The organism is Microbispora sitophila, assembly GCF_014892245.1.
GTDB lineage: Bacteria > Actinomycetota > Actinomycetes > Streptosporangiales > Streptosporangiaceae > Microbispora > Microbispora siamensis.
In genome coordinates, this window is the sequence record NZ_JADBGC010000031.1 from 57,672 (window position 1) to 112,560 (window position 54,889).

Below are 54,889 nucleotides of genomic sequence, written 5' to 3' on the forward strand. Positions count from 1 at the left end.
TCGCGCTGCTGCTCGCGGCCCTGCTTTATCCGCTGACCCGGCGGCTGCGCACCGCCGGGCTGCGGCCGATCTACGCGACGTGGATCACGATGCTGCTCGGCCTCGCGCTGATCGTCGGCATCGGGTTCCTGATCGGCGTGCGGGCGAACGAGGAGTTCCCCCGGCTGGTCCTGCAGATCCAGGTCACCGTGCGCAACGTCCAGGACTGGCTGCTGCACGGCCCCCTCCACCTGAAGGAGGCGCAGATCGCCGACTTCGTGGACCAGCTCAGCAGCCAGATCACCCAATATCGCAGTCAGATCACCAGTACGGTGCTGAGCGGCGCCACCGCGGTCGTCGAGGTGCTCACCTCCATCGTGCTGATCCTCTTCGTGACCTTCTTCCTGCTGAAGGACGGCGACCGGATCTGGGCCTGGTTCCTGCGCGCCTTCGGCGGCGCCGCGCCGCGCGTGGACCGGGCGGGCCGCGCCGCCTGGGCGACGATCTCCCACTACGTGCACGGCACGGTCGCCGTCGCGGCCATCCACGGGCTCGTGATCGGAGTGGTGCTCGCAGGGATGCGGGTGCCGCTGTGGGCGCCCCTCGCGGTGCTGGTCTTCCTGGCCAGCTTCATCCCGATCGTCGGCATCCTGTTCGCGGGCAGCATCGCGACGCTGGTCACCTTCGGCTCCCAGGGCTGGGTGTACGCGCTGATCTTCGTGGGCATCCTCGTGGTCGAGCAGCAGCTGGAAAACCACGTGCTCCAGCCGCTCATCGTGGGCCGGGCCCTGGAGTTCCACCCTCTGGCGATCATCCTCGTCCTCGCGGTGGGCGGCGTGCTCGGCGGCATCGCGGGCGCCGTGGTGGCGGTGCCGCTCACGGCGGTCATCTACCGCGCGCTGCCCGAGTTGCGCCGCGGCCAGCCCGCCATCGAACCACCGGCCGAAGGCGCGCCCGGCGCCGCGGAGGCCGGAGCCGGGGACGCGGCCCCGGAGCCCGGCGCCGTGGAGCCCGCGCCCTCCCACGCGTCTCAGCCCGCCTCCTCCGGGCAGGGCGCGCAGGAGCCGGAGACGGCACGCCCGCCCTCCGGAGCGGGAGAGGCGGTGTCCCCCCAGCGCAACGGGTAGGGTCTTGCCCCATGAGCGTCGAGATCCTGATCCACCGGCTCGACCCGGACCTTCCGCTCCCGTCGTACGCCCATCCGGGCGACGCCGGGGCCGACCTGTACGCGGCGGAGGACGTGGAGTTGCTGCCCGGCGAGCGGGCGGTCGTGCGGACCGGCGTCGCCATCGCGCTGCCGGACGGGTACGCCGCCTTCGTCCATCCGCGTTCGGGCCTGGCGGCCCGGCACGGTGTCACGCTGGTCAACGCGCCCGGCACGATCGACGCGGGCTACCGGGGCGAGATCAAGGTGACGATGATCAACACCGACGCCAAGGACGCGGTGCGGCTCCGGCGCGGCGACCGAATCGCCCAGCTCGTCGTCCAGCGGGTGGAACGGGCGGCGTTCTACGAGGTCGACCGATTGCCTGGCTCCGTACGGGGCACGAACGGATTCGGCTCGACGGGGAGCTGACACCGCGGGGCCCGGGAACCGGGCCACGATGCGAGGAGAGTGAGAGAAGTGTTGCGACGCCGGCGACGCGCGGAGGAGGAGACCGCACCAGCCGTCGTGCGGGAGGAGAGTCCCGGCCCGGCGCGGACGGCGGGCCCCTGGGACGCCGATGACGACTATCCGGAGGCCGAGCGGGTGGACCTGGGAGGCCTGCGCCTGCCCGTCGGTCCCGGATTCGAGATCCAGCTCAGCATGGCGGGCGACCAGGTCGACGGTGTGATCGTCCTGGTCGAGGAGAGCGCCCTGCAGGTGAACGCCTTCGCCGCGCCCAAGCGCAGCGGGATCTGGGACGAGGTGCGGGCCGAGCTCGCCCGTGAGGTGGTGGCCGCCGGAGGCTCGGCCGAGGACCGGGACGGGCCCTTCGGGCCCGAGATCGCGGCCGAGGTGCCCGTGCAGGGCCAGGCACAGGGACGGCAGCCGGTGCGCTACCTCGGCGTCGACGGGCCGCGCTGGTTCCTCCGCGCCGTGATCAGCGGCAGGGCGGCGGTCGACCCGGAGGCGGCGCGCATCCTGGAGGACGTCGTGCGCGACATCGTCGTCGTGCGCGGCGACGAGCCGATGCCGCCCAGGGAGGCGATCCAGCTCCGCCTGCCCGCCGAGGCCCGGCAGGCCGTGGAGGAGCGACAGGGACCCCGGCGCGAGGAGCTCCGGCCCTTCGAACGCGGTCCGGAGATCAGCGAGATCCGCTGACGCCCGTCCGGTGCGCGCCGGTTGACCGAATCGGGGAGCAAGCCCTGCCCTGACCGTCCTTCTGGCCCGCAGGCGGCTCACGTATGCTGCGGTGGGAAACGACCGGCCTAGGCTGGAGCCAGGACGACGAATCCCCCCGAAGGGGATCGCGAGCGAGGAAGCTGGGTGAGTGACCGATGGGCACGCCGGAGCCTGCCAGACGCGGCGGACTGCGGGGCTTCTTCCGAAGGCTGACCACCAGCCAGGCCGAGCTGGAGGCCGCCGAGCTCCAGGAGGACCTGGAGCAGCAGGGGGCCACTCCCATCGCCCGGTGCGGCGAGCGTCAGCGGACGTGTGTGGCGGGCACGCTGCGCACCGTGACCCTCCGCCCGCGCGGCGGCGCGCCCGCCCTCGAGGCGGAGCTGTACGACGGGTCGGACGTGATCGACCTGGTCTGGCTCGGCCGCCGGAAGATCGCCGGCATCGAACCGGGCCGGGTGGTGCGGGCCGAAGGGCTGGTCAGCGTCCAGGACGGCCGCAAGGTGATGTTCAACCCCCGCTACGAGCTACGCCCGGCCGGTGGCCCTTGATCTCTCAGGAGACCGTATGAGCACAGCGGACATGACGGCCCCCGGGGCGCACGCCACCGTCGAGGCGGCGGTCCGCGCCCAGATGAGCAAGGCGCTGGGCGGCAGGCGCGGGATCGTCGAGGCGGCGGTGCCCACACTCGCCTTCACCGGCACGTGGATGGGCACCAACGAGCTGAAGACCTCGCTGATCGTCGGCATCGCCTCTGCGGTGGCGCTCCTGCTGGTGCGGCTCGCGCAGCGCACGACGCCGCAGTTCGTGCTCAACAGCCTCGTCGGCATCGGGATCGGCGCGTTCTTCGCGGCCCGCACCGGCGACGCCAAGGACGTGTTCCTGCCGGGGATCCTCTACAACGCGGCCTACGCCGCCGGCATGCTGCTGTCGATCGTGGTCCGCTGGCCGATCGTGGGCTTCCTGATCGGCTCGGTGACTGGGGACCCGACGGCCTGGCACAACGACTCCGCGCTGGTCCGGCTGTGCTCGCGGCTCACATGGCTGCTCATGCTGCCCTGCCTGCTGCGGGTGGTGGTCCAGCTGCCGCTCTACTGGGCGGACCAGGTGACCGCCCTCGGCGTGGCCAAGATCGCTCTGGGCTGGCCGCTGCAGGTCGCGGGGCTGGCCGCGATGGTGTGGGTGCTCGCCCGGGGCCGCACCCCGATCGAGCCGCCGGCGCAGCCGACCGTCTGACGATCACGCAAGAACGACTCAGGCCCCGGGCGCGTGCCCGGGGCCTGAGTCGTGTGCGGATCAGGGACGTTCGTGGGCCGACAGCAGTTCGGTGAGCTCGTGCTCGACCTCCTGGCTGGCCACGAACAGCAGCTCGTCGCCGGCCTCCAGCGGGTCGTCGGCCGAGGGGACCAGCACCCGGCCCTCGCGCAGGATCGCCACGAGGGCGGCGTCCACCGGCCACGGCACCGAGCCCGCCCGCTGGCCGACCACCGGGGCGTCCTCGGCCAGTGTGAGCTCCACCAGGTTGGCCTGGCCCTGCCGGAAGGTCATCAGCCGCACCAGGTCGCCGACGCTGACCGCCTCCTCGACCAGGGCCGACAACAGGCGCGGGGTGGAGACGGCGACGTCCACGCCCCACGACTCGTTGAACAGCCACTCGTTCTTGGGGTGGTTGACCCGGGCGACCACCCGCGGCACGCCGTACTCGGTCTTGGCGAGCAGCGAGACCACGAGATTGACCTTGTCGTCGCCGGAGGCGGCGATCACGACCTGGCAGCTGTTCAGCCCGGCCTCGTCCAGCGAGGAGATCTCGCAGGCGTCGGCCAGCAGCCACTCGGCGCGCGGCACGCTGTCGATCTTTATGGCGCGGGGGTCGATGTCGATGAGCAGGACCTCGTGGCCGTTCTCCAGGAGCTCCGCGGCGATGGAGCGGCCGACGGCTCCGGCGCCGGCGATGGTGACGCGCATCAGTGCTCCTCGTCGGACGGCGGGGCGGACAGCACCTTGTTTATGCGGTCCATGTCGTTCTCGGCGGCGACCAGGTGGAGGAGGTCGCCCTCCTGGAGGACGGTCGCGTCCTTCGGCACGAGCGACTCGCCCATGCGGTTGACGAAGGCGACGCGAGCGCCGGTGACCTCCTCGATCACCCTGGCCCGGGTGCCGATCCAGCCCTGGTGGAAGGCCACCTCGGCGAGGACGACCGTACCGGTCGGGTCCCGCCAGAGGGGTTCGGCGCCCTCGGGCAGCACGCGGCGCAGTATCTGGTCGGCGGTCCAGCGGACCGTCGCCACGGTGGGAATGCCGAGCCGCTGGTAGACCTCGGCCCGGCGGGGGTCGTAGATGCGGGCGACCACGTTGTCCACGCCGAACATCTCCCGCGCGACCCGCGCGGAGATGATGTTGGAGTTGTCTCCGCTGCTCACAGCGACGAAGGCGGCGGCCGAGGCGATGCCGGCCTCTTCGAGCACGTCGCGGTCGAAGCCGATGCCGGTGACCCTGCGGCCCCGGAAGCCGGCCCGCAGCCGCCGGAAGGCCTGCGGGTCGCGGTCGATCACGGCGACCGAGTGCCCGTTGTCCTCAAGGATGTGCGCCAGGGTCGAGCCGACCCGTCCGCATCCCATGATCACAATATGCATGCTCCCCCGCCGTGGGTTGTGGCGGTCTCCTAATGCAGACAGTATGTCGCCCTTGCCGTACACCGCATGACCCGGGCACGGCGCCGGGGGACTAGGCTCAACAGACGTGTCGAAGGTGCCAGATCTTGTCAAGCGGCTCCTCGTGGGGCGGGCTCTGCGGAGCACCCAGCTCCACCACCAGCTGCTGCCCAAGCGCGTGGCACTGCCGGTCTTCGCCAGTGACGCGCTGTCCTCGGTGGCGTACGCGCCGCAGGAGATCCTGGTCATCCTGTCGATCGGCGGGGTCGCCCTCTACAGCGTCAGCCCGTGGGTCGCGGCGGGGGTCGTCCTCGTCATGCTCACGGTGGTCGCCTCCTACCGGCAGAACGTGCACGCCTATCCCAGTGGCGGCGGCGACTACGAGGTGGCCACGACGAACCTGGGACCGACCGCGGGACTGACCGTCGCGAGCGCCCTGCTCGTCGACTACGTGCTGACCGTGGCGGTGTCGGTCGCCAACGGCGCCGACTACGTGGGCGCGACGATTCCCTTCGTCGCGGAACACCGCCCATTGGTCGCGATAGCCATCGTCGTACTCTTGACGATCATGAACCTGCGCGGCATCCGGGAATCGGGTGTCGCATTCGCCGTTCCCACCTACGCCTTCATGATCGCGGTCATCGGCATGGTCGTGTGGGGCATGTTCCGGCTGATCGTGCTCGGCGACGACCTGCGCGCCCCCACCGCCGACTACCGGATCATCGGGGAGCAGGCCGATCTCGCCGGGTTCGCGATGGCGTTCCTGGTGCTGCGCGCCTTCTCGTCGGGGTGCGCCGCGCTCACCGGCGTCGAGGCGATCAGCAACGGCGTGCCGGCCTTCCGCAAACCCAAGAGCAAGAACGCCGCGACCACGCTGCTCATGATGGGCCTCATCGCGGTCACCATGTTCAGCGGGATCATCTTCCTCGGCCTCAAGTCCGGGGTGAAGCTGACCGACCCGGCCACCGTGGCCAGCAACGTCATCATCGACGGGCACCCGGCAGGGCCCGGCTACTACCAGCAGCCGATCATCGCGCAGGTCGCCTCGGCCGTCTTCGGCCACGGCTCGTTCCTGTTCGTCGTGATCGCCGCGGTGACCGCCCTCATCCTGTTCCTGGCCGCCAACACCGCGTTCAACGGTTTCCCTGTGCTCGGCTCGATCCTCGCCCAGGACCGCTATCTGCCGCGTCAGCTGCACACCCGGGGCGACCGCCTCGCGTTCAGCAACGGCATCGTCATCCTCGCGGCCGGGGCCTGCCTGCTGATCTGGGCGTTCGACGCGGACGTGAGCAAGCTGCTCAACCTCTACATCGTCGGCGTGTTCGTCTCGTTCACCCTCAGCCAGATCGGCATGGTCCGGCACTGGACCCGTCACCTGAGGACCGAGACCGACGCGAGGGCGCGCTTCCACATGATGCGCTCGCGGGTGATCAACGGTTTCGGCGCGGTCATGACCGGGCTCGTGCTCGTCGTCGTCCTGGCGACCAAGTTCACCCACGGCGCGTACATCGTCTGCATCGCGATGCCTGTGCTCTTCCTCATGATGAAGGGCATCAGGCGGCACTACGACCGGGTCGCCGAGGAGCTCGCCGCGCCGGAGGGGCACGAGGTCGACGAGTCGTTGCTGCCCGCCCGCAACCACGCGATCGTCCTCGTCTCGAAGATTCACAAGCCCACGCTCCGCGCGCTCGCGTACGCCAGGGCCACCCGCCCGTCGAGCCTGGAGGCCGTGACGGTCAGCGTGGACGCCGACGAGGCGAACAGGCTCAGGGAGGAGTGGGACCGCCGCGGCATCGAGGTGCCGCTGAAGATCCTCGACTCGCCCTACCGGGAGATCACCGGCCCGGTGCTCGACTACGTGAAGTCGTTGCGGCGGCGCTCGCCGCGCGACGTCGTGACGGTCTACATCCCCGAGTACGTGGTCGGCCGCTGGTGGGAGCACCTCCTGCACAACCAGAGCGCGCTGCGGCTCAAGGGCCGGCTGCTGTTCAAGCCCGGGGTCATGGTCACGAGCGTGCCGTTCCAGCTCGCCTCCTCCGACCGTCTCAAGGGCCGCAGGGAGCCGGCCGCTCCCGGCGCCTCCCGCCGCTCCTACCAGCCCCCACCGAAGGACACGCAGGTCAAGGCATGACCGACACGAAAGAGGCCGACATGGGCGGCGCACGGCTCGAACTGACGGTTGACGCCGTCGCCAACGGCGGCTGGTGCGTGGCCAGGCATGAGGGCCGGGTGGTCTTCGTCCGGCACGCCCTGCCCGGCGAGCGGGTCGTCGCCGAGGTCACCGAGGAGACCACGCGGTTCCTGCGGGCCGACGCGGTCGAGATCCTGGAACCCTCACCCGACCGGGTCACGCCGCCCTGTCCGTTCGCGGGCCCCGGCCGCTGCGGGGGCTGCGATTGGCAGCACGCGTCGCTGGAGGCGCAGCGCCGGCTCAAGGCCGACGTGGTCGCCGAGCAGTTCCGGCGCCTGGCGGGCCTCGACCGCAAGGTCGTGGTCGAGGAGGTGCCGGGGGCGGAGGACGGCCTCGGGTGGCGCACCCGCGTGCGGTTCGCCGTGGAGCGGGACGGCACGGCCGGGTTGCGCAAGCACCGGTCGCACGAGATCGAGCACGTCACCGAATGCCTCATCGCGCACCCCGACGTCGAGGAGGTCGGCGCGGAACGCCTCGCCTGGCCGGGCGCCGCCTCGGTCGAGGTGGTGGCGGCCTCCGGCGGCGACCGCGCCGTGATCGTCGAACCCGTCCCGCGCCGCCGGGCGGCCATCCCGGACGTGGACGCCGCGGTCCTGCTCGACGAGGGCAGGAGGGGCACGCGCGCGCTGCGGGGCCGGGCCTCGCTGACCGAGCGGGTGGGTGAGCGGGACTTCCGGGTGACCGCGAGTGGTTTCTGGCAGGTCCATCCGGGCGCGGCGGCCACGCTGCTCGGCGCGGTGCTCGACTTCGGCCGGCCAGAGCCGGGGGAGTGGGCGCTCGACCTCTACTGTGGCGCCGGCCTGTTCGCCGCCGGGCTCGCCGAGGCCGTCGGCCCCGAGGGCGCCGTGCTCGGCATCGAGTCCGAGCCGCAGGCGGCGCAGGACGCCCGGTTCAACCTGCGTGACCTGCCGCAGGCGCGGATCGAGCGGGGCAGGGTCGAGGAGGCGCTCGACCGGCTGCGGATCGAACGGGCCGACCTGGTGGTGGCCGACCCGCCCCGCGCGGGTCTGGGCCGTCCGGTGGTCGAGCGCGTCGCCGGCCTGGAGGCCTCGCGTGTGGTGTACGTCTCGTGCGACCCGGCCACGCTGGCCAGGGACGTCGCCTGGTTCGGCGAGCACGGCTATCGGCTGGAGGACCTGCGGGCCTTCGACCAGTATCCGATGACCCACCACGTGGAGTGCGTGGCGCTGCTCGTCAGGGACTGAGCCCGGCGCCGCCTCACGGTTGGGGGCGGGCCATGCCGGCGACCAGGAGGTCCGCCAGCCTCCGGACCGCCACGGCCGCGCTCTCGGGCGAACCGGCACGGAACGAGGCGATGGCCCTCAGGCCGACCCTCACGTCCTCGATCGACAGCTCGGGACGGACACCGCCCGCGCTCCGGGCCCGCTCGACGAGCTGCTCGAGCCTTCGGCCCTGTGCGAGGCGCTGCCCGGCGAAGGCGGCGCCCGCCGGGTGGGAACCGAGCAGCGCTTCGTTCAATCCGCGGTCCCGCACCTGGTGTTCGGCGAACCGGTGGACGGTTCCGCGCAGCGCGCGCCAGGGGTCGGGGTCGTCCAGGGCGGCACGCATCTGCGCGCGGCACACGGCCACCTGCTCGGCGAGCACGGCGCCGACGAGGTCCTGTCGCGACGGGAAGTGCCGGTAGACGGTCGCGACGCCCAGGCCGGCACGCCGGGCGATCTCGTGCACGGGCAGGTCGAGCCCGTCCGCCGCGAACGCGGCACGGGCGACCGCCACGATGTGCCGCCTGTTGTGCTCCGCGTCCATCCGGGGTTTCCGAATCAATGCTCCGCGTCCATTCGGGGTTTCCGAGTCAATGTCGTCCGTGCCCCTCTCACTTCCGGCGATCCGGGGCAGTCGCTCCCGATCGTCCGCCTACCGTGGTCGGCGGCCAGTCGGAACAGCCGGAAAGGTGATTATGTTCCCGGATGCGGAAATGTTCGCAGTGCGGTTCGACCGGTTCGGTCCCCCCGAGGTTCTCGCCGTCGGGGGGTTCCCCGAACCTCACGCGGGTCCCGGCGAGGTGCGCATCAGAGTCAGGGCCGCCGGGGTCGCACCGGTCGACCTCGCGCTGCGCTCCGGCACGTCGCCGTCGAGCGGACGGCTCCCCCTGCCGCACATCCCCGGCGTCGACGCCGCCGGTGTGATCGACGAGGTGGGCGCGGACGTCACCGGGGTCGCCGCCGGGGACGAGGTCTTCGGCGCCGTCGACGTCTCGCGGCTGGGCGGCGCCGCCGCCGAGTTCGCCGTGCTGGCGTTCTGGGCCGCCAAGCCGCCCTCGATGGCGTGGGAGGAGGCCGGCGCCGCGGGCACGAGCGTCGAGACCGCCACCCGGGCGCTCGACAGGCTCGGCGTACGCGCGGGAACGACGCTCCTGGTCGACGGCGCCTCCGGCGGGGTCGGCAGCGTCGCCGTCCAACTGGCGGCCGCCCGTGGCGCCCGGGTGATCGGCACCGGCCGCCCGGAGAACCACGCCTTCATCGCCCGGCTCGGTGCGGTCCCGGTCGCCTACGGGCCAGGACTCGCCGAGCGCGTCCGCGTTCTGGCGACCGGAGGGGTCGATCTCGCGCTGGACGTCGCCGGCGCCGGGTCGCTCGGCGAACTGATCACGATCACCGGCACGCCGGCATCGGTCCTCACCATCGCGGACTTCGCCGGCCCCGAGCTCGGGGTCGGCATCTCCCTCGGTGAGCTCGGCGGCGAGCCGGACGGGCGGCACGGTCTCGCCCTCGCGGCCGCGCTGTCGGAAGAAGGGCGCTTCCGCGTTCCCGTGCAGGCCGTGTTCCCCATGGCCCGGGCGGCCGAGGCGCACGCGGCCGCCGCGCGAGGGCCACGGCAGGGCAAGGTCGTCCTTGCGGTTTCTCCCGCTCACGGCGGGCGCGACTGAAGCGTCCCGGTGCCGCTTGCGTGACGGAGGAGGCCGGGACGCAAGGGGGCACCGGTCAGGGGGTGGGGTAGCCGTCCGGCAAGGGATGCGACCTCGTGACGGGTGAGGCCGGTGGCGCCGGCCCCGTGAGGATCCGCAGGACCTGCTCCGAGGGCCGGGCGCCCCGCACGGACAGCCAGGCCAGGCCGTTGCGGGCCCGGAACGCCGCCAGCCGCGCCGCCTCACCCGGCCCCAGGTCGCGGGAGCCGGCGAGGACAGGCGCCAGACCCATGCGCCGCCACGTCGCGTCCGGCGTGACGCCCAGCGCCGCCGCGATCTGCGGGCGCGCCGCCCGGGCGGCCACGGCCAGGCCGTGGAGCGCGGTGGGGCCGGACCCCATCGGCACGAGCAGGCCGACCGACTCGACCTCCACACCCGCCTCCCGGGTGATCCGCAGCGCCTCCCGGTCGGCGACCCTCAGGCCGTCCTGGGAGGCGGGAAGCGTGAACGTCACCCGGAGCGAGCCCGCCCCGCCGGTCGGTCCTTCCCGGGACCGCGCCTCGCGCTGCAGACGGGCGAGCACGGCGGCGCGGCGGCGGGCCACCGTCTCCCAGGCCGCGCCGGTCTCTGCGGCCGTGCCCGCCCCTCCGGCCGTGCCCGTCCCTCCGACGGGGCCCGCCGGCTCCGCGGGTTCGATGTCGACGCCGGGCGGGTCGAGCGCCGTCACGACGTGGCGGTAGGCCGCGAGCAGCCGGGCCGGGTTCTCGCAGGTGACCGACAGCTCCTGCCCGTACGGCCCGCCGAACGCCGGCCACACCTCGCCGCCGTCGGCCCGCAGCCGTCCGATGCGCGCGGCGACCGGCTCCCCGCCCCGTGGAATCACCCCCGCCCAGCGGGGACTGCAACCGCCGGGGCCCGCCACGACATGGCCGATCGCGAACGAGCGCACCCCCGCCCGCAGCAGTTCCGGACGTGGCTCCCCTGCGGCGTCGAGGAAGCCCCGGTAACGGGCCACGGGCTCGTCGGCGGGGAGAGCGGCGGCGGGCGGGGCCGGCGCGGCGACCGTCTGGCGCGCGGCGACCAGCGTTTCCGGCGTCGAGGGGGCCGGAGTCCGCTCGCCGGTGGGCGTGGCACCCGGCTCGACCCCGGGCCTGATACCGCGCGTCGCGTCCCAGCCGCCGGGAGGGGCGGCGGGCAGCGCCCACAGCGCCGCGCCGGTGCCCGCGACGAGCGCTGCCGAGGCCAGGAGGACGAGGGAGCGCGGGGGGCGGCCCGCTTCGCGGGAATGACGTGCGGAGTCCACGCTCACCACCCTGAGTTGCGATGCGACCACGTTGCGCACAGGCGGCTCGCACTCTAGCAAGCCGCGGACCCGAGGGCGGGGATAATGGACGGATGAAATTGAGGATCTTCACCGAACCCCAGCAGGGGGCGAGCTACGACGACCTGCTCAAGGTGGCGCAGGCGGCCGAGCGGCTCGGGTTCGACGCGTTCTTCCGGTCCGACCACTACTCCCGGATCGGGCCCGGAGACCCGGGGCCCGGCTCCACCGACGCGTGGATCACCCTGGCCGGCCTCGCCAGGGAGACCTCGCGCATCCGGCTGGGCACGCTGGTCAGCCCCGTCACGTTCCGGCTGCCGGGCCCGCTGGCGATCGGCGCGGCCCAGGTGGACCAGATGAGCGGCGGCCGGGTGGAGGTGGGCCTCGGCACCGGCTGGTTCGAGGAGGAGCACCGCGCATACGGCATCCCGTTCCCCTCCCTGGGTGAGCGGTTCGAATGCCTGGAAGAGCAGTTGGAGATCATCACGGGACTGTGGGCGGCGGCCAAGCCGTTCTCCTACGAAGGCGCCCATTACCGGGTGGTCGACTCCCCGGCGCTGCCGAAGCCGGTGCAGCGGCCCCGGCCGCCGGTCATCATCGGCGGCGGGGGCGCCAAGCGCACGCCGCGGCTCGTGGCCCGGTTCGCCGACGAGTACAACGTGCCGTTCCGGCTCCTCGAGGAGACCGGGGCCGCTTTCGACCGGGTGCGGGCGGCGTGCGAGGCGGTAGGGCGCGAGACCGTGCTGCTGTCGGCCGCGCAGACTGTCTGTGTGGGCAGGGACGAGGCGGAGATCGCCCGCCGGGCCGCCGCGATCGGCCAGGACGTCGCCGACCTGCGGACGTCGGGCCTGGCCGGGACCCCGCAGGAGGTCGTGGACAAGATCGGCCGGTTCGCCGAGATGGGGGCCGAGCGTGTCTACCTCCAGGTGATGGACCTGGACGACCTGGAGCACCTGGAACTGATCGCGGCCGAGGTGCTGCCGCACGTGTGAAAAAGAGCGCTGCCGCACATCTGAGCCGTAGGTCGGAAAAACCATAGCCGGTCGAAGGGGGCATCCGGCACACTTTGCCGAGTGCTCCTGACGATCTCGACGACCCTGCGGCCCGCCACGGACCTCGGCTTCCTCCTGCACAAGCACCCCGACCGGGTGCAGGAGTTCGAGCAGTCGTTCGGCACCGCGCGGGTCTTCTACCCGGAGGCGGGCGAGGACCGGTGCACCGCGGCGCTGCTGCTGGAGGTCGACCCCGTGCGGCTGGCCCGTTCCCGAGGCTCGTCCTCGCCCGACTTCTCGCTCGGGCAGTACGTCAACGACCGGCCGTACGCCGCGTCCTCCCTGCTCGCGTCGGCGCTCGCCGACGTGTTCCGCACGGCGCGGACCGGGCGGTGCGCCTCCCGGCAGGACCTCGCGGACGGGCCGATCCCGCTGGAGATCGGCCTGCCCGCGCTGCCGTGCCGGGGAGGGGCCGACCTCGCGCACCGGCTGTTCGGGCCGCTGGGCTGGGAGGTCGGCGCCGAGGCCGTGCCGCTGGACCCCGGCTTCCCCGAATGGGGCGAGTCCCGGTACGTACGGCTCGAGCTGCGCGGCGACGTACGCCTGGCCGACGCGCTCAACCACTTGTACGTCCTGCTCCCCGTGCTGGACGACGCCAAGCACTACTGGCTGGCGGGCGACGAGGTCGACAAGCTCGTCCGCGCGGGGGAGGGCTGGCTGGCCGGCCATCCGGACAAGGGGCTGATCACCCGCCGTTATCTCGGCCGGAGGTGGGCGCTGACCCGTGCCGCCTTCGCCCGTCTCGCCGAGCTCGGCGACGACGTGGAGGAGAGCCTGGACCCGCCGGTGGAGGAGGAGCCGGGCGTCGAGGCCCCCGCTGTCGCCGCACCGGCCGACCAAGCCGGGCAGGAGGAGTCCGGCGTCGCCGAGCCCGTCCCCGGCGACGAGGCGGGTGAGGAGCGGGTGCCGCTGAACACGCTGCGCCGGGAGGCCGTCGTGGCGGTGCTCGAGGAGGTCGGCGCGCGCACCGTGCTCGACCTCGGCTGCGGCTCGGGGCAGCTGCTGTCGGCGCTGCTGGCCAGGCCGGCCTTCGCCAAGGTCGCCGGCATGGACGTGTCGGCCCGCGCGCTCGCGCTGGCCAAGCGCCGCCTGCGCGCCGACCGGATGCCGGACGCCAAGCGGGCCAGGCTGGAGCTGTTCCAGGGCTCGCTGACGTACACCGACGCGCGCCTGGCCGGATACGACGCCGCGGTGCTGATGGAGGTCGTCGAGCACGTGGACCCGCCGCGGCTGCCCGCCCTCGAACGCGTGGTCTTCGGCACGGCGCGGCCCGCACACGTGATCGTCACCACGCCCAACGTGGAGCACAACGTCAGGTATGAGCTGCTCGCGGGGGCGCGCCGCCACCCCGACCACCGGTTCGAGTGGAGCCGGGCGGAGTTCGCCCGGTGGGTGGCGGGCGTGTGCGAGACGTACGGCTACGCCGCCGATCTGCGGCCGGTCGGCGAGGACGACCCCGAGGTCGGGCCGCCCACCCAGATGGCGGTCTTCAGCAGGAGGGAGGAGCGGCCGTGACCGAGATCAGCGTGCCGGAGCTGTCGCTGGTGGTGCTCGTCGGCATCTCCGGGAGCGGCAAGTCGACGTTCGCGGCCCGGCACTTCGCGCCCACGCAGGTCGTCTCGTCCGACTTCTGCCGGGGCCTGGTCGCCGACGACGAGAACGACCAGACGGCCACGCCCGAGGCGTTCGACCTGCTCCACCACATCGTCGGCATCCGCCTGCGGCGCGGGCTGCTCACGGTGGTGGACGCGACCAACGTGCAGTGGGAGGCCCGCAAGAAGCTCATCGAGCTGGCCAAGTCTCACGACGTGCTGGCCGACGCGATCGTGCTCGACGTGCCGGAGGAGGTGGCGCGCGCCCGCAACGCGGCCCGCCCCGACCGGGCCTTCGGCCCCCACGTGATCACCCGGCAGCGCAAGGAGCTGCGCCGGTCGCTCGGCAAGATCGTCAGGGACGGCTTCCGCCGGGTCCACGTGCTGCGCGGCGACGAGATCGACGACGTGACCGTCACGTACGAGAAGGCGTGGACCGACAAGACCCACCTCACCGGGCCGTTCGACATCATCGGCGACGTGCACGGCTGCCGGGCCGAGCTGGAGTCCCTGCTGGTGAAGCTCGGCTGGGAGGTCGGGCCGGACGGCGCCGTCCACCCCGAGGGGCGTACGGCGGTCTTCGTCGGCGACCTGGTCGACCGCGGCCCGGACACACCGGGCGTGCTGCGGCTGGTCATGAGCATGGTCGAGGCCGGGACCGCGCTGTGCGTGTGCGGCAATCACGAGCAGAAGCTCGTGCGGGCCCTCGACGGCCGCAAGGTGCGGGTCGCCCACGGCCTGGAGCGGTCGCTGGAGCAACTCGCCGCCGAGCCGGAGGAGTTCCGCGCGGCCGCCAGGACGTTCATGGACGGTCTCATCAGCCACTACCGCCTCGACGGCGGGAGGCTGGTGGTCGCGCACGCCGGGCTCAAGGAGGCCTACCACGGGCGCGCCTCCGGGCGGGTGCGGGCGTTCGCCCTGTACGGCGACACGACCGGGGAGACCGACGAGTACGGCCTGCCGGTGCGCTACCCCTGGGCGAACGACTACCGGGGGCGGGCCATGGTCGTCTACGGGCACACCCCGGTGCCCGAGCCGGAGTGGGTCAACAACACCATCTGCCTCGACACCGGCGTGGTCTTCGGCGGGCGGCTGACCGCCCTGCGCTACCCCGAGCGCGAGCTCGTCTCGGTCCCGGCCGAGAACGTCTGGTACGAGCCGGTGCGGCCGCTGGCCGCGGCCGCCCCCGCCCGCGACCCCGGCGTGCTGGACATCGGCGACGTGGACGGCACCCGCTTCGTGGAGACCCGGTTCGGCGGCCGGATCAGGATCGCGGAGGAGAACTCCCGCGCCGCGCTGGAGATCATGAGCCGGTTCGCCGTGGACCCCCGCTGGCTGGTCTACCTGCCGCCGACCATGGCCCCGCCGGACACCTCCGCGCTGGAGGGCTACCTGGAGCACCCGGCCGAGGCGTTCGACGAGTTCGCCCGCGCGGGGGTGACCCGGGTGGTGTGCGAGGAGAAGCACATGGGCTCGCGGGCGATCGCCGTGCTGGCGCGGACGCCGGAGGCCGCGGCCCGCCGCTTCGGCGTCGCCGACGGCACGACGGGCAGCGTCTACACCCGCACCGGGCGGCCATTCTTCGACGAGCGCGTGCCGGAGCTGGTGGACCGGCTGCGCGAGGCGGCCGCGCCGCTGTGGGAGGCGCTGGAGACCGACTGGGTGGTGCTCGACTGCGAGCTGCTGCCGTGGTCGGCGAAGGCGGAGGGACTGATCCGCGACCAGTACGCCTCGGTGGGTGCGGCCGCCCGGGTGGCGCTGCCCGAGGCGGTCGCGGCGCTGGAGTCGGCGGCGGGACGTGGCCTGGATGTAGGCGCTCTGCTCGACCGCACCCGCCGCCGTGCCCACAACGCTGCCCGGTTCCGCGACGCCTATGCCCGCTACTGCTGGCCGGTCTCGGGCCTCGACGGCGTACGGCTCGCGCCGTTCCAGGTCCTCGCCTGCGAGGGCAGGGCGACGGCCGTGGAGGAGCCGCACGAGTGGCATCTGAAGACGCTCGGCCTGATGGACTCGCCGCTCGTCACGCAGACCCGGCACGTGTTCGTCTCCCTCGACTCGCCGGAGGAGCGGGAGGCGGCGGTCGCGTGGTGGACGGCGCTGACCGAGGCCGGTGGCGAGGGCATGGTGGTCAAACCGGCCGTGCACCAGGAGGGACGGGTGCAGCCGGGCGTGAAGGTGCGCGGCAGGGAGTACCTGCGGATCATCTACGGCCCCGACTACACCGAGTCGCTCGACGTGCTGCGGCGCAGGTTCACCGGCAGGAAGCGGTCGCTGGCGCTGCGGGAGCACGCGCTCGGCCTGGAGGCGCTGACGCGCCTGGCCGAGGGTGAGCCGCTGTGGCGGATCCACGAGGCGGTCTTCGCCGTCCTCGCGCTGGAGTCCGAGCCGGTCGATCCCCGGCTGTGAGACCGGACGGCCCCCGGGCACGGACTCCCGCTCACGCGACGGGAGCCGTACCCGGGGGCCGGCTCAGGGGCCCTGCTCAGGGGGCCCTGCTCAGGAGGCCCTGCTCAGCGGGCAGGGCTCAGCGGGACTCGGCCGCGGCGGGCGCGTCCGCTCCGGCGGCGGCCGGCTCGGCCAGGTCCACGCTGTCGCGCAGCCGCACCTGCGGGAGGAACAGCACGGCGAGGATGCCGACGACCGCGATGCAGGCCGAGATCAGGAAGATGTGGCCGGTGGCGTCGCCGTAGGCGGCGCGCACGATGGTGCGGATCGGCTCGGGCAGCGCCCCCATGTTGAGGCTGCCGCCGCCGCTGCTCTGGGAGGCGGGCACCCGGATGCCGGCCTTGGTCAGGCCCGTGGTGATGTTCTCGGTGACCTGGTTGGCCAGCACCGCGCCCAGGACCGAGACGCCGATCGTGCCGCCCAGCGAACGGAAGAACGTGATCGCGCCGCTCGCGGCACCCAGCTCGCGCAGCGGGACGGTGTTCTGCACGGCCAGCACGAGATTCTGCATGGACATGCCGACGCCGGCGCCGACCACCAGCATTCCGGCGCCGACGAGGACCAGCGAGGTCTCGTGGTCGATCGTGGACAGGGCCAGGAACCCGAGGGTGAGCACGATCGAGCCGACGAGGATGTACGGCTTGACCCGCCCGCTGCGCGACACCATCCGCCCCGAGACCGTGGATGACACGAGCACGCCCAACATCATCGGGATCGTGAGCAGGCCCGCCTCGGTGGGGCTGTAGCCGCGGCCGATCTGGAAGTACTGGCCCAGGAAGACCGCACCGCCGAACATCGCCATGCCGACGGCCAGGCTGGCGAGGATCGCGAGGGCCGGGGTGCGCCGCCGGATGACGTGCAGCGGGACGACCGGCTCGCGGACGACGGACTCCACCCAGACGGCGATGCCCAGCAGCACGACCGAGGCGCCGACCATGGCGAAGGTCTGCCAGGAGATCCAGTCGAAGGAGTTGCGGACGAAGGTGACCCAGACGAGCAGGATGCTCACGCCGGCGGCGATGAGGAGCGCGCCGGGGTAGTCCACCGAGGTGCCCGGACGGCGGACCGAGGCGATGTCGAGCGTGCGGTGCAGGACGATCAGCGCGATCGCGGTGAACGGGATCGGCAGGAAGAAGCACCACCGCCAGCCCAGCCAGGACGTGTCGGTGATCAGGCCGCCCAGCAGCGGCCCGCCGACCGTGGCCACGGCCATGACCGCGCCGAGGTAGCCGTTGTACTTGCCCCGCTCCTTCGGGCTGATCATGGCGGCGATGATCACCTGGACCAGAATCTGCAGGGCGCCCATACCCAGGCCCTGGACCGCGCGGAAGGCGATCAGCATCGCCGTGTTCTGGGCGAAGCCGCAGGCCAGCGAGGCGACGAGGAAGATGCCGATGGCGATCTCGAGCAGCAGCTTCTTGCTGAACAGGTCGGCGAGCTTGCCCCAGATGGGGGTCGAGGCGGTCGTGGTGAGCAGGGCCGCGGTGACCACCCAGGTGTACTGGGACTGGGTGCCGTTGAGCGAGCCGATGATCTGGGGCAGCGAGACTGACACGACCGTGCTGCTGATCATCGCGAGGAACAGGACGAGGAGCAGGCCGCTCAGCGCTTCGAGTATCTGCCGGTGGCTCTTGGCCCCCGTCTCCGGCAGCGTGGGTGCGCTCACGCGCAGCCTCCAATCGGGTGGGTGAGGACAACTGCCCCAAGGTTACATGCCCACTGAGCAAGTTTGCGCAGTGGGCAATGTTTCAGCGGCTAAGCTGAGCCCACCATGGAGACGACGGCGGGATTGCGCGAGCGTAAGAAGGCCGAGACGCGGCAGGCTATCCACAAGGCCACGCTGCGCCTCGCCGTGGAACGCGGGCTGGACCACGTCACCGTGGACGACATCGTGGAGGCCGCCAACATCTCGCGCCGGACCTTCTCCAACTACTTCGGCAGCAAGGAGGACGCCCTCCTGTACGGCGAGGAGGAGCGCGTACGGTCCCTGGTGCGGGCGATCCGCGAACGGCCGGCGGGGGAGTCGGGCTGGCAGGCGCTGCGCGGCGCCGTGCGCGAAGAGCTGGAGGACGTGGGCGAGCCCGACCGGGAGTGGGCGGTGCGCACCTCGCTCACCAAGCGTCACCCGTCCCTGCTCGCCCGGCAGCTCGCCAACCACGCCGCGCTCGAACGGGAGCTGGTCCAGGCGATCTCCGACCGCGACGGGGCGGGAGAGCCGGCCGCCGACCTGAAGTGCCGGATCATGGCCGCCGCCTTCCTCGTCGCGTTGCGCATCGCGACGCACGTCTGGATCGAGGAGCAGGAGGCCCGCCCGCTCTCCCAGATCATGGAGCAGGCGCTCGACGAGGTGGCGCGGCCCTTCCACTGAGTCTCCCGGCCTTTCCGCCGGGCCTTCGGTCTGCGCGCCGGGCGACTTGGCCTCAGGTCCGGGTGCGCGGCGACCGCCTCGGGCCCCCCGGTGCTCGTCCGGGGCCGGGCTCAGCCCGTGAAGCGGGCCAGGAGCAGCGCGAGCCTGTGGTCGTGGTGCTCGCGCGGGAGCCGCCCGCCCCGCGTAAGCGTGACCAGGCCGTGCAGGGCGGCCCAGAAGGTCTCGGTCAGCGTGCCCAGGTCGTCGCCGCCCGCGTGAGGGCGGACGGCCTCGGCCAGCTCGCCGAAGGCCGCCTGCAGGGCGGGCGGGGCCTCGGGGGTGGCGAACGGCAGGGGGACGGCCAGGCTGAAGATCACGTCGTAGATGGCCGGGTGCCGGTCGGCGAAGGCCACGTAGGCCGCGCCGACGCCGGCGAGGGCGCGGTGGGCGTCCGGCGCCGCCGTCCGGGCCGCGCGCAGCTCCACGGCCAGGTCGGCGCAGCCCTCCACGGCGACGGCCGCCATGATCGCGTCCTTGCCCTTGAAGTGGCTGTAGAGCACCGGCTGGCTGTACTCGACGCGCTCGGCCAGCCGCCGGGTCGTGACCGCCTCCCAGCCCTCGGCCTCGGCCAGCTCGCGGGCCGCCGTGATGATCAGCTTCTCGCGCTCGGCGCGCTCGCGCTCCCTGCGCGACTGGATCGACATGCTTGGAACTCTAGCAGCGCTAGCGTTTGTCGCAATGCTCTGCTAGCTTCGTTCTCGTTCCTAGCGCTGCTAGTTCTCGGAGAGAGACATGCTCACCCCCATCGCGTACGGCCTCGCCGTCGTCCTCAACCTGTTCGTCCTGTTCATCGGCGCCCGCTTCCTGCTCGTGCCCCACGCCGCGGCCGCCGGCTACGGCGTCCCGGCCAAGAAGGACGGCGACGTCGCCTACCTCACGATCAAGGGGCTGCGTGACGGGGGCTACGGCCTGCTGGGACTGGCCCTGCTGGCCTTCGCCGGCGCCCGCGCCGAGGCCTGGTACATGCTGATCGTCGCCCTGCTGCCCCTGGGCGACACCCTGATCGTGCTGCGCAACGGCGGCACCCGGGCCGTCGCGTTCGGCATCCACTTCGCGACCGCAGTGATCGTCCTGATCAGCGCCGCCCTGCTCTTCGCCGTCTGACCCCCGTAGCCGTCGCACCACTTCCGGGAAGGACTCCCAAATGTCGCTCGTCGTCCCCCGCTTCGCCGAACCCGTGATCGTGCGCTCCGCCGACGCCGAGGTCATCGGCCGGATCCCCACCACCATTCGGCTACTGGCCGACAGCAGTGCCACGGGCGGCGCCCTGTCCGCCCAGCGCGTCACCCTCACCGACGGCGCGGACGGCGCCGCTCCCCACCACCACGCCGGCTCCGCCGAGCTGTTCTACCTGCTCGACGGCACCGCCCAGCTCCTGACCGGGGACGAGGTCGTCACCGCGGAACGTGGCGACCTCGTCATCGTCCCGCCCGGCCTCGCGCACGCGTTCGCCGCCGCCCCCGGCCACGACGCCGACATCCTCATCGTCATCACCCCGGGCGTGGAGCGCTTCGAATACTTCCGTCATCTGGAGCGCGTCGCCTACGGCAAGCAACCACCGGAGTCCCTCCTGGAGGTCCAGGAGCTCTACGACAACCACCTGCGCACCAGCGCCGTCTGGAACGCGACCAGGAGCGGGCGGCACTAGCATCGCGGTATGGCCCCCACCAAGGCCGACCTCGAGGCGGCCAGGAACGCGACGATCGAGGACGTGCTCGGCCCCGGGCTCGACGTGCTGTTCTGCGGGATCAACCCCAGCCTCTACTCGGCCGCGACCGGCCACCACTTCGCCCGGCCGGGCAACCGGTTCTGGCCCGCCCTGCACCTGTCCGGTCTCGTGCCGCGCAGGCTCGCGCCGTCCGAGCAGCATCTGCTCCCGTCGTACGGGCTGGGCATCACCAACATCGTGGCCCGGGCGACCGCCCGGGCCGACGAGCTGGCTCCGGAGGAACTCCGCGAGGGCGGCGCGCGGCTCGCGCGGCTGGTGGCGGAGGTGCGCCCCCGCGTCCTGGCGGTAGCGGGGGTGTCGGCCTACCGCGTCGCCTTCGCCCGCCCCGCCGCCCGGATCGGCCCGCAGGAGGAGGCGGTCGGCGGGACGGGGCTGTGGGTGCTGCCCAGCCCCAGCGGGCTGAACGCCCACTGGAGGCTGGAGGCCATCGCGGCCGAGATGGCCCGCCTGCGCCCGCCGCGTGCCTGACGGGATCGACCGCGGCGATCAGGGACGGCCCGCTCCCGGAACCTGTGCCTCGTGCCCGGCCCGCACCCGCGTGGACAGGAAGTGGGCGGCCTCGTCGAGTGCTTCGTCGGCCTCGTCGAGGTGGCCGAAGTGGTTCTGGAAGACGTGCGGCACCTGCGGCCAGACTCGCAGCGTGATCTCCACCTCGTCCGCGGCCGCGCGTCCGGCGAGCCGGACGGCGTCGTCCAGCAGGAGTTCGTTCGAGCCGGCCTGCACCAGGAGCGGGGGCAGGCCCCGCAGGTCGGCGAACACGGGGCTCGCCAGCGGCTGAGCGGGATCCTGGCCGGCCAGGTAGGGGTCGGCGAACGCCTGGATCGCCTCGCGGGTGAAGATCGGGTCGGCGTCCTTCTTCGTGCGCATGCTCTGCCCGCCGAGTGTCAGGTCGACCCACGGAGAGAAGACGACGGCGCCCGCCGGCTGCGGCAGGCCGGCGTCGCGGACCGCGACCAGGGTGGCGACGGCCAGCCCGCCACCCGCCGAGTCGCCGGCGAGCACCAGTTCCTCCGGCCGCACACCCTCGTCGAGCAGTGCCCGGTAGGCGGCGAGGCCGTCGTCCACCGCGGAGGGGAAGGGATGCTCGGGGGCCAGCCGGTAGTCCAGGGACGTCGCCCGCAGCCGGGCACGGCGCGCCAGCTGGGCGGTGAATCCCGCGTGCGTGCCGGGCGACCCCAGGACGTAGCCGCCACCGTGGAAATGGAGCAGCCGCCCGCGGCCGGTGGCGGCGGCCGGGGTCAGGTCGAGCGCGGGACGGCCGGCGAGCACCGTCTCGTGCACGGCGACGTCGTCGGGCAGGGGCCGGGAGAGGGCGTCGGCGAATCCGGCGCGCTGCTGCGCCAGGGTCGGATTCGGGTGGACGGGGGCATTGCGGTGCAGGGCGTCGACGGCCTCGCGCTGCCGGCGGGTCATCCGGACCTCCATGATGTCGAGGGTGAGAGGATGCATTCCGTGGAATGCACATGTGATCCTCAACCCGATTCCACGGAAGATGATTCCCTGGAATCAAACCCAGCCATGAATGTGACGGACATCACTCGCCTGTTCACCGATCTCGTCCGCGTCGAGACCCGGCTGTACAACGCGGTGAGCGATCGGCTGCGCGCCGAGCACGGCATCGGGCTGGGCCAGTTCGAGTTCCTGGAGATCATCGGGGGCCGCCCCGGGTGCCGGGTGCTCGACATCGTGCGCGAGGTGGGAATCACCGTCGGAGCCGTGAGCAAGGCCGTCGACCGGCTCGAGAACGCGGGCTTGTGCGTGCGCGCGGCGCATCCGGAGGACCGGCGGTCCTCCGTCCTCAGCCTCACGCCTGAGGGTTCCCGGCTCCTGGCCGCGGCCCGTCCGACCCTTGAGGTCGAGCTGGCCGCCCGCACCGCCGCCGTTCCGGCCGCCGACCTCGCCCGGACCGCCGCGACGCTCGCCACCCTGCGCGGGGTGCTGGAGGAGCACCGGCGGGACGGGGCCTGAGCCCCGTCCCGCCGGCTGGGCGCGTCTCAGGGGTGGCCGGGGCGGGACAGGATCCGCCCGGCGACCGGCGGCGGCAGGTGCGCCACCTCGCGGTCGTGGAAGGCCACCATGTCCTCGGCGTCGGCGTACAGCTCGGCGACGGCTCGGGCGCAGCCCTCGATGACCCGGGTGTCGGTGACCCGCCGCCCGCCCACGTGTGCGCCGATCTCGTCGTAGAGGACCTCGTACATCAGGTCCCGGTTGAGGATCAGCAGCTCGGGCAGCGGCGCGCGGCTCTCCAGGTGGCGTACCGACCGGGCGTGCAGCGCCCGTGCCCGCTCGCCCGCCCGCGTGCGCGCCGCGAGCAGGACGATCTCCCACTGCAGGTATGGCGTCGGCGGCATCTCGACGATCCGCAGCCGGCGCAGCTCCGCGCGGGGCGGCAGGTCGTCGGCGAAGCGCATCTCGTCCATCAGCGCGAGCGACCGGTCCCAGTCTCCGCTCATCATCGCGACCCAGCTCGGGGTGTCGGGCTCGTGGAAGTGCTGGGCGCGTTCCAGCTTCCATACCACGCCCTCGATCCGGCGCAGGTGGTCGTAGAGCTCGGTCCGGTACTCCGCCGCGGGAAGGATCTCTCCCGCGGCCTGTCTGACGTGCTCGAACGCTTCTCCGGGCATGGAGCCTCCTTCGGCCGAAGCCGAATCGCTGGTCGGAGCGCGCCCGGCTCCGGCCCGGATCTGGAAACGTGGCGCGCATGGGTCTTCCGCGGACGTCTGGTGAGTCAGTTCCCCGTCGAGTTGCTGCACACGGCCGTCTCCGTCGCGTCCAGCAGCCTGATCATGATCTGCCTCGTCCGCGCCGTTCCTTCGGTCTCCTGCACCACCTCGGGTTCTGGCTCATCGGCCGGCTTCATCTCACCCTCCGTTCGTCGGCGTGGCCGCAAACTCTCCCCCGAGGGCGACATGTCGATCGTTGGCCGCTCCCGATCTCGGGTCAAGGCCCAATTCGGGCAGGCTTGTCCGACAGGTCGGGCGGAGGCGGCAGCGGGGCCACCTCGCGTTCGAAGAACGGCAGGAGGTCCTCGCCCGCGCCGTACAGGGAGACCAGGGCGGACAGGCAGGGTGAGACGACACCGGGATCGGTGATCCGGCGGGCGCCGACGGCGGCGCCGATCTCGTCGTAGCGGACCTCGTACAGCAGATGCGGGCCGAAGACCACCAGTTCGGGCAGCGGCGCCCGGGTCTCCAGCGGCGCGACCGCCGAAGCCGCGAGCACCCTGATCTCCTCGCCCGCCGCCACCCGTACGGCGAAGATCTGCGACTCCCACTGAAGGTACGGGGTCGGGGGCAGCTCGACGACGCGCAGCCGCCGGAACGGGGCCCGCTCGCGGTACATCGCGGTCAGCGGGGCCCGCATCTCCTCGATGAGCTCGACGGCCCGCGCCCAGTCGCCCGCGTCGGCGGCCCGCCAGCTCGGCACGGCCGGCTCGTGGAAGTGCTGGGCGCGCTCCAGCTTCCACACCACCTCCGTCACGTCGCGGTAGACCTCCTCGAACTCGGCCTGGTAGGCGTCCAGCCCCAGGAACTCGCCGGCCGCGGCCCTGACGTCATCGAACACATCGCTCGGGATCACGGTTCCTCCTCAGCAGTCCGGCGGCACGGCGCGCCCTCGTGCCGTGCCTGAGCCACCACGTTCTGGCCCAGAGGACGTGGAACCCGGTGACGACCAGCACCGTGACCACGCCGTCCGCCGCGGCGACCCAGCCGGGCGGGTCGAGCAGCGCGCGCACGGAACCGGCGAGCAGGGCCAGGGTCGCGGGAAGCGTCACCGCGGCGGCGAGGCAGAGGCACAGCGCGGTCCCGGCGACGAGCAGCGCGGTGTAGGCCCGGACCCACCGGCCCTCGGTCCGCGGCAGCCGGGTGAGCGGATCGGCCGACGGGCGCAGCAAGGCCCGGCGGCATAGGTGCGCGGCGTACGCGGTGGAGTCGCCGTACAGGTTCCGGCAGCCCGTCACGTCCTGCAGGACGAAGTAGAGATCGGTGCGCATGAACACCAAGAACTGTGCGGACAGCATGATCAGCGCCGTCATCGCGATGACGGACAGGGCCGGATGCGGACCGGCCACCACGGTCAGCAGGAGGCAGACCGCGCACACGGCGGCGTCCAGCGCCATGCCGGACAGGTAGACCGTCAGCCGGACCCTGCGCTCCGCCAGCCAGATGCCCGACACCTCGGTCTGGGCCGTGAGGAACTGCAGACGGGTGCCGAACCTGACGCGCCCCGGCACGCCGGCGGCGCGAGCCGTGCACAGATGGGCCAGCTCGTGCAGGAGGATCAGCAGCCATCCGGCCGCCGTCTGCGCGAGCAGGACCGGCGTCCCGCGGTCGCTCCAGAGCAGGTCCCGCCAGCCGGGTACGGCGCCGGGCCGCAGCAGTGCCACCGCCGCCCCGGCCAGGATCACGGCCGCCAGGGCGGCGTGCGGCAACGGGTTGAGCGTCCACCGCACGTGGCGGGGCAGCAGCCGGGGAAAGGTGGGCGGCGGGGGAGCGGCCGCGGGAACGGGGCATCCGTCCACCGCCGCCACCAATCCCGCACGGAGCAGACCGTCGACGAATCCGCCCACGTTCATCCGGGTCCCGGTCTCCGCGCCGAGCCGCCGCTCCACCTCGGGGACGGTCGCACCCTCCTGCAACAGGCGGATGACCCGCATGCCCTGCGCGGGCACGGCGATGACGTCGCCGGTCTCCACCCGCCCGACGATCCACTCCTCGCGGTCCCGGCGTACGCCGAGATCGTGCAGGGTGACCCGGGTCGGTGTCATGACGAACGTCCCACGGGGTGTACCGGGGCGGGCGCCCGGCCCGCCCCGATCCCAGCGCCTGCCAGATCAAGCTCCGCCGCGCGCGGCCCGGGCGGCGCCTCGTCGCGCCTCACCACGGGGAACTCCTCGCAGGCTCGGAATCTCCGCGGGGCCCGAAATCGTCGCCCCACCCACGAGAATTCCTCGCGGGTTCGGAATTCCCACGCGGCTCGGGACCCCACCCGCGGAAATTCCTCGCAGGCTCGGAATTTCCGCGCGGCTCGGGATCGTCGCCCATAGCTCCGCTATGGCCTCCTCCGCCTTGCGATGTGTCCACCGGGGTTCCCGCCCGTGACGAGCGATATTTGTCAGGCACTCCCGGACCGGCCTCAGGTCGAGTTCCCCTGGCTGAAGGCCGTCGTCTCGATCTTGTCCAGTCTGCGGATCGCGATCTCGGCCGCGACAGGCTCGGCCGCTTCCTCCGGCTGGGTCTGGTTTTGCTCTTGAGGGGTCATCGAACACCTTCCGCTATGGATTGTTGGTGCTGACCTCGCGCGAGAAAACATCTAAATGTTCGGATGCCAGACATGATCGGTCAAGTCTAAATTTGTGACCCGGTCGATTGCCGCTCACCGCCGCAGACCGGGCAGTCCGGGCGAGGCGGATGCCGGACCCAGACGTGCTGGTCCGGTGCGATGAGGTTCAGCCCGATTACCGTTCCGGTGGTGGGCTCGGGCACCTCGGTGATCAGCGAGATCACCGAGTGGGCGACCAGGTGGCCCGAGACGCCTGCCGAGGCGGCGACCACGCCCGGTCCTCCGAGGTCCACCGGAAGACCCGGCCTGCGGCGGCGCGCCTCGCCCGCGGCCAGGCACTCGTAGCAGGCGCCGCGCCCGGGGGCGAAGGCGCCCACGGTCACGAGGGGGCCGTTGTAGCCGCCGCCGACCCACGGCACGCCGGCCCGCGCGCAGATCCGGTTGGCCCAGATCCGGATGCCGGGCTCCCTCGGCTCGTCGGCGCACAGCGCGAGGACGTCGGCGCCCGCCACGACGGACAGCAGGTCCGCCTCGCTGCCGATCGCCCGCCGCTCGCCGGTGACCTCGATGTCGGAGTTCAGCCGGCGCAACCTGCAGACGGCCGCGTCCACCTTGGCGCGGCCGAGGTCGTCCTCCGTGTAGAGGACCTGCCGGTTCAGGTTCGACAGCTCCACCACGTCGGCGTCGACGCAGTGCAGGCGACCCACGCCGGAGGCGGCGAGTGCCCACGCGGCGTGGCTTCCCGTGCCGCCGAGGCCCAGCACCACGACCCGGGCGGCCCGAAGCCGCACCTGCGCGTCCCAGCCCTGCCGTCCCGGCGCGAGGTCGACCTGATGGAAGAACGCCTGGCTCCTGTCGTACCGCTCGCGCTCCCGTTCGCTGAGCTCTCCCGGTATCGGGGCCGAGGCGTCCTCCACATGCCCCGACGCGATGAGGGCGGCGACGATCCGCGACGCTTGGAGCGCGGAGACACCGGGCAGCCGCCGGCACACGGCCGCGGCGACGTCGGCGGGAGACCGGGTGCCGTCCATGAGGGTGAGCGCGGCCCACGCGCCCCCCGTCGGATCGCTGATCTCGGTGGCCAGCCCGTAGATCTCGCCTCCGATGCGCACCGTTCCGTCATCGAAGCGGTGTGGCTCGTGCTTCCGCTTGACCCGTGGCAACAGCACGTGTCCCGGTTCCTCTCGGCAGAGGGTTGTGTGCGGTCCTACCGAGAAGTCATCACCTGGAGCTCCGATTCGCAAGACCCGAAGTCAGTGCCGGATGTCAGTGCCGCGTGTAGTGCCGGTGATGACGCCGGTGGTGGGCCATGCCGAGCACCGCCTTCACCAGCAGGACGACGAACAGGAGCTTGAGCACCAGGAACGGCGGCCACATCGGACCTGCCGCCAGGACGACGATCGCGGCCACCGGGATGAGGAACATCGCCGGATGCGGACGGTGGCCGTTCCGCCGCGGGACCATGCCTCCCCAGTTGCCTTGTCCCCAGTTGCCTTGCGCCAAGTGCGGGCCGCCGGGCCGGAAGGGACCGTACGGCCCGGGGCGCGCGCCCACAGGGGAGCCCGGGAAACCGGGCATGCCGGCGGACGGGAAGCCCGGGTGCCACGGGCCCCCGGCCCGCGCGTCGCCGGCCCAACGGCGGCCGCCCGAGGCACTGCCCGGCGCGCCCTCCGTCCGGGCGTCGCCCGGCCACGCGCCGGGCAGGTCGGCGGTCACCCGCCGCAGGTCCTCGGCCGTGCGCGCCGAGAGCGTCGCGTCGAGGCGCTCGTCGAGTTCCTCGCGGGTGATGCGGCCCTGCGCGAACGCGTCGTGCAGGAGCCGCGTCACCTCGTCGCGCTCCCGGTCGCCGATCCGCAGCCCGCCGTGCGCGGACGCGCCGTACGCCGGGCCGCTCGGCCGGGCGTGGCCCGCGGCTCCGGCGCCCGGCGCGCCGCCGCGGGGGTGGTGTGCGCCGCCGCCGGCGGCGGGCTCGTCGGGGGAGACCATCGTCATTCCTCCACAGGGTCGCCGTCGGCGAGGATCTGGTACAGCCGCCGCCTGGTCTCGGTCAGGACCTGCCTCGCCTGCCTGACCTGCCCCTCGGTGCCCGAGTGGGCGATCTGGAACAGCGCGGACGCCGCCTGCCTGGACAGGTCGAACAGCTCGTGGACGTTGTCCCCGATGTCCGGCGTCATCTCCTCCCAGGGGGCCCGGACCTCGTCCCCGTGCTCCTCGACGTAGGCACGCCCGGCCTCGGTGAGCTGGAACGTCTTGCGCCCGTCGGTCTCCTCCGCGCGCACCAGGCCCTCGTCGGTGAGCTGCTGCAGCGCCGGGTAGACCGCGCCGGGGCTGGGCTTCCATCCGCCCTGGCTGCGCTCGGCGATCTCCTGGATGATCTGGTAGCCGTTGCGCGGCTCCTCGGCGAGCAGGGCGAGGATCGCCGCCCGTACGTCACCGCGCTTGGCCTTCCTGGGCCGTCCGAAGCCCCGGGGGCCGAACGGGAAGTTGCCGCCCGCCCACGGCGGCCCGAACGGGCCCGGCCCGAAGCCGCCCCACGGGCCGCGCCCCCGCATGCCGCCCCTGTGCCGGTGCTCGTGAGGGCCCCCGCCCTCGTGATTTTCCTGGTGCCACATGGTTGCCCCCTTCATCAACGCCTCGTGCATCGCGCGCCGCATGTGTCGGCGCATCTCGTGTCTGAGCCTGTGGCCGAACTCCGGGCCGGCCCAGGGTCCGCCGACCGTGTGTGCCGAACTCATCGCAGTGCCCCCTTCTGGTGCCCGATTCGTCTGGTTCACGATCCGTTCTCGATGGCTCAACGATATATCGCGAGCGTTCTGGCGACAATCCCCAGGTAAGAGTGACATAGCTCACGAGGAAGTTTTTCGAGTAGGGGGAACAGGCCCCGAGACCGTAGCGTTATCTCTCACGAAGACGGGATCGTTCTGCTCTGAGAGGGCTGGGGGGTGCTCTTGGAGCGGGACGATCCCGTCTTTGTCGTTCCGGCCGCCCCCGCGCGGCATGCTCGGGGTCGCCGAAGCCTTGTGGCACGTTCCCGCCGCCGCCGTGTGGCGGGGGCGACACGGGTCAGGGTGGGTGGGCGCTTCGCGGAATTTGTCGGTGCTTTGCCGTACAGTCTCAAAGCGTGATCTTGTCATGATGGGGCACTCGCACGCCCTCAGTGGGGCGGCGGTGTGGCTGGCGGTCGCGCCGGCCCTGGTGGCGCTGCCGGAAGCGGTGGGACATCCGGAGCTGGCGACGATGACGGGGCCGATCCTGACCCCGCCCGAGCTCGTCGCGGGCGCCGTGGTGTGCGCGGGCGCGGCCATGCTGCCCGATCTCGACCATCCCAGTGCCACGATCGCCCAGACGTTCGGACCGGTGACCTGGCTGCTCAGCAAGGGTGTGAACTTCGTGAGCGGCGGGCACCGGCACGCCACCCACTCGCTGCTGTTCAGCGTCCTGATGGGGGTGGGCGCGCACCTGCTCGGCGACCGCTACGCCATCGGCCGCGACATCCTGGTCGTGCTGATGATCGGCCTGGCGATCCGCGCCGTGGGCATCGGCGTGCCCGGCAAGACGCTCACCTCCGCGATCGTGAACGTGGGACTCACCGCGGGGCTGTTCCTGAGCTTCATGACGCTTGGGGTCACCTACTCCTGGCTGGGGCTGGCCATCGGGGTCGGCTGCCTGGTGCACGTGATCGGCGACTGCCTGACCGAGCGCGGCTGTCCCGTCTTATGGCCGATCAAGGGGCGCTGGCTCCTGCCGTGGGACATCGGCATCAAGACCGGCAAGGCGTTCGAGAAGCAGTTCCTCGGCCCCGCCCTGTCGATCGTGGTGATCGCGCTGTTCTGCCTGCGGCTCATGCCCGCCTGAGCGGGGACGCGTTCCGAAGCGTCCGCAGGATCTTCCCGAAAGCCGAAAAATTCGGCTGTTTGCCGACGGCAGTCCTATGGCCGACAGCCTACCCACTAGTAACTTGATGTCGAGATATCTTGAGCGATATCTTGACGTCGAGACATCCGCCGAGCCGCACAGGTTAGGGCAACCTAATTGTCAGGAGTGTCCCGTGCGTGCGGGAGGATGCACACGAAACCTGTGACAAGCCCGGAACCCTGGGGAGGCGAACTTCGTGTCCGCGAACAGCTTCGGCAGCCGTGACACGCTGCGCGTCGGTGACGCGTCATACGAGATCTACCGGCTGGACGCCGTCGAGGGGTCGGCGCGCCTCCCGTACAGCCTCAAGATCCTGCTGGAGAACCTGCTCCGCACCGAGGACGGCGCGAACATCACCGCCGACCACATCCGCGCCATCGCGGGCTGGGACCCGAACGCCCAGCCGAGCGTGGAGATCCAGTTCACCCCCGGCCGCGTGATCATGCAGGACTTCACCGGCGTGCCCTGCGTCGTCGACCTCGCCACCATGCGCGAGGCCGTACGCGACCTGGGCGGCGACCCGGCGAAGATCAACCCGCTCGCGCCGGCCGAGATGGTCATCGACCACTCGGTCATCGTCGACTTCTTCGGTCACCCCGACTCCTTCGTCCGCAACGTCGAGCGGGAGTACGAGCGCAACCGCGAGCGCTACCAGTTCCTGCGCTGGGGCCAGACGGCGTTCGACGAGTTCAAGGTCGTCCCGCCGGGCACCGGCATCGTCCACCAGGTCAACATCGAGCACCTGGCCCGCGTGGTCATGACCCGCGACGGCAAGGCGTACCCGGACACCTGCGTGGGCACCGACTCCCACACCACGATGGAGAACGGCATCGGCGTCCTCGGCTGGGGCGTCGGCGGCATCGAGGCCGAGGCCGCGATGCTCGGCCAGCCGATCTCGATGCTGATCCCGCGGGTGGTCGGTTTCAAGCTGACCGGCAAGCTGCCGGCCGGCGCCACCGCGACCGACCTCGTGCTCACGATCACCGAGATGCTGCGCAAGCACGGCGTGGTCGGCAAGTTCGTGGAGTTCTACGGCGAGGGCGTCTCCAGCGTGCCGCTGGCCAACCGCGCCACGATCGGCAACATGAGCCCCGAGTTCGGCTCCACCTGCGCCATCTTCCCGATCGACGGCCAGACCATCGACTACCTGAAGCTCACCGGCCGCTCGCCCGAGCAGGTCGCGCTGGTCGAGGCGTACGCCAAGGAGCAGGGCCTGTGGCTCGACCCCTCGGCGCCCGAGCCCGTCTTCAGCGAGTACATCGAGCTCGACCTGTCGACCGTCGTCCCGTCGATCGCCGGGCCCAAGCGCCCGCAGGACCGCATCCCGCTGGCGGACGCCAAGTCGGCCTGGCGCGCGGCGGTCCGGACGTACGTCACGGACGAGTGCATCGAGGGCCCCGCCGACGAGGCGTCGGCCGAGTCGTTCCCGGCGTCGGACTCGCCGGCGATCTCGCACAGCGGGGCGGGCGACGTGCCGCACGCCGTGCGGCGCAACGGCGAGCGGCCGCACCGGCCGACCCCGGTCACGCTGTCGGACGGCACGTCGTTCGAGATCGACCACGGTGTCGTCACGATCGCCGCGATCACATCCTGCACGAACACCTCCAACCCGTACGTCATGCTCGGCGCGGCCCTGCTGGCGAAGAACGCGGTGGACAAGGGCCTGTCGCGCAAGCCCTGGGTGAAGACCTCGCTCGCCCCGGGCAGCCAGGTCGTCACCGGCTACTTCGAGCGGTCCGGCCTCCAGCCCTACCTGGACAAGCTGGGCTTCAACCTCGTCGGCTACGGCTGCACCACCTGCATCGGCAACTCCGGCCCGCTGGAGCCGGAGATCTCCGCGGCGATCCAGGAGAACGACCTCGCGGTCACCGCCGTGCTGTCGGGCAACCGCAACTTCGAGGGCCGGATCAACCCCGACGTCAAGATGAACTACCTGGCCTCGCCGCCGCTCGTGGTGGCGTACGCGCTGGCCGGGACCATGGACATCGACCTGAACAACGAGCCGCTCGGCGTCGGCTCCGACGGGCAGCCGGTCTTCCTCAAGGACATCTGGCCCGCGCCCGAGGAGGTCGCGGCGGTGGTGTCGGAGTCGATCAGCCAGGACATGTTCCAGCGCGACTACGCGGACGTGTTCAAGGGTGACGAGCACTGGCAGTCGCTGCCGATCCCGACGGGCGACACCTTCGAGTGGGACCCGGAGTCGACGTACGTCCGCAAGGCGCCGTACTTCGACGGCATGCCCGCCAAGCCCGAGCCGGTGACGGACATCAGGGGCGCCCGGGTCCTGGCCAAGCTGGGCGACTCGGTCACCACCGACCACATCTCGCCTGCGGGCTCGATCAAGGCCGACACGCCGGCGGGCCGCTACCTGCGCGAGCACGGCGTCGAGGTCAGGGACTTCAACTCGTACGGCTCCCGCCGCGGCAACCACGAGGTGATGATCCGCGGCACGTTCGCCAACATCCGGCTGCGCAACCTGCTGCTCGACGGCGTGGAGGGCGGGTACACCCGCGACTTCACCAAGGGCGGGGAGCAGGCGTTCATCTACGACGCGTCGCAGAACTACCAGGCCGCCGGCATCCCGCTGGTCGTCCTGGCCGGCAAGGAGTACGGCTCGGGGTCGTCGCGTGACTGGGCGGCCAAGGGCACCGCGCTGCTCGGCGTGCGCGCCGTCATCGCCGAGTCGTACGAGCGCATCCACCGGTCGAACCTGATCGGCATGGGCGTGCTGCCGCTGCAGTTCCCGGAGGGTGAGAGCGCCGAGTCGCTGGGCCTGACCGGCGAGGAGACCTTCGACATCGTCGGCGTCGAGGAGCTCAACACCGGCTCGACCCCCGCCACCGTCACCGTGCGGGCCGGGGACGTCGAGTTCCAGGCCGTCGTGCGCATCGACACGCCCGGCGAGGCCGACTACTACCGCCACGGCGGCATCATGCAGTACGTCCTGCGCTCCCTGCTCGCCAAGAGCTGAAGGCCGGCCAAGAGCTGACGAGGCCCGCAACGCGCAGACAGCGCGTCCGCCACGAACCGGCGGCCCGGTCGACCACCGGGCCGCCGGCCCGGCCCTCCGACGGGCCGGTGTCACCCGTAGAAGGCCCGACTCCTGGCCGCGCGGCACAAGGAACTCCCGCTCCCGTCCTCGGAGCAGGGGAGGTGCTCCAATCGGTTCGCGGCTCGCCTACGCCCTGATGAGATAGCTCAGGATGGTGCGCATCTTCGCGAGCGTGGGCTCCTCCACCCAGCCGATCCTCTTGGTCAGCCGCTCCACGGAGATGGCACGGAACTGCTCCACCATCGCCCAGCTTTGCTTCTCCAGACCCGTGCCCGGGTCGATTTCGACGTGGCTGGGCCAGCCGCGCTCCGTGGTCGTCAGCGGCACGGTGAGCACCAGGCCCATCCGCACGTCGTTGACCGCGCGGCCGCTCATGATCACTGTCGGCCTCGGCCCGCCCTGCTCACGGCCCAGCGGCTGACCGTAGTCGGCCAGCCACAGGTCACCGCGGTTTATCCGCATCGAACTCCTTTCGATCGAGGTGTGCAGACCAGTCCTCGGGTTCGAGGCCGTCCGAGGCGGCGCGGTCGAATACGGCCGTCTCGGCCACGTAGTCGGCCCACCCTTCCGGGTCCTCCCGCCGGGTCCGCTCGACTGCCGCGTGCATCTCCTCCCAGAACTTCTTGTGCTCGTACTCCGCGACGGCGTCGTCGATCACTGCTGTCATGGGTCTGCCTTCCTGCTTGGCGATTGCCGCGACCTTGTCGCGAGTAAGAGTGCTGACCCGGATCGTCGTGTGGCGTTGCTCGCTCCCCATATCGCGAGGCTACGATCCTGTCTACAAAAAGTGCTATGGCGATGTCGCCGCGTGGGAGTCTGCGAAGGCTCTGATTACTCTCGCGACATATTTCGATTACTGACGGTGATTGTCCGAGTTCCTGGGCGTGGATAACCGGTTGCCGGGGCGGTGGGGCGCGCCGCTAGGGTCCGCGCATGGATCACGACGCGGCGCTGCTGCTCATCGGGGGAACGGCGGTCTTCATCGGGGCGGTCGTGCAGGGCGGGGTGGGGTTCGGGCTGGGCCTGGTGGCCTCCCCGTTGATCACGCTGCTCGACCCGACGGTGATGCCCGGCGCGGTCCAGGTCGTCAACATGGCGATGCCGCTGTTCACCCTGGCCAGGGAGTGGCGCAGGGCCGAGTGGCGGGGGGCGGGGTGGGCCCTGCTCGGCAGGCTCCCGGGCAGCGCGATTGGCGCCCTCGTGGTCGTCTACGTGAGCACGGTGACGCTCGGCGTGCTGGTCGGCGTGATGGTGCTGGTCGCCGTCGTGCTGACCGCCCGCGCCGTCGCCGTGCCGCGCAACGGCGCGACGCTGACGGCCGCCGGGTTCCTCTCGGGGATCACCGGCACGGCCACCGGGATCGGCGGCCCGCCGATCGCCCTGGTCTACCAGAGCGCCCGCGGCCCGCAGATCAGGGCGACACTCGCGATGTTCTTCTGCGTGAGCGCCGCCCAGTCGCTCGTCCTCTTCGCCCTCCTCGGCAAGCTGCCGCCGCGCGCCCTGGCCGCCGGAGCGGCGCTGGTGCCGTTCGTCCTGCTCGGCTTCGCGGTCTCGGGGCCGCTGCGCCGCTACCTCGACGGCGGGCGGGTCCGTACGGCCGTCCTGGCGGTGGCCGCCGTCTCGGCCTGCGCGCTGCTCGGGCAGAGCCTCGCCCACTGAGCGCGCCCGCGTGCCGGCCGCCGGAGCGGACCCCGGTGAGTGGTTCCATGCCACCCAGGGTCCGGGCGCCCGAGGCTCCGGCAGGCTGGACAGCCCTTCCCAAGATCGGCAGTGTGGCAATGCAGCCCGTGCAGCCCGCGCACCATGGGCAGCCGCCCTATGGGCCGCCCCCGGGCCACGGCGGGTAGCCGGCAGGTCCGCGGATCGAGTCAGGCCGACGCCTCCCGCAGGCGCTCGACCCGGACGCCGCGCAGGAGCAGTTCGGCGGTCGCCGCGGCGGCGACCAGGCAGGCGGCCAGGGCGGCGGCGGCCACGAGGATGACGGGGCCGGGGACGATCGTGTACGCGAGCGCCGGCGTCAGCGGCGGCTCGGCGAACTCGGGCACCCGGGGCAGCGCCACGCGGGCGGCCGTCACGCCGGCGAGCACGCCGGTGAGACCGGCCCACGTCAGCGTCACGGCCTGCTCGATCAGCAGGGAGCGTCGCAGCGGGCCGGCGCGGGCCCCCGCCGCCTCCAGCGCGGCCAGTTCCAGGGTGCGCCGCCGCGCGGCCGCGTACAGCGCCAGGACGGCGCGGCCGAGGGCGAGCAGGGCGGCGGCGCCCGCCGCCACGACGAGGAGGATCAGCGCGAGGCCCGGCCCCTCGCTCGCGTAACCGGTCCGCAGGCCCGCGGTGGTGCGGGTGGCCAGGACCGGCACTCCGGCGGCGCGAAGGCCCGTGAGGACCGCGCCCGCGCGGCCCGGCGCCGCCCAGATCTCGAACTCGGCCTTGTCCGAGTATCCGTACGCGGCCCGATCGGCCAGTTCGATGTCGACCACCCCGCCGGCGGCGTCGAGGCCGGGCACGGCGGCGGCGGGCACGGCCGGGGCGTACCCGGAGGCGAAGCTGTCGTCCAGGCCGGGCAGCTTCCGGTTGCCGGGCGTCCCGTTGGTCAGGGCGGGCAGCGGATCGGAGAACGTGGCGGGCACGGCCGCGCCCGCACCACCGGCCGCGCCACTCCAGGGAGACATCGACAGGACGAGCCCGGCCTGCCCTGCCACGGCGGGCCGCCACCTCGCCCGGTCGGTGAGGCCCGCGTCGAGGGCGGTCCAGCGGCCGTCCCGCCGCACGTCCAGCCCGACGACGCCCAGGTCGCCAGGCGGATGCTCGAAGTCGCTGGTGCCGGTGGGCGTGGACTGGACCCGCAGCCCGCGCAGTTCGCAGGTCCCCGTACGGCAGGCCGGGGGCAACCCCCACTCGTAGACCGTCCGCCCGTGCCGGGGCCGGGCGAGGGGGAGCACCGAGGGCCGGTCCTGTCCCGGCACCCGCACGTTCGCGAACAGGACGATCGTCCAGCCGGGAGGGATGTCGCCCACGGCGAGGCGCGCCCGGATCCGGTCGCCGGTGAGCGGCACGCGGGGAGCCACGGGGGCCGCCAGGCGCGGCATCAATTCCTCCAGCGCGCGGCCTCCCGCGTACGACGGGCGCCACAGCGCGACGGCGGCGAACCTGCCGGGGTCGGTCGCCAGCATGACGGGCGGCCCGGGCATTCGGATGACCGGCGCGCTGCCGGGGATGCCGGCCGACACCCGCCGCAGCGTCGCGGCGTCCCCGGCCCGGACGACGAACACGGTCTCCGCGCCGTTGTGGACGCGGGCCACCTCGGCGAAGTTGCGCGAGGTCACCGACCACGCCGCGACGGCGAAGACCGCAAGGCCCAGCCCCGCGCCGAGCACGATCACCGTGCTGCCGGTGGCGCTCCCACGGGCGATCTGGCGTACGGCGAGGAAGGGCGCGATCCCGCCGCGCGAGCGGGTGAGCCGGAACAACGCGGCGCACGCGAGCGGCAGCAGGCGCCGCGCGAGCAGCGCGAACGCCACCGCGAGCAGGCCGGGCGCGAGCAGGGCTCCGGTTCCTTGCCCGGCGGCGCCGCTGATCGGGCCGCCGGCGAGCAGTTCGACGAGACCGACGCCGGTGAGGGCGAGCACCACGGCCTCGGGGATCCAGGTGCGGCGCCGGGCGCGCGGGGTGCGCCGCCACTGCTCGACCACGGGACGCGTGATCGCGCTCCACGCCGCCGCGGCGGCAGCCAGGAGCCCGCCCGCGACGGCGGCCGGGCCGTAGAGCGCGGTCGGCCCGTCCAGCGTGACGGGCACGTCCGCGCGCAGGAACTCGCCGGCCAGCCGCGCGGACACCGCCCACGCGGCGGCCAGACCGAGCGGCAGTGCCGCCAGCAGCAGCACCACGGGTTCCGACAGACCGAAGGCCCACATCCGCGCGGTGCTCAGGCCGCGCAGCCGGGCCAGGGCGGTCTCCGGGGCGCGGGCGGCGACGAGGTCGCGCACGGTGAGGAACAGCAGCAGCCAGCCCAGCGCCACGAGCTGCAGGGTCACGAGGGTCACCGGCACCGACAGCGAGTCGATCTGGCGGCGGATCCGCGCGAGCGTGTCGTCCATGTGGGTGAAGACCGTGACGGCGTCCCCGCTCCGCCCCATGCCCGCAAGCCGGGCGTGCGCCGACTCCAGCCCGGCCAGGTCACCCCCGTTGATCATCCGCGGGTCGGTGTAGACGATCGCGAAGCCGGTCCAGGCGTTCCCGGCGGCGGCGTCGGCGGCGCTCGCGCCGGCCGGCAGGCCCGACAGCGTCTGCGTCTCGGGGACCGTGAGAAGCGGGTCGCCGTTCCCCTCGCCCACGCCGGCCGTCTGGGGGAACAGGTTGCGGCCGAACCAGAAGGGGTCGCCGGGGTCGGGCCGGTAGATCCCCACCACGCGCAGCGGCACGAGGCGCTCCTCGCCGTCCTCCCGCGTCGTGATGGAGGTGAGCTTCACGTCCGCGCCGACCCGGAATCCGGACGCGCGGGTCACCATGATCTCCATGGCGGAGCGCGGGCAGCGGCCCCTGAGCAGCGTCACGTGGCCGCACTGCCCTTCCTGCCACATCAGCGGATAGGTCTTCTTGCCCCGCGGGTCCGGGCTGAGCAGTTCGGCGCCGGGAACGGGCGGCCGCAGGTACGGCACGGACACCCGGCGGGCGAGATCGGCGGCGTCGCCCCGCACCGACGTGACACGCCAGCCCCGGTGGTCGGGAGGGGCGGTGTCCAGGGCGTCGCGGAGCACGGCGGAGCGCGCCGCCTGGGCGTAGAGGGGGCCGAGGGACGCGGCGGCCACCGTGACGGCGGCCACGACGAGAAGCGCGAGCGACAGCCACCGGCGCCGCCACAGACCGCGGAGCGTCATTCGCCGGCCCTCCGCAGGATCACGCCGTCGCGCAGCGGCTCGACCCGGGCCATCGACCCCGGTGGCAGCAGTTCGTGATACTCGGGCGGAAGCTGGACCGCGCCCTCGCGCCCGATCACCACGAAGTCCTCCCCGTCCCTGCCCTCGGCGCCGATCCGCCCGTCCCTGATGGTGACCGTACGGCTCATGGCCTCGCCGACCCGGGGATCGTGGGTGACCACCACGGACGTGGACCCCATCTCCTTGATCAGCTCGACCACGGCCCGGCCCGACTCCGCGTCGAGCTGGCTGGTGGGCTCGTCGGCGAGCAGCAGGCGGGGCCGGTTGGCCAGCGCGATCGCGACGGCGAGGCGCTGCTGCTCGCCGCCCGACAGCAGCCCGGCCGGGCGGTCCCGCACGGAGGTGAGACCGACCCGCTCAAGCAGTTCGACCGCCGGCCGCCGGGCCCGCCGCCGTACGGCCCGCTGGGCGAAGGCGACGTTCTGCGCCGCGGAGGCGTACGGGATGAGGTTGCGGGCCGGATTCTGCAGGACGACGCCGATCTGGGCGGCCCGCAGCCGGTCGAGCGCGCGCGGGCCGAGCCTGCCGACCTCGGCGCCGCCCAGCCACAGCCGTCCCGCGCTCGGCCGCAGCAGCCCCGCGAGCAGCCACAACAGGGTGGACTTGCCCGCTCCCGAAGGCCCGAGCAGCGCGACGCTCTCGCCGTCCTCGACGACCAGGTCGATGTCGCGCAGCGCGACGACCTCGATCTCCCTGGTCTTGTAGATCTGCACGACGCCGTCGCAGCGCACGGCCGCACTCGTGGGCGCGTTCGCCGGAGCGGTCATCACCGGCTCACCGCCGCCCGCAACTCGACCACGCGGTCGCACCGGCCGGCCACCTCCGGATCGTGGGTGGCCACGACCAGGGCGGCGGGCGACGCGAGCAGCGCCTCCAGCACCAGCGCCCGGTTGACCTTGTCCTGCTCGGCCGTCGGTTCGTCGGCGAGCAGCACCCGTGGCCGGAGCGCGAGGGCCCGGGCGACCGCCACCCGCTGCTGCTGGCCGCCGGACAGCTCCTCGACCAGGTGCTCGGCATAGGCCGTGAGCCGCATGCGCGCCAGCGCCTCGGCCGCCTCGGCCCGTGCCTCCCCGGCCGTACGGCCCGCGGCGCGCAGGGCGACCTCCACGTTCTCCGCGGCGGTCAGCAGCGACAGCAGGCCGTAGGACTGGAAGACCAGCGCGGTCTCCCGGCGCAGGTCCGGGCGCTCGCCGAGCGGCACTCCGCCGACCAGCACGCGGCCGGAGGCGGGCGCCAGCAGGCCGCCGAGCGTGGTCAGCAGAGTGGTCTTCCCCGAGCCCGAGGGGCCGACGAGGGCGACGCGCTCGCCCGGCGCGACGTCCAGCGACAGGTCGCGCACGACCGCACGGCCGCCGGCGCGGCAGCTCAGCGACTGGCAGGACAGGACGGGCTGGGGCATCACCGGCCTCCGCATCGCCGGCCCCGCCGCCACACGCGGGGGGCGTCCTCGCCGACAGTAGGAGTCCCGGGGTCACGAACGTGTCACGATCACCCGCCGAATGGGGCGGGATGGAACGACGTCCGATGTTGATCGTGCGTTTCTTCATTGTTACCGCGAACAACAAACGTTACCGTCCTGTGTCTTTCACCACCTGGGCTTTGGGCTTACGTTGTCTCAAACAACATTCCCTGGAGCGGTGAACGCCGTGACCCGGCCCCTGCCGTACCGGGTGGCCAAGGTGCCTACAGCCCACAAGATCTGCCCAGACGGCGGGAAGGGGCACCGGCTCGGCCGCACCCCCTCATAGACCCCCAGTCAAAGAAAGGACCCACGCATCATGCGCAAGGGGATCCTCAGCATCGGCGCCGCGGCCGCGGCGCTCACCCTCGGTCTCACCGCCTGCGGGGGCGAGAGCGGTGACACCTCCGCGCAGTCAAGCGGCGCCCCCTCGTCGGCCGCCGCCGGTGACGCCAAGCCCGGCAAGATCGGCGTCATCCTGCCGGACAGCAAGTCCTCCGCCCGGTGGGAGACCGCCGACCGCAAGTACCTGGAGGAGGCGTTCAAGGCGGCGGGTGTCCAGTACGACATCCAGAACGCCCAGGGCGACAAGACCGCGTTCCAGACGATCGCGGACCAGATGATCACCAACGGCGCCACCGTCCTGATGATCGTCAACCTCGACAGCGGCACCGGCAAGGCCGTGCTGGACAAGGCCAAGTCGCAGGGCGTCGCGACGATCGACTACGACCGCCTCACGCTCGGCGGCAGCGCCTCCTACTACGTGTCGTTCGACAACACGGCGGTCGGCAAGCTGCAGGGCGAGGGCCTGGTCAAGTGCCTGACCGACAAGAAGGCCGACAAGCCGATCATCGCCGAGCTGAACGGCTCGCCGACCGACAACAACGCCACCCTGTTCAAGCAGGGCTACGACAGCGTGCTGCAGCCGAAGTACGACTCCGGCGACTACAAGAAGGGCCCGGACCAGTCGGTTCCGGACTGGGACAACACCCAGGCCGGCACGATCTTCGAGCAGATGCTGACCCAGGAGCCGAAGATCGCCGGTGTCCTCGCCGCCAACGACGGCCTCGGCAACGCCGCGATCTCGGTGCTGAAGAAGCAGAAGCTGAACGGCAAGGTCCCGGTCACCGGCCAGGACGCCACCGTGCAGGGCCTGCAGAACATCCTCGCCGGTGACCAGTGCATGACGGTCTACAAGGCCATCAAGAAGGAGGCCGACGCCGCCGCGCAGCTCGCCGTCTCGCTGGCCAAGGGCGAGAAGCCGCAGGCGAGCGGCACGGTCAAGGACACCGAGGGCAACCGCGACGTCCCCTCCGTGCTGCTGGAGCCCCAGGCCATCTTCTTCGACAACGTCAAGGACGTCGTGGCCGACGGCTTCGTGAGCAAGGACGAGCTGTGCACCGGCGACTTCGCCGACAAGTGCACCGAGGCCGGCATCAGCTAAGCACCATCCATCCACCGGGTGCGTACGGCGACGCGGACCCCCTGAGCGGGTGACGTGCTGAGCCGCGACGAGCACCGTGCGGGGCGCCCCGTCCTGACCTGGCACCGTTCTGACCAGGCACAGGGCGCCCCGCACCGCCCGGAGCGACGAGAGGCGGCCCGGAGAACGGCGCCGTACCGGCCCCATCGATCTACGGAGTAGCCCATCGTGTCCCAGGGACCGATCCTGGAACTGCGCGGCATCAACAAGAGCTTCGGCCCCGTGCAGGTCCTTCACGACGTCGCCTTCTCGGCCTATCCGGGCGAGGTGACAGCACTCGTCGGCGACAACGGCGCCGGCAAGTCGACGCTGGTCAAGTGCATCGGCGGCATCCACCCGATCGACTCGGGCGAGTACTTCTTCGATGGCGAGCGGGTCCACGTGAGCGGGCCCAGGGACGCGGCGGCGCTGGGCGTCGAGATCGTCTACCAGGACCTCGCCCTCTGCGACAACCTCGACATCGTGCAGAACATGTTCCTCGGCCGCGAACGCCGCAGCGGTCTGGTCCTGGACGAGGACACGATGGAGGAGATGGCGGCCAAGACCCTGGCCGGCCTGTCGGTGCGCACCGTCAAGTCGCTGCGCCAGCACGTCTCCAGCCTGTCCGGCGGTCAGCGGCAGACCGTGGCGATCGCCAAGGCCGTGCTGTGGAACAGCAAGGTCGTCATCCTCGACGAGCCGACCGCGGCCCTCGGCGTCGCGCAGACCGCCCAGGTGCTCGAACTGGTCCGCCGCCTGGCCGACAAGGGTCTCGCGGTGGTGCTCATCTCCCACAACATGAACGACGTCTTCGCCGTGTCCGACCGGATCGCGGCGCTGTACCTGGGACGGATGGCGGCCCAGGTCAAGGCATCCGAAGTGACACACGCGCAGATCGTGGAACTGATCACCTCCGGGCGCAGCGGGGAGCTCGGGCTCAAGAACGGCAACGGAGCGGCATCATGACAACCGAAACGCTCCCCAAGCAGGAGAACGCCGAGTCCGCGCTCGGCGGGCACGTCAAGGGCTACCTCGAGCGGGTCAAGGGTGGTGAGCTGGGGGCGCTGCCCGCGGTCTTCGGCCTCGTCATCCTCTGTGTGGTCTTCTCGGTCCTGCGCCCCGCCTTCCTGTCGGCGGTCAACTTCGCCAACCTGTTCACCCAAGGCGCGGCGGTCGCCGTCATCGCCATGGGCCTGATCTTCGTGCTCCTCCTCGGCGAGATCGACCTGTCCGCCGGTTTCGCGAGCGGCGTCTGCGCGGCGGTGCTCGCCGTGATGCTGACCCTGCAGGGCTGGCCCTGGTATCTCGCCGTCCTGGCCGCGATGGTCACCGGCGCGGTCATCGGCCTGGTGCTCGGGTCGCTGGTGGCCAAGCTCGGCATCCCGTCCTTCGTGGTCACGCTGGCGGCGTTCCTGGCCTTCCAGGGCGTCGTGCTGCTGCTGGTGAAGGACGGCACCAACATCTCGATCCGCGACGAGACGATCCTCGCGATCGCGAACAAGAACGTCCCGCCGGCCGCCGGCTGGGTGGCCCTGGTCGTGGGCGTCGCCGCGTACGCCGCCATCCAGTTCCTGCAGGCGCGCCGCCGCGCGGCCCGCGGCCTGGTGGCCACTCCCATCGCGGTCATCGCCGGCCGGGTCGTGACGCTCGCCGTGGTCGCCGGCGTCGCGGTGTACGTGCTCAACCTGGAGCGCAGCCGCAACGCGGCGATCGTGTCGCTCAAGGGCGTGCCGATCGTCGTCCCGCTGATCGTGATCCTGCTGATCGTCTGGACCTTCGTGCTGCGGCGCACGGCGTACGGCCGGCACATCTACGCGGTCGGCGGCAACGCCGAGGCCGCCCGCCGGGCCGGCATCAACGTGGACCGCATCCGCATCTCCGCCTTCGTCATCTGCTCCTTCATGGCCTCGATCGGCGGCATCATCGCGGCGTCGCGGGCCAACTCGGTCGACCCCAACACCGGCGGCAGCAACGTGCTGCTGTTCGCGGTGGGCGCGGCTGTCATCGGCGGCACCAGCCTCTTCGGCGGCAAGGGCCGGGCACTCGACGCGCTGCTCGGCGGCGCCGTGGTCGCGGTCATCGAGAACGGCATGGGCCTCATGGGCTACAGCGCCGGCGTCAAGTTCGTCGTGACCGGCTCGGTGCTCCTGCTCGCCGCGGGCGTGGACGCGCTGTCGAGGAAGCGCGCGGCGGCGACCGGCAGAAGATGACGTGATCGGGACCGATAAGGTGATCTCCGACCCCTGACCTGCTCAGGTTCCCCCCGACCCCACGGAATCCGAGGCTGCCCCGATGATGCGCGCCGGTCCCTCACAGGAGGAGATCCGCAAGCACAATCTCGGGACGCTGCTGCGGCACGTCCATCTCGGAGGGCCGACCTCGCGGGCCGAGCTGACCTCGCTGATGGGGCTGAACCGGAGCACCATCATGGCGCTCACGGCGGACCTGACGGCGGCCGGCCTCGTCAGGGAGGAGCTGCCCAAGGACACCGGCCGGGCGGGACGGCCGTCGCTGGTCGTCCGCCCGGAGACGGCGCGCGTCTACGTGCTCGCCTTCGAGGTCGGGGTCGACCGTCTGGCCGCCGCGCGCATCGGCCTCGGCGGCGTGATCCTCGACCGCCGCGAGGTCGTACGGGCGCGCGGGCCGTTCGACATGGCACAGGTCGTGGGGACGCTGGCGGGCTTCGCCCGGCAGATGCGGCGCAAGACGCGCGAGGACACGATCTGCGTCGGCGCGGCGGCGGCGGTCTCGGGAGTGGTCCGCGCCTCCGACGGCGTGGTCAGGATCGGGCCCAACATCGGCGCGTTCGAGGTGCCGCTGGGGGAGGAGCTGACGAAGCGGCTCGCGCTCGGGCTGCCGGTGGCGGTGGGCAACGAGGCCAACCTCGGCGCGCTCGCCGAGCACACCCGCGGGATCGGCGTCGGCTGCCGCGACCTGATCTACCTGCACGGCGACGTGGGCATCGGCGGCGGCATCATCGTGAACGGCCAGCTCCTCGGGGGGTACGGCGGGTACGGCGGCGAGGTGGGCCACATGGTGGTCAACCCCGACGGCCGCCCGTGCGCCTGCGGCTCGCGCGGCTGCCTGGAGGCCGAGGTGGGGGAGCCGGCCCTGATGGAGCACGCCGGCCGGTACGGCGAGATGATCGGCAGGGACGCGGTCCGCGCCGTCGTCGACGCCGCCGACCGGGGCGACGTGATGGCCCAGGAGGCCCTCGCCCACGTGGGCACCTGGCTCGGGCTCGGCGTCGCCAGCCTGGTCAACATCTTCAACCCCGAGATGGTCGTCTTCGGCGGCATCCTGCGGGAGATCTACCTGGGCTCGGCCGCCCAGGTGCGCAGCCGGATCGCCACCGGCACCCTGCGCGCGACGCGGGAGCAGGTCCGGCTGCGCACCTCGGCCCTGGGCGACGACGCGACGCTGATGGGGGCGGCGGAACTGGCCTTCGCCCAGGTGCTCGCCGACCCCCTCGAAGCGTTGTCCCGGGTCGCCCCCTGAGCGACGGCGCCGGCCTGTGGACGCCGCGGACGCTACGCGGCGGCTACGAACGCCCTGAACTGCCGCTCCAGTGTCTTGGCCGCACCGCCAGGCCAGCTCTCGGCGATGGCCTCGGACAGGGGGTCGGGGAAGATGTCCTCCTCGTCCTTCTCCACCCCGTCGAAGATGGCTCGTGCGACGGACTCCGGAGACGCCTTCGGTATGTCGAGATTTCGGGACATGTCGGTGTCGATGGGTCCGGCCAGGACGGCATGGACGCCGACGCCCTGCCCGGCCAGAAGAGCACGCAGCGCCTGCGTCATGGAGAACGCGGCCGCCTTCGAGATCGCGTAAGCCGGCTGGACCGGCAGGGCCGCGATGGCCGACAGGGACGAGATGGTGACGATGGCGCCCCGGGAGCGAGTCAGCAGCGGCAGGAAGCCCTGGGTGACGTCGTAGGTACCGAAGAGGTTGACGGCGAGGAGCTGCTCGAGAGCGGAACGGTCGCCGAGGTCGGCGTAGAGCGCCAGGCCGGCGTTGTTGACGAGGACATCGAGAATCTCGACGTCGTCGACGGCCGCCCGAATCTGCGCCGGGTCGGTCACGTCCAGGGTCAGCGGCGTGACACGCCCGTCCCGGTGAGCCAGAGGACGGCGCGCGGCGGCGTACACCCGCTTGGCGCCTCTCCCGAGTGCCTCCCCAACCAGCGCCTGCCCGAGGCCGCGGTTGGCTCCGGTGATCAGAACGGTCTTGTCTGCGATGTTCGCCATGAGGGCGATCTCCTTGTCTTCTTCCTTGTGCGATGGTGCAGGCCGGGCCCCGGCTCAGGTCGCGAGCGCCGGTGCGTGACCGAACGTCGGCACCAGGCTCGGGTCGATGAATGTCGTGATGCGGCTGATCCGGGTCCCGATCAGGGTCAGGACCTGCACTCCGTACGCTTCGTACCGGCCGTCGTCCACGCGCTGGTAGACGACGAGGGCGGGCTGCCCGTTGGCCTGGGTGGGCTCCATCCGCCACAGGTCCGCGACCAGTACGTGATCGGTCAGGAACCCGACGACGGCCTCCCGGCCGGTGAACCAGGTGGGGATCGGCGGCATCTCCAGCTCGACATCGGCCCGCAACAAGGTCACCAGCGCGTCGGCGTCGGCCCGGGTGAACGCGTCGACATAGTCGTCGAGGAGGACTCGCCGGGTCTCCTCGTCCGGCTCGGCCAGGTCGTCCTCGACCGGTCCGGCCGCGGCCAGGCGGGACCGGGCGCGGCGCAGCGCGCTGTCGACGGCGGCGGCCGTCGTGTCCAGCATCTCGGCGACCTCCGCGGTACGGAAGGCCAGTACGTCGCGCAACGTCAGCACGGCCCGCTGCCGGGCGGGCAGGAGCTGGAGCGCGGCGATGAAGGCCAGCCGCACTCCGGTCCTGCCGGCCACGATCGCCGCCGGGTCGCCGGTGGCGAGCAGCCTGTCCGGCGCCGGCTGTAGCCACGCCGCCGACGGCTCGCCGAGTGCCAGGGTCACCTCTCGATCATCCGAAGGCGCGCCCAGTCCCGACGGGAGCGGCCGGCGGGAACGGGTTTCCAGCGCCGACAGGCAGGCCCGGGTGGCGATCTTGTACAGCCACTGCCGTACCGAGGCGCGGCCCTCGAACCGGCCGAACGCGCGCCATGCTCGCAGATAGGTGTCCTGCACCAGGTCCTCGGCATCATGGATCGAGCCGAGGATCCGGTAGCAGTGAGCGAGCAGCTCCCGCCGGAACGGTTCGGTCAGGGCGGCGAACTCGGTGTTCCTCGGCATCGCGGGCTCTCCTGGTGGTGCGGTGAGGTTCACGGCTATGAAGACCGGCCGCCGGCCGGAAACCCGTCGCCGCAGCCGGACACGGCGATGTGACGTTGTTCACAGACCCGCCGTACGACGACGACGGTGCGCCGGCCGGAACGGCTCGGCCAGGGCGGCGGCGAACCGCGCATTCGATCGCATCGCTGCTGCCTCCGGAGGAGACCCACCGGAGGGGGACGGATCAGTCGAGCGGGCGCGGCCCGGACGGGGTGATCCGGTATTCCGCTGCGCTCCCTGCGTCGTGGGCGAGGTCCACGACGGCCCTGGCGACCTGTCCGGCGGTGAGGATCGGCTGCATTCCTTCGGCGAGGGTGCCCGGGTCCACACCCTGGCGGGCGGCGTATGCGGCGACCGCGGCCGAACCGAGGGCGGTGGCCGGGGTCAGTTGCGGGTACAGCGCGACCAGCCGGATGTCCAGCCCGGCCCGCTTCGACTCCTCGGCCGCGTACCGGCTGATGTAGCCGATGGCGGCCTTGGCGGCGGCGTATCCGCCGCTGAGGGGAGACCCGGCCTGGACGGCCCCGCTGGACATCGTGACGATCACGCTGCCGGGAGGCAGCGGCTCGCGCAGCCCCGCCCGGATCCAGGCGAAGACGTGCCGGGTGTCGGCGTGCCAGTTGCGGCTGAAGGTCTCCCAGGTCTGCTCCTGCAGGGGCGCCAGGTGCGGCGCCGCACCGGCGTTGAGGACGATCAGGCCGGGACGGTGTTCGCGGATCACCTCGTGCGCGAGCGTCTCGTCGGTGGCGTCGGCGGGCAGGGGGGTGAAGGCCGTGCCGAGGTCGTGGCGCACGGCGTCCAGCTCTTGCTCGTCGCGCGCGACGCCGACCACGCCGGTGCCGGAGGCGACGAGCGCGGTGGCGATCGCGCGCCCGAAGCCCCGGCTCGCACCGGTGACGACGGCGGTCTGGAAGGAATTCGACATCGAAGGCTCCGTAGGGTGGAGGAACTCGGTTCGATATCAAGACCCGTCGCCGGAGGAAAATCCGGCGGCGCGCGGGAAACCGCGGGAGTGATCTGAGCCACAGCCGGACGCCTCCACTCGTACGGGGCGTCGGGCGCCGTCTTCAGCGCAGGGCCTCGGCGGACGGGAGCTGCCCGGTGGTCTGGTGCAGGTGCGTGGCGAAGAACGCGTCGATGCGGTCTCACGCGTCATCCGCGGCCTTCTGCCGGAACCCGGCCCTGGCGATGATCCGGGCAATGCGCAGTGGCTTGTGCCTGTTGAGGAATCCGTGTCCGGCATCAGGGTATTCGCGCACGTCGTGCGGGACGTCCGGACGGGTCAGAGCCTCTTGCAGGCGGGCGGCGGCGCCTCGCAGGCTGGTGTCCCGTCCGCCGTAGCTCGCCACGACGGGGCAGATGCCCGTCAACGCCTCGGTGGCGTCCTTGGGGGCCATGCCGTAGTTGACGGCGGCCGCCGCATAGTCCGACTGCGCCGCGGCGAGGAGCGCGAAGCCTCCTCCGGAGCAGAAGCCGATCACTCCGACGCGGCCGGTGCAGTCCGGTCGTCCGGCGAGCCACGTCCGCGCCGACTCCAGCTCGTCGAAGCCGCGCCCGCGCTGCGCGGACAGCTCGCGGAAGGAGCGCATGACGCAGCGCAGCCGGGACGCCCCGGTCTGCGGTCGGGAGCGAAGGCGAGCAGGCCGGAGGGGGAGCCGGATCCTGACGGTGCCGCGTCCCCGACTGCCGATGAACGACCAGGTCCTGGCCCTCGCTCAGGCGATAAAGGCGGCGCAGCGGGAGATCGAGCGGCGGTCGAGCGAGGCGCTGCGGCACCTGGGCGTCACGCCCGCCCAGGCCGAGGCCATCCTGATCATAGGCGCGAACGAGCCGCTGGCCCTGCGCGAGCCGGGCACGCGCATCATCGCCGAGTCCGGCCACCCCAGCCGGCTGGTGGACCGCCTGGTGGACGCCGGTCTCGTCCAGCGGCGCATTCCCCCGGACGACCGCCGCCGCGTCGAGCTCACGCTGGCCCCGCGGGGGCGGGCCCTTGCCCCCGAGATCGTCCAGGCCCAGCAGTCGATGCTGGCCTGGGGCGCGCAGGCGCTCACCGGCCACGACGTGCCCGGCGTCCTGGCGGCCCTGCACGCCATCCTCCGCGACAGCCTGTTGGCGGACGTCCTCGGCGTGGCCCGATAGCGGCCGGGTGGCCGTCGGACCAGCGTGGTGAACCGGCCGGCGAGGGCCGCGCGGGACAGCCCGCCCGCGCGCCGACTTAGGCGGTCCTGGCGGCGGGGGCGGAGAAGGTGTTGCACACCTTGGGGCCGTTGCCGTACCAGCCGCGCTTGAGCCAGTAGCGGATGTTGCCCGCCTTACCGTGCCATTTGTCGCCGACGATCCACTTGAGCTGCTCGTCCCAGTCGAGCTGGTCGCGGCCGAGCGAACGCCAGACGCTGCCGATGAAGGCGCCGGAGAAGCACTCGGCCTGCAGCTCGATGCGGCGGTTGAGGTCGTTCACCCGCTTCTTGCTCAGCTTGGGGTACTGCCGGGCGAACTCGTACAGGATGCCGGCGCGGTCCTGGGCGTAGTGGCCGTACTCGTGGGCGATGACCGTGAAAAGGCCGAACTCCGTGGGGTCGGACAGCTGCCCCTTGGACAGCAGGATCCAGATCGTCTTGTTCCGCGGGCAGTACAGGCTCACCGCGTAGCTCGTCACGTACTGGCCGCAGCCCATGTTCACGCTCTTGGTGATGTAACGCACCCTGGGCGGGGAGAACGGCAGTCCGGCCTGCGTGAACTCCTCCCTCCAGGTCCGGTTGAGGCAGTCGAGCAGGTTGTCCAGATAGATCCGATAGGTATCGATGTCGCCGGGCCGGCGGCTCAGCTCGGAGCACTCGAAGAACTCGAACTCGCCCGTCGTGTAGAGCGGGTTCCTCGTCAGCGCTCCCGGGCCCGTGGGCATGGGCCGCGCCGACGACGCGTCCGTGCCGGACGCGCCCGCCGTACCGGTGAGGGACAGGGCTGCGGCCACCGCCGTGGCCGCGACGGCCGGCGTGCGGAGGCTTATGCGAATCATGAGTGGGCATCCCAAGCGGACAGAGAGATAGTCAGGAATGTGGCGAAACGTCCGAATACCCGGTAATGCGGACTTTTCCTTCGGGGGATCATGAGGGTAGGGCAGGAGGCGGCGACGGGTAAAGCGGGATCGACGTCGGCACCGGGAAGGTCTTGTGGAGGTTCGGTGCAACCCCTGATACCCCCGCACCTTCCTCGAACTAGACTCGATCCGTTCGATGGCGAGCGGGAAGGATGAGCGGTGGGGATTCTGGAGACGATCAAGGACCCGCTCGACGTGAAGCGCCTTGAGGCCGGGGAGCTGCCCGTGCTGGCTGAGGAGATCCGCGACCTGCTGGTCTCCTCCGTCGCGAAGACCGGCGGTCACCTCGGGCCCAACCTCGGCGTCGTCGAGCTGACCATCGCCCTCCACAGGGTCTTCGACTCGCCGCGCGACCCGATCCTGTTCGACACCGGCCACCAGGCGTACGTGCACAAGATGCTGACCGGGCGGGCCGGGCAGTTCGGCACGTTGCGCCAGGAGGGCGGCCTGTCGGGGTATCCCAGCCAGGCCGAGTCCGAGCACGACGTCATCGAGAACTCGCACGCCTCCACCGCCCTGTCGTACGCCGACGGGCTGGCCAAGGCGATCACGCTGCGCGGGGAGACCGGCCGCACGGTGGTGGCCGTGATCGGCGACGGCGCGCTGACCGGCGGCATGGCCTGGGAGGCGCTGAACAACATCGCCGGGCGCAAGGACCTGCCGCTGATCATCGTGGTCAACGACAACGGCCGCTCGTACTCGCCGACGATCGGCGGTCTCGCCTCCCACCTGTCGTCCCTGCGGATGACCCAGGGCTACGAGCACGTGCTCGAACTGGTGAAGAACAACCTCGGCCGGGTGCCCGTGGTCGGCGCGCCGCTGTACGACACGCTGCACGGCATCAAGAAGGGCCTGAAGGACATCCTGACCCCGCAGGTCATGTTCGAGGACCTCGGGCTGAAGTACGTCGGCCCGATCGACGGCCACGACGAGGGGGCGGTGGAGGCCGCGCTGCGCCGCGCCAGGGGCTTCCGCGGGCCCGTCATCGTCCACGTGCTCACCCGCAAGGGCAACGGCTACACGCACGCGGAGAACCACGACGAGGACTGCTTCCACGGTCCCGGCCCGTTCGACCCGCTGACGGGCGAGGAGCGGCCCAAGCCGCACAGCTGGACCAACGTGTTCAGCGAGGAGATCGTGAAGATCGGCGGCGAGCGGGACGACGTCGTCGCGATCACCGCGGCGATGCTCCACCCGGTCGGCCTGGCGGCGTTCGCCGAGGCGTACCCGGACCGGATCTACGACGTGGGCATCGCCGAGCAGCACGGACTGACCAGCGCCGCCGGGCTCGCCATCGGCGGCCTCCACCCGGTCGTGGCGCTCTACGCGACGTTCCTCAACCGGGCCTTCGACCAGCTCCTGATGGACGTGGCGCTGCACCGCCTGCCGGTCACCGTCGTGCTCGACCGCTCGGGTGTGACGGGGGACGACGGACCCAGCCACAACGGCATGTGGGACCTGTCGATCCTGCAGGTGATCCCCGGGCTGTCGATCGCCGTCCCGCGCGACGGCGCGCGGCTGCGCGAGCTGCTGGCCGAGGCGGTCGGGATCGACGACGGCCCGTCGGTGGTTCGCTATCCCAAGGGCGCCCTGCCCAAGGACGTGGAGGCCGTCGGCAAACTCGGCGAGATGGACGTGCTCCGCGCCGGCGACGCCGATGTGCTGCTGGTCGCGGTCGGCCCGATGGCCGAGGTCTGCATGGAGGCCGCGAACCTCCTCGACGCCCAGGGCATCTCGGCCACCGTGGTGGACCCCCGCTGGGTGAAGCCGCTGGACCAGGCCCTGGTGCTGGCCGCCGCCGCGCACAAGCTGGTCGTCGTGGTGGAGGACAACGGCCGGGTCGGCGGCGTGGGCGACGCCGTGGCGCGCCTGCTGCGCGACGCCGACGTGGACGTGCCGGTGCGGACCTACGGCATCCCCCAGCGCTTCCTCGACCACGCCAAGCGGGCCAAGATCCTTTCCGAGATCGGCCTGACCGGGCAGGACCTCGCCCGTCAGATCACCGAGGCCGTGGCGCGCCGGTCGCAGGTGATGGAGAGCCATCCGGCGCGGCTCGTGCAGCCCACCGATTGATAACCAGGAGTAATACCGGTGTGACCGGGAAGTCTGCAGGTCATCGACGTGATGAGGAGCCTGCGGATGAGCCTTTTCCGGACGAAGCCGGTAGAGCAGTCGATTGAGGATGCCGAAGGCGGCGAACATCGGCTCAGGCGCAGCCTGAGCGCTCTCGATCTCACCGTCTTCGGCATCGGCGTCATCGTGGGGACCGGCATCTTCGTGCTGACCGGAGTGGCGGCGCGCAACACGGCCGGCCCGGCCGTCGCGATCTCCTTCGTGGTCGCCGGGATCGTGTGCGCGCTCGCGGCCCTGTGCTACGCCGAGTTCGCCGCCACGGTCCCGGTCGCCGGCTCGGCCTACACCTACGCGTACGCCACGATCGGCGAGTTCCCGGCCTGGATCATCGGCTGGGACCTGATGCTGGAGCTGGCACTCGGCGCGGCGGTGGTCGCCTCGGGCTGGTCGGGTTACTTCGCCTCACTGCTGAAGAACTTCGGGATCTACCTGCCGTCGTCCATCGCCGGGGACGAGGCCGTCTTCAACGTCCCGGCGGCGTTGATCGTGATCCTGCTGACCGGGGTGCTGGTGGCCGGGATCAAGATGTCGGCCCGGTTCAACGGCGCCATGGTGGCGGTCAAGCTGGCCGTGGTGCTGCTGGTGATCATCGCCGGGTTGTTCTTCGTCAAGGGGGCCAACTACCAGCCGTTCATCCCGCCGTCCCACCAGATGGCCGCAGGGGAGGGCATGAAGGCCCCGCTCATCCAGGTGCTGTTCGGCGTGCAGCCGGTCGCGTACGGCGTCTTCGGCGTCTTCACGGCCGCCGCCCTGGTGTTCTTCGCCTACATCGGCTTCGACGTCGTGGCGACCGCGGCCGAGGAGACCCGCCGCCCACAGCGCGACCTGCCGATCGGGATCATCGCCTCGCTGGTCGTCTGCACGATCCTCTACGTGGCGGTCTCGCTCGTGGTCGTCGGCATGCAGCACTACTCCGAGCTCAGCGCGTCGGCCCCGCTCGCCGACGCGTTCCGGTCGGTGGGCCAGCCCTGGATGGCGACGCTGATCAGCGTCGGAGCCATCGCCGGGCTCACCACCGTCGTGATGATCCTCATGCTGGGCCAGAGCCGGGTGCTGTTCGCGATGTGCCGCGACAGCCTGCTGCCCCGGTCCCTCGCCAAGGTCCACCCGACGTTCCGCACGCCGTACCGGATCACGATCGTCATCGGCGCGGTCACCGCGCTGCTCGCGGCGCTGATCCCGCTGAGCGCCATCGCCGAACTGGTGAACATCGGCACGCTGTTCGCGTTCGTGATCGTCGCGGTGGCGGTGGTGGTCCTGCGCAGGACCCGCCCCGACCTGCCCCGCTCCTTCCGCACGCCGTTCGTGCCGGTGGTGCCGATCCTGTCGGTGCTGGCCTCGGCCTACCTGATGCTCAACCTGCCCGTGGAGACCTGGATCCGGTTCTTCGCCTGGATGGTCGTGGGCACCGCCGTCTACTTCCTGTACGGACGCCGCCGCAGCAGGGTGGCGACTACAACGCTTGGGGAAGCAGTCCTCGAACGGTGAGCACGGCGCCGACGGCGGCCAGCAGCACGCCGCTCGCGCCCAGCAGCAGGCGGTAGCCGCGGGGGGTCAGCCGGTGCCGGCCGGCCCCCACGGCTGCCGCGAGCGCCACCTTGGAACCCACCAGGACCAGATAGAACCCGCCCACGAAGGCAAGCGCGTACGCCGGGGCCCGGTCCCACGCCGAGACGAAGATCGGTGAGCCCACCGCGATCCAGAACAGCCAGGGGTGGGGGTTGAGCAGGTTCACCACCACGCCGCGCAGGACCTCCCTCGCGGAGGAGGGTGCGTCCTCGCCGGGGCGGGGCGGCAGGGCCGTACGGGCCTCGCGCAGCGTCTCCACGCCGAGGTACACGACGTAGAGCCCGCCTCCGACCGACAGCACGCGCAGGAGCGCCTGAGGCAGCGCCCCGACGGCCGTCACGGCGAGCAGCACCACGGGCAGATCGGACAGCAGCGGCACGCAGGCCAGGCGCACTCCCGAGCGGAACCCGCCGCGCAGGCTGGCCGTGATGACGAGCGTCAGCAACGCACCGGGCGTGACACCGGCGCCCAGGCCGAGGCTGAGCCCCATCAGCAGTTCCGTCACGCCGGCAACCTCCCGTTTCGTCCGCACGCGAGGTTATCGTCGCGACGCACCCACCTGGCCCTGTGCGTGCGGTCATGTCGGCGGCGGCAGGACCGGACGGCGGGTTGTCAGCCGTGGCTGAATCCCGGAAAACGGCATTCCCGAATGAGCTGCCGATACGGCGGTGACAGAGAGACCGGTCAAGCACCGGCGACGGTTGCGCCGTAAACATTACGGGTTACGTTTCCGGCAGGGACAGGATTCACCGCCCGACGCATCACTCGCCGAAAACCGGCCGCCCGGACCGGTCGCCGCCGGACGGCGGGCAGGTGCGAGGCCGCCCTTGCGCCCACGAACCAGCGCCATATTCGCCGTGCTCCCGTGCATGCGACATGCCCCCGAGTGGGCGCTGGCGGAGCCGCCCTGTCCTGGCCGGCGTGCGCGATGCGGCGCCGTCCTTTCAGGGGCGTACGGTCGGCACGCGGAGAGGCCGGAACAGGCTTGTGCTTCCAAATCTTATCAATTACCTTGACTCGTTGGAATCGCGACGGATAGCGCATCGATTAATAGAGAGCGAATGGGCCCGTGACCACGGAGGTCCTGGCGCAGAATTCATGGCATGTTCTACCGATGAGTCAGGTCGGTTTGTCGGACCGACCGCTGCCGGCCATCAAGGGAGTTTCGGTATGGCGTTATTCCATCACGGCGGTGTGCGCCCCACGGGCGTGCGCCGGCTCTCGGCGATGATCGCCGCCGGGGTCATGGCGATCGCGGCGGTTCTGGTCGCGCCGCGACCAGCGGTGGCGGACACGCCGTGGCTGGACGTCTCGGAGGACGGCTACGTGTCGATCAGCGTCCCGGCGGCCTACGTCGAGGCCAACGCGGGCCAGGTGTCGCAGCTGGCCGTCGAGGGGAACTTCGGCCCCTCCTTCGCGTGGGCGGAGTACGGCCTGACCCGCCGGGGCGACGTCTGGTGGGGAGCCCTCGGCCCGCTCAAGGCGGGGCTGTACTTCTACCAGATCACGGGTGACGACACCAAGGGCCTCAAGGATCCGACGAACGCCACCAGTGTGGCGTCCAAGCCGCTGTGGAGCACCTTCCTCGTGCCGGGCGATTCGGCGGGCCTGCTGGCGGACGCGCCTCAGGGACAGGGCGGCAAGGTCGAGACCCTGACCTACCGGACCAAGAAGCAGGAGCGGTCGGCGCTGGTGTGGACGCCGCCGCGGTACTCGGCCAAGGGCGCCAAGGCCTACCCGGTGCTGTTCCTGCGGTCCGGCGAGGGGCAGAGCGCCACCGACTGGCTCGACCTCGGCCGTGCCAAGCAGATCTTCGACAACCTGTCGGCCCGGGGCTCGATGGAGCCGATGGTGGTCGTGATCGGCGGCGGTGACGGGCCGGCTGACGACAAGGAGCTGAAGGACCTCCGCACGGCGGTCGCGGACAAGTACCACGTCCTCCGCGACCCGGCGCATCAGGCCGTCGCCGGCGTGTCCGAGGGCGGGACGCGGGCGCTGCGTGCCGCTTTGACCAAGCCGAACGAGTTCGCCTACGCCGGCTCGTTCTCGGGCCTGCTGACGGAGAGCGCCGGCCGGCCGGACGCGAAAGCGATCAACCGTGTCCTCAAGCTGGTGCGTCTGTACAC

General features: G+C 71.9%; 53 protein-coding genes (1 of these 53 running past the window's edge). 27 read left to right on the forward strand and 26 right to left on the reverse strand.

Annotation, left to right across the window (positions count from 1 at the left end; genetic code table 11):
- The 5 genes from IL992_RS39210 to IL992_RS39230 all read left to right on the forward strand — a co-directional run.
- Positions 1-1,106: the 3' portion of an AI-2E family transporter gene (locus tag IL992_RS39210; protein ID WP_193208363.1), read on the forward strand. 100 nt of this gene lie to the left of the window's left edge; the window shows 1,106 of its 1,206 coding nt (coding positions 101-1,206); its start codon lies off the left edge, out of view; the stop codon is at positions 1,104-1,106.
- Positions 1,107-1,117: 11 nt separating this feature from the next.
- Positions 1,118-1,555 carry a dUTP diphosphatase gene (gene dut, locus IL992_RS39215; RefSeq protein ID WP_193208364.1) on the forward strand — a complete coding sequence of 146 codons (438 nt, stop codon included), beginning with the start codon at positions 1,118-1,120 and terminating at the stop codon, positions 1,553-1,555.
- A 48-nt stretch (positions 1,556-1,603) separates the two neighbouring features.
- Complete coding sequence (locus tag IL992_RS39220) at positions 1,604-2,284, forward strand: DUF3710 domain-containing protein (RefSeq protein WP_193208365.1); 681 nt, start codon at positions 1,604-1,606, stop codon at positions 2,282-2,284.
- A gap of 176 nt (positions 2,285-2,460) precedes the next feature.
- Positions 2,461-2,853 carry an OB-fold nucleic acid binding domain-containing protein gene (locus tag IL992_RS39225; protein ID WP_030505482.1) on the forward strand — a complete coding sequence of 131 codons (393 nt, stop codon included), beginning with the start codon at positions 2,461-2,463 and terminating at the stop codon, positions 2,851-2,853.
- Positions 2,854-2,869: 16 nt separating this feature from the next.
- Positions 2,870-3,538, forward strand: coding sequence for a DUF3159 domain-containing protein (locus tag IL992_RS39230; protein ID WP_193208366.1), 669 nt, complete (start codon positions 2,870-2,872; stop codon positions 3,536-3,538).
- Positions 3,539-3,598: 60 nt separating this feature from the next.
- Here IL992_RS39230 and IL992_RS39235 read toward each other — a convergent pair whose 3' ends face one another.
- Entirely contained in the window at positions 3,599-4,267 is a 669-nt protein-coding gene (locus tag IL992_RS39235; RefSeq protein ID WP_079319352.1) for a potassium channel family protein, read from the reverse strand.
- On the reverse strand, positions 4,267-4,935 hold the full coding sequence (locus tag IL992_RS39240) for a potassium channel family protein (RefSeq protein WP_193208367.1): 669 nt from the start codon (positions 4,933-4,935) through the stop codon (positions 4,267-4,269). Before IL992_RS39240 ends, IL992_RS39235 begins: the two co-directional genes overlap by 1 nt.
- A 106-nt stretch (positions 4,936-5,041) precedes the next feature.
- On the opposite strand from IL992_RS39240, the gene IL992_RS39245 reads away from it, so the two are divergent.
- Both IL992_RS39245 and IL992_RS39250 read left to right on the forward strand, forming a co-directional pair.
- Positions 5,042-7,084: an APC family permease gene (locus IL992_RS39245; protein ID WP_193208368.1), complete on the forward strand. Its 2,043-nt coding sequence runs from the start codon at positions 5,042-5,044 to the stop codon at positions 7,082-7,084.
- A complete protein-coding gene (locus tag IL992_RS39250; protein ID WP_226874622.1) occupies positions 7,081-8,349 on the forward strand; it encodes a class I SAM-dependent RNA methyltransferase in 1,269 nt (422 codons plus the stop codon). Before IL992_RS39245 ends, IL992_RS39250 begins: the two co-directional genes overlap by 4 nt.
- Positions 8,350-8,362: 13 nt before the next feature.
- Here IL992_RS39250 and IL992_RS39255 read toward each other — a convergent pair whose 3' ends face one another.
- On the reverse strand, positions 8,363-8,911 hold the full coding sequence (locus tag IL992_RS39255) for a TetR/AcrR family transcriptional regulator (protein WP_193208369.1): 549 nt from the start codon (positions 8,909-8,911) through the stop codon (positions 8,363-8,365).
- A gap of 169 nt (positions 8,912-9,080) precedes the next feature.
- Between IL992_RS39255 and IL992_RS39260 the strand changes: the two genes are divergently transcribed.
- Positions 9,081-10,031 (forward strand): NADP-dependent oxidoreductase, encoded by a 951-nt coding sequence (locus tag IL992_RS39260; protein ID WP_193208370.1) that lies wholly within the window; start codon positions 9,081-9,083, stop codon positions 10,029-10,031.
- Positions 10,032-10,086: 55 nt separating this feature from the next.
- Here the strand turns inward: IL992_RS39260 and IL992_RS39265 are convergent, their stop codons facing one another.
- Complete coding sequence (locus tag IL992_RS39265) at positions 10,087-11,313, reverse strand: glycoside hydrolase family 18 protein (protein WP_193208371.1); 1,227 nt, start codon at positions 11,311-11,313, stop codon at positions 10,087-10,089.
- A gap of 92 nt (positions 11,314-11,405) precedes the next feature.
- On the opposite strand from IL992_RS39265, the gene IL992_RS39270 reads away from it, so the two are divergent.
- From IL992_RS39270 to IL992_RS39280, 3 genes are all read left to right on the forward strand, one after another.
- The gene (locus IL992_RS39270; RefSeq protein ID WP_193208372.1) at positions 11,406-12,323 is read left to right on the forward strand and encodes an LLM class F420-dependent oxidoreductase; all 918 of its coding nucleotides are present in this window, start codon (positions 11,406-11,408) and stop codon (positions 12,321-12,323) included.
- A gap of 81 nt (positions 12,324-12,404) precedes the next feature.
- Positions 12,405-13,898 carry a 3' terminal RNA ribose 2'-O-methyltransferase Hen1 gene (locus tag IL992_RS39275; RefSeq protein WP_193208373.1) on the forward strand — a complete coding sequence of 498 codons (1,494 nt, stop codon included), beginning with the start codon at positions 12,405-12,407 and terminating at the stop codon, positions 13,896-13,898.
- Entirely contained in the window at positions 13,895-16,381 is a 2,487-nt protein-coding gene (locus tag IL992_RS39280; RefSeq protein ID WP_193208374.1) for a polynucleotide kinase-phosphatase, read from the forward strand. The genes IL992_RS39275 and IL992_RS39280 overlap by 4 nt, the downstream gene beginning before the upstream one ends.
- A gap of 118 nt (positions 16,382-16,499) precedes the next feature.
- On the opposite strand, the gene IL992_RS39285 is transcribed toward IL992_RS39280, so the two are convergent.
- Positions 16,500-18,086, reverse strand: coding sequence for an MDR family MFS transporter (locus tag IL992_RS39285; protein ID WP_404804815.1), 1,587 nt, complete (start codon positions 18,084-18,086; stop codon positions 16,500-16,502).
- Between the two features lie 105 nt (positions 18,087-18,191).
- Between IL992_RS39285 and IL992_RS39290 the strand changes: the two genes are divergently transcribed.
- Positions 18,192-18,788 (forward strand): TetR/AcrR family transcriptional regulator, encoded by a 597-nt coding sequence (locus tag IL992_RS39290; protein ID WP_193208375.1) that lies wholly within the window; start codon positions 18,192-18,194, stop codon positions 18,786-18,788.
- A 110-nt stretch (positions 18,789-18,898) separates the two neighbouring features.
- Here the strand turns inward: IL992_RS39290 and IL992_RS39295 are convergent, their stop codons facing one another.
- Positions 18,899-19,471, reverse strand: a complete 573-nt coding sequence (locus IL992_RS39295; protein WP_193208376.1) for a TetR/AcrR family transcriptional regulator — start codon at positions 19,469-19,471, stop codon at positions 18,899-18,901.
- A gap of 88 nt (positions 19,472-19,559) precedes the next feature.
- Here IL992_RS39295 and IL992_RS39300 point away from each other — a divergent pair, with 88 nt between their 5' ends.
- Genes IL992_RS39300 through mug form a run of 3 tightly spaced genes read left to right on the forward strand, consistent with a single transcriptional unit; the run spans position 19,560 to position 21,024 of the window.
- Entirely contained in the window at positions 19,560-19,931 is a 372-nt protein-coding gene (locus IL992_RS39300) for a DUF4267 domain-containing protein (protein ID WP_030505467.1), read from the forward strand.
- A 40-nt stretch (positions 19,932-19,971) separates the two neighbouring features.
- Positions 19,972-20,475 carry a cupin domain-containing protein gene (locus IL992_RS39305; protein ID WP_193208377.1) on the forward strand — a complete coding sequence of 168 codons (504 nt, stop codon included), beginning with the start codon at positions 19,972-19,974 and terminating at the stop codon, positions 20,473-20,475.
- Between the two features lie 9 nt (positions 20,476-20,484).
- Positions 20,485-21,024 carry a G/U mismatch-specific DNA glycosylase gene (gene mug / locus IL992_RS39310; RefSeq protein ID WP_193208378.1) on the forward strand — a complete coding sequence of 180 codons (540 nt, stop codon included), beginning with the start codon at positions 20,485-20,487 and terminating at the stop codon, positions 21,022-21,024.
- A gap of 18 nt (positions 21,025-21,042) precedes the next feature.
- On the opposite strand, the gene IL992_RS39315 is transcribed toward mug, so the two are convergent.
- Positions 21,043-22,005, reverse strand: a complete 963-nt coding sequence (locus IL992_RS39315; protein WP_226874623.1) for an alpha/beta hydrolase — start codon at positions 22,003-22,005, stop codon at positions 21,043-21,045.
- Between the two features lie 69 nt (positions 22,006-22,074).
- Here IL992_RS39315 and IL992_RS39320 point away from each other — a divergent pair, with 69 nt between their 5' ends.
- On the forward strand, positions 22,075-22,524 hold the full coding sequence (locus tag IL992_RS39320; RefSeq protein ID WP_226874624.1) for a MarR family winged helix-turn-helix transcriptional regulator: 450 nt from the start codon (positions 22,075-22,077) through the stop codon (positions 22,522-22,524).
- 26 nt (positions 22,525-22,550) lie between these two features.
- Here IL992_RS39320 and IL992_RS39325 read toward each other — a convergent pair whose 3' ends face one another.
- The 8 genes from IL992_RS39325 to IL992_RS39350 form a co-directional block, all read right to left on the reverse strand.
- A complete protein-coding gene (locus IL992_RS39325; RefSeq protein ID WP_193208379.1) occupies positions 22,551-23,180 on the reverse strand; it encodes a DUF6879 family protein in 630 nt (209 codons plus the stop codon).
- A 104-nt stretch (positions 23,181-23,284) separates the two neighbouring features.
- Positions 23,285-23,416, reverse strand: a complete 132-nt coding sequence (locus IL992_RS48030; RefSeq protein ID WP_264295177.1) for a hypothetical protein — start codon at positions 23,414-23,416, stop codon at positions 23,285-23,287.
- Positions 23,417-23,496: 80 nt separating this feature from the next.
- A complete protein-coding gene (locus IL992_RS39330; protein ID WP_193208380.1) occupies positions 23,497-24,135 on the reverse strand; it encodes a DUF6879 family protein in 639 nt (212 codons plus the stop codon).
- Positions 24,110-25,324 (reverse strand): hypothetical protein, encoded by a 1,215-nt coding sequence (locus IL992_RS39335; RefSeq protein WP_193208381.1) that lies wholly within the window; start codon positions 25,322-25,324, stop codon positions 24,110-24,112. Before IL992_RS39335 ends, IL992_RS39330 begins: the two co-directional genes overlap by 26 nt.
- 368 nt (positions 25,325-25,692) lie before the next feature.
- Positions 25,693-25,818 (reverse strand): hypothetical protein, encoded by a 126-nt coding sequence (locus tag IL992_RS48035; protein WP_264295178.1) that lies wholly within the window; start codon positions 25,816-25,818, stop codon positions 25,693-25,695.
- Between the two features lie 86 nt (positions 25,819-25,904).
- Positions 25,905-26,951, reverse strand: coding sequence for a HesA/MoeB/ThiF family protein (locus tag IL992_RS39340; RefSeq protein ID WP_319019111.1), 1,047 nt, complete (start codon positions 26,949-26,951; stop codon positions 25,905-25,907).
- Between the two features lie 154 nt (positions 26,952-27,105).
- Positions 27,106-27,825: a DUF1707 SHOCT-like domain-containing protein gene (locus IL992_RS39345; protein WP_193208383.1), complete on the reverse strand. Its 720-nt coding sequence runs from the start codon at positions 27,823-27,825 to the stop codon at positions 27,106-27,108.
- Between the two features lie 2 nt (positions 27,826-27,827).
- The gene (locus IL992_RS39350; RefSeq protein WP_226874625.1) at positions 27,828-28,451 is read right to left on the reverse strand and encodes a PadR family transcriptional regulator; all 624 of its coding nucleotides are present in this window, start codon (positions 28,449-28,451) and stop codon (positions 27,828-27,830) included.
- Between the two features lie 520 nt (positions 28,452-28,971).
- Between IL992_RS39350 and IL992_RS39355 the strand changes: the two genes are divergently transcribed.
- Positions 28,972-29,694 (forward strand): metal-dependent hydrolase, encoded by a 723-nt coding sequence (locus IL992_RS39355; protein WP_193208385.1) that lies wholly within the window; start codon positions 28,972-28,974, stop codon positions 29,692-29,694.
- A 256-nt stretch (positions 29,695-29,950) separates the two neighbouring features.
- Positions 29,951-32,725, forward strand: a complete 2,775-nt coding sequence (locus tag IL992_RS39360) for an aconitate hydratase (RefSeq protein WP_193208386.1) — start codon at positions 29,951-29,953, stop codon at positions 32,723-32,725.
- Positions 32,726-32,932: 207 nt separating this feature from the next.
- Here the strand turns inward: IL992_RS39360 and IL992_RS39365 are convergent, their stop codons facing one another.
- Positions 32,933-33,268, reverse strand: a complete 336-nt coding sequence (locus tag IL992_RS39365; protein ID WP_193208387.1) for a type II toxin-antitoxin system PemK/MazF family toxin — start codon at positions 33,266-33,268, stop codon at positions 32,933-32,935.
- Positions 33,249-33,563: a hypothetical protein gene (locus IL992_RS39370; RefSeq protein WP_193208388.1), complete on the reverse strand. Its 315-nt coding sequence runs from the start codon at positions 33,561-33,563 to the stop codon at positions 33,249-33,251. The genes IL992_RS39365 and IL992_RS39370 overlap by 20 nt, the downstream gene beginning before the upstream one ends.
- A 176-nt stretch (positions 33,564-33,739) precedes the next feature.
- Here IL992_RS39370 and IL992_RS39375 point away from each other — a divergent pair, with 176 nt between their 5' ends.
- Positions 33,740-34,465, forward strand: a complete 726-nt coding sequence (locus tag IL992_RS39375) for a sulfite exporter TauE/SafE family protein (RefSeq protein ID WP_193208389.1) — start codon at positions 33,740-33,742, stop codon at positions 34,463-34,465.
- Between the two features lie 209 nt (positions 34,466-34,674).
- Here the strand turns inward: IL992_RS39375 and IL992_RS39380 are convergent, their stop codons facing one another.
- Genes IL992_RS39380 through IL992_RS39390 form a run of 3 tightly spaced genes read right to left on the reverse strand, consistent with a single transcriptional unit; the run spans position 34,675 to position 39,139 of the window.
- A complete protein-coding gene (locus tag IL992_RS39380) occupies positions 34,675-37,680 on the reverse strand; it encodes an FtsX-like permease family protein (RefSeq protein WP_193208390.1) in 3,006 nt (1,001 codons plus the stop codon).
- Positions 37,677-38,507 (reverse strand): ABC transporter ATP-binding protein, encoded by an 831-nt coding sequence (locus IL992_RS39385; protein WP_193208391.1) that lies wholly within the window; start codon positions 38,505-38,507, stop codon positions 37,677-37,679. The genes IL992_RS39380 and IL992_RS39385 overlap by 4 nt, the downstream gene beginning before the upstream one ends.
- Complete coding sequence (locus tag IL992_RS39390) at positions 38,507-39,139, reverse strand: ABC transporter ATP-binding protein (RefSeq protein ID WP_193208392.1); 633 nt, start codon at positions 39,137-39,139, stop codon at positions 38,507-38,509. Before IL992_RS39390 ends, IL992_RS39385 begins: the two co-directional genes overlap by 1 nt.
- 379 nt (positions 39,140-39,518) lie before the next feature.
- Between IL992_RS39390 and IL992_RS39395 the strand changes: the two genes are divergently transcribed.
- The 4 genes from IL992_RS39395 to IL992_RS39410 all read left to right on the forward strand — a co-directional run bounded on the left by IL992_RS39395 (position 39,519) and on the right by IL992_RS39410 (position 44,159).
- On the forward strand, positions 39,519-40,643 hold the full coding sequence (locus IL992_RS39395; RefSeq protein WP_193208393.1) for a sugar ABC transporter substrate-binding protein: 1,125 nt from the start codon (positions 39,519-39,521) through the stop codon (positions 40,641-40,643).
- A gap of 207 nt (positions 40,644-40,850) precedes the next feature.
- Positions 40,851-41,627 carry an ATP-binding cassette domain-containing protein gene (locus tag IL992_RS39400; RefSeq protein WP_030505450.1) on the forward strand — a complete coding sequence of 259 codons (777 nt, stop codon included), beginning with the start codon at positions 40,851-40,853 and terminating at the stop codon, positions 41,625-41,627.
- Positions 41,624-42,871 (forward strand): sugar ABC transporter permease, encoded by a 1,248-nt coding sequence (locus IL992_RS39405; protein WP_193208394.1) that lies wholly within the window; start codon positions 41,624-41,626, stop codon positions 42,869-42,871. Before IL992_RS39400 ends, IL992_RS39405 begins: the two co-directional genes overlap by 4 nt.
- Positions 42,872-42,956: 85 nt before the next feature.
- Complete coding sequence (locus IL992_RS39410; protein WP_193208411.1) at positions 42,957-44,159, forward strand: ROK family transcriptional regulator; 1,203 nt, start codon at positions 42,957-42,959, stop codon at positions 44,157-44,159.
- Positions 44,160-44,191: 32 nt separating this feature from the next.
- Here IL992_RS39410 and IL992_RS39415 read toward each other — a convergent pair whose 3' ends face one another.
- The 4 genes from IL992_RS39415 to IL992_RS39430 all read right to left on the reverse strand — a co-directional run bounded on the left by IL992_RS39415 (position 44,192) and on the right by IL992_RS39430 (position 47,655).
- Positions 44,192-44,908 (reverse strand): SDR family NAD(P)-dependent oxidoreductase, encoded by a 717-nt coding sequence (locus IL992_RS39415; protein WP_193208395.1) that lies wholly within the window; start codon positions 44,906-44,908, stop codon positions 44,192-44,194.
- 54 nt (positions 44,909-44,962) lie between these two features.
- The gene (locus IL992_RS39420) at positions 44,963-45,925 is read right to left on the reverse strand and encodes an RNA polymerase subunit sigma-70 (RefSeq protein WP_193208396.1); all 963 of its coding nucleotides are present in this window, start codon (positions 45,923-45,925) and stop codon (positions 44,963-44,965) included.
- Between the two features lie 223 nt (positions 45,926-46,148).
- Complete coding sequence (locus IL992_RS39425; protein WP_193208397.1) at positions 46,149-46,889, reverse strand: SDR family oxidoreductase; 741 nt, start codon at positions 46,887-46,889, stop codon at positions 46,149-46,151.
- A gap of 220 nt (positions 46,890-47,109) precedes the next feature.
- A complete protein-coding gene (locus tag IL992_RS39430; protein ID WP_319019115.1) occupies positions 47,110-47,655 on the reverse strand; it encodes a dienelactone hydrolase family protein in 546 nt (181 codons plus the stop codon).
- On the opposite strand from IL992_RS39430, the gene IL992_RS39435 reads away from it, so the two are divergent.
- A complete protein-coding gene (locus IL992_RS39435; protein ID WP_193208399.1) occupies positions 47,654-48,103 on the forward strand; it encodes a MarR family winged helix-turn-helix transcriptional regulator in 450 nt (149 codons plus the stop codon). The two genes, IL992_RS39430 and IL992_RS39435, sit on opposite strands and share 2 nt — an antisense overlap.
- Before the next feature lie 76 nt (positions 48,104-48,179).
- Here the strand turns inward: IL992_RS39435 and IL992_RS39440 are convergent, their stop codons facing one another.
- Positions 48,180-48,980 carry a neutral zinc metallopeptidase gene (locus IL992_RS39440; RefSeq protein ID WP_193208400.1) on the reverse strand — a complete coding sequence of 267 codons (801 nt, stop codon included), beginning with the start codon at positions 48,978-48,980 and terminating at the stop codon, positions 48,180-48,182.
- Positions 48,981-49,220: 240 nt separating this feature from the next.
- Between IL992_RS39440 and dxs the strand changes: the two genes are divergently transcribed.
- Both dxs and IL992_RS39455 read left to right on the forward strand, forming a co-directional pair.
- Entirely contained in the window at positions 49,221-51,134 is a 1,914-nt protein-coding gene (gene dxs, locus IL992_RS39450; RefSeq protein WP_193208401.1) for a 1-deoxy-D-xylulose-5-phosphate synthase, read from the forward strand.
- 66 nt (positions 51,135-51,200) lie between these two features.
- Positions 51,201-52,682, forward strand: a complete 1,482-nt coding sequence (locus tag IL992_RS39455; protein WP_319019114.1) for an amino acid permease — start codon at positions 51,201-51,203, stop codon at positions 52,680-52,682.
- On the opposite strand, the gene IL992_RS39460 is transcribed toward IL992_RS39455, so the two are convergent.
- A complete protein-coding gene (locus IL992_RS39460; RefSeq protein WP_193208402.1) occupies positions 52,648-53,268 on the reverse strand; it encodes a LysE family translocator in 621 nt (206 codons plus the stop codon). The genes IL992_RS39455 and IL992_RS39460 overlap by 35 nt on opposite strands.
- Before the next feature lie 665 nt (positions 53,269-53,933).
- On the opposite strand from IL992_RS39460, the gene IL992_RS39465 reads away from it, so the two are divergent.
- Positions 53,934-54,889 (forward strand): alpha/beta hydrolase (locus tag IL992_RS39465; protein ID WP_264295179.1); only part of this gene is annotated, 956 nt, incomplete at its 3' end.

Bases quoted from the DNA above. Each gene is read 5' to 3' on its own strand.
- dut (WP_193208364.1), top strand. From the start codon at position 1,118: ATGAGCGTCGAGATCCTGATCCACCGGCTCGACCCGGACCTTCCGCTC.
- IL992_RS39225 (WP_030505482.1), top strand. From the start codon at position 2,461: ATGGGCACGCCGGAGCCTGCCAGACGCGGCGGACTGCGGGGCTTCTTC.
- IL992_RS39230 (WP_193208366.1), top strand. From the start codon at position 2,870: ATGAGCACAGCGGACATGACGGCCCCCGGGGCGCACGCCACCGTCGAG.
- IL992_RS39235 (WP_079319352.1), bottom strand. From the start codon at position 4,267: ATGCGCGTCACCATCGCCGGCGCCGGAGCCGTCGGCCGCTCCATCGCC.
- IL992_RS39240 (WP_193208367.1), bottom strand. From the start codon at position 4,935: ATGCATATTGTGATCATGGGATGCGGACGGGTCGGCTCGACCCTGGCG.
- IL992_RS39250 (WP_226874622.1), top strand. From the start codon at position 7,081: ATGACCGACACGAAAGAGGCCGACATGGGCGGCGCACGGCTCGAACTG.
- IL992_RS39255 (WP_193208369.1), bottom strand. From the start codon at position 8,911: ATGGACGCGGAGCACAACAGGCGGCACATCGTGGCGGTCGCCCGTGCC.
- IL992_RS39260 (WP_193208370.1), top strand. From the start codon at position 9,081: ATGTTCGCAGTGCGGTTCGACCGGTTCGGTCCCCCCGAGGTTCTCGCC.
- IL992_RS39270 (WP_193208372.1), top strand. From the start codon at position 11,406: ATGAAATTGAGGATCTTCACCGAACCCCAGCAGGGGGCGAGCTACGAC.
- IL992_RS39290 (WP_193208375.1), top strand. From the start codon at position 18,192: ATGGAGACGACGGCGGGATTGCGCGAGCGTAAGAAGGCCGAGACGCGG.
- IL992_RS39295 (WP_193208376.1), bottom strand. From the start codon at position 19,471: ATGTCGATCCAGTCGCGCAGGGAGCGCGAGCGCGCCGAGCGCGAGAAG.
- IL992_RS39300 (WP_030505467.1), top strand. From the start codon at position 19,560: ATGCTCACCCCCATCGCGTACGGCCTCGCCGTCGTCCTCAACCTGTTC.
- IL992_RS39305 (WP_193208377.1), top strand. From the start codon at position 19,972: ATGTCGCTCGTCGTCCCCCGCTTCGCCGAACCCGTGATCGTGCGCTCC.
- mug (WP_193208378.1), top strand. From the start codon at position 20,485: ATGGCCCCCACCAAGGCCGACCTCGAGGCGGCCAGGAACGCGACGATC.
- IL992_RS39315 (WP_226874623.1), bottom strand. From the start codon at position 22,005: ATGCATCCTCTCACCCTCGACATCATGGAGGTCCGGATGACCCGCCGG.
- IL992_RS39320 (WP_226874624.1), top strand. From the start codon at position 22,075: ATGAATGTGACGGACATCACTCGCCTGTTCACCGATCTCGTCCGCGTC.
- IL992_RS39325 (WP_193208379.1), bottom strand. From the start codon at position 23,180: ATGCCCGGAGAAGCGTTCGAGCACGTCAGACAGGCCGCGGGAGAGATC.
- IL992_RS48030 (WP_264295177.1), bottom strand. From the start codon at position 23,416: ATGAAGCCGGCCGATGAGCCAGAACCCGAGGTGGTGCAGGAGACCGAA.
- IL992_RS39335 (WP_193208381.1), bottom strand. From the start codon at position 25,324: ATGACACCGACCCGGGTCACCCTGCACGATCTCGGCGTACGCCGGGAC.
- IL992_RS48035 (WP_264295178.1), bottom strand. From the start codon at position 25,818: ATGACCCCTCAAGAGCAAAACCAGACCCAGCCGGAGGAAGCGGCCGAG.
- IL992_RS39345 (WP_193208383.1), bottom strand. From the start codon at position 27,825: ATGGTCTCCCCCGACGAGCCCGCCGCCGGCGGCGGCGCACACCACCCC.
- IL992_RS39350 (WP_226874625.1), bottom strand. From the start codon at position 28,451: ATGTGGCACCAGGAAAATCACGAGGGCGGGGGCCCTCACGAGCACCGG.
- IL992_RS39355 (WP_193208385.1), top strand. From the start codon at position 28,972: ATGATGGGGCACTCGCACGCCCTCAGTGGGGCGGCGGTGTGGCTGGCG.
- IL992_RS39365 (WP_193208387.1), bottom strand. From the start codon at position 33,268: ATGCGGATAAACCGCGGTGACCTGTGGCTGGCCGACTACGGTCAGCCG.
- IL992_RS39370 (WP_193208388.1), bottom strand. From the start codon at position 33,563: ATGGGGAGCGAGCAACGCCACACGACGATCCGGGTCAGCACTCTTACT.
- IL992_RS39375 (WP_193208389.1), top strand. From the start codon at position 33,740: ATGGATCACGACGCGGCGCTGCTGCTCATCGGGGGAACGGCGGTCTTC.
- IL992_RS39380 (WP_193208390.1), bottom strand. From the start codon at position 37,680: ATGACGCTCCGCGGTCTGTGGCGGCGCCGGTGGCTGTCGCTCGCGCTT.
- IL992_RS39385 (WP_193208391.1), bottom strand. From the start codon at position 38,507: ATGACCGCTCCGGCGAACGCGCCCACGAGTGCGGCCGTGCGCTGCGAC.
- IL992_RS39390 (WP_193208392.1), bottom strand. From the start codon at position 39,139: ATGCCCCAGCCCGTCCTGTCCTGCCAGTCGCTGAGCTGCCGCGCCGGC.
- IL992_RS39395 (WP_193208393.1), top strand. From the start codon at position 39,519: ATGCGCAAGGGGATCCTCAGCATCGGCGCCGCGGCCGCGGCGCTCACC.
- IL992_RS39405 (WP_193208394.1), top strand. From the start codon at position 41,624: ATGACAACCGAAACGCTCCCCAAGCAGGAGAACGCCGAGTCCGCGCTC.
- IL992_RS39410 (WP_193208411.1), top strand. From the start codon at position 42,957: ATGCGCGCCGGTCCCTCACAGGAGGAGATCCGCAAGCACAATCTCGGG.
- IL992_RS39415 (WP_193208395.1), bottom strand. From the start codon at position 44,908: ATGGCGAACATCGCAGACAAGACCGTTCTGATCACCGGAGCCAACCGC.
- IL992_RS39420 (WP_193208396.1), bottom strand. From the start codon at position 45,925: ATGCCGAGGAACACCGAGTTCGCCGCCCTGACCGAACCGTTCCGGCGG.
- IL992_RS39425 (WP_193208397.1), bottom strand. From the start codon at position 46,889: ATGTCGAATTCCTTCCAGACCGCCGTCGTCACCGGTGCGAGCCGGGGC.
- IL992_RS39435 (WP_193208399.1), top strand. From the start codon at position 47,654: ATGAACGACCAGGTCCTGGCCCTCGCTCAGGCGATAAAGGCGGCGCAG.
- IL992_RS39440 (WP_193208400.1), bottom strand. From the start codon at position 48,980: ATGATTCGCATAAGCCTCCGCACGCCGGCCGTCGCGGCCACGGCGGTG.
- IL992_RS39455 (WP_319019114.1), top strand. From the start codon at position 51,201: ATGAGCCTTTTCCGGACGAAGCCGGTAGAGCAGTCGATTGAGGATGCC.